Origin of the sequence: Acinetobacter sp. YH12069, assembly GCF_013419675.1 — a bacterium.
In the GTDB taxonomy this organism is placed as follows: domain Bacteria; phylum Pseudomonadota; class Gammaproteobacteria; order Pseudomonadales; family Moraxellaceae; genus Acinetobacter; species Acinetobacter amyesii.
Genome location: NZ_VOZS01000017.1, coordinates 1 through 57671, shown reverse-complemented (window position 1 = coordinate 57671; position 57671 = coordinate 1). Strand labels below are relative to the sequence as shown.

General features: G+C 42.3%; 51 protein-coding genes, 1 rRNA gene and 2 pseudogenes (1 of these 54 running past the window's edge). 22 read left to right on the top strand and 32 right to left on the bottom strand.

Annotation, left to right across the window (positions count from 1 at the left end):
- Both feoB and FTU16_RS12720 read right to left on the bottom strand, forming a co-directional pair.
- Positions 1 to 1602, bottom strand: the 5' portion of a protein-coding gene (gene feoB / locus FTU16_RS12725; protein WP_180163402.1) for a ferrous iron transport protein B. 261 nt of this gene lie to the left of the window's left edge; only the first 1602 of its 1863 coding nucleotides appear in the window; its start codon is at positions 1600 to 1602; its stop codon lies off the left edge, out of view.
- Positions 1599 to 1862, bottom strand: a complete 264-nt coding sequence (locus FTU16_RS12720) for a FeoA family protein (RefSeq protein WP_111884859.1) — start codon at positions 1860 to 1862, stop codon at positions 1599 to 1601. Before FTU16_RS12720 ends, feoB begins: the two co-directional genes overlap by 4 nt.
- Positions 1863 to 2034: 172 nt before the next feature.
- Between FTU16_RS12720 and xerD the strand changes: the two genes are divergently transcribed.
- From xerD to thrC, 4 genes are all read left to right on the top strand, one after another.
- The gene (gene xerD / locus FTU16_RS12715) at positions 2035 to 2952 is read left to right on the top strand and encodes a site-specific tyrosine recombinase XerD (RefSeq protein ID WP_180163401.1); all 918 of its coding nucleotides are present in this window, start codon (positions 2035 to 2037) and stop codon (positions 2950 to 2952) included.
- A gap of 96 nt (positions 2953 to 3048) precedes the next feature.
- Positions 3049 to 3861 carry a DsbC family protein gene (locus tag FTU16_RS12710; protein WP_180010679.1) on the top strand — a complete coding sequence of 271 codons (813 nt, stop codon included), beginning with the start codon at positions 3049 to 3051 and terminating at the stop codon, positions 3859 to 3861.
- Positions 3862 to 3991: 130 nt separating this feature from the next.
- Entirely contained in the window at positions 3992 to 5296 is a 1305-nt protein-coding gene (locus FTU16_RS12705) for a homoserine dehydrogenase (RefSeq protein ID WP_078192857.1), read from the top strand.
- A 62-nt stretch (positions 5297 to 5358) separates the two neighbouring features.
- Positions 5359 to 6498 carry a threonine synthase gene (thrC, locus tag FTU16_RS12700; RefSeq protein WP_078189447.1) on the top strand — a complete coding sequence of 380 codons (1140 nt, stop codon included), beginning with the start codon at positions 5359 to 5361 and terminating at the stop codon, positions 6496 to 6498.
- 126 nt (positions 6499 to 6624) lie between these two features.
- On the opposite strand, the gene FTU16_RS12695 is transcribed toward thrC, so the two are convergent.
- On the bottom strand, positions 6625 to 7674 hold the full coding sequence (locus tag FTU16_RS12695; RefSeq protein ID WP_180004717.1) for a serine hydrolase: 1050 nt from the start codon (positions 7672 to 7674) through the stop codon (positions 6625 to 6627).
- 212 nt (positions 7675 to 7886) lie between these two features.
- On the opposite strand from FTU16_RS12695, the gene FTU16_RS12690 reads away from it, so the two are divergent.
- The 3 genes from FTU16_RS12690 to FTU16_RS12680 are packed head-to-tail and all read left to right on the top strand — an operon-like array spanning position 7887 to position 11557.
- Positions 7887 to 8522: a response regulator gene (locus FTU16_RS12690; RefSeq protein ID WP_078189449.1), complete on the top strand. Its 636-nt coding sequence runs from the start codon at positions 7887 to 7889 to the stop codon at positions 8520 to 8522.
- A 22-nt stretch (positions 8523 to 8544) separates the two neighbouring features.
- Complete coding sequence (locus FTU16_RS12685; RefSeq protein WP_180163400.1) at positions 8545 to 10110, top strand: PAS domain-containing sensor histidine kinase; 1566 nt, start codon at positions 8545 to 8547, stop codon at positions 10108 to 10110.
- 19 nt (positions 10111 to 10129) lie between these two features.
- Positions 10130 to 11557, top strand: coding sequence for a sigma-54 dependent transcriptional regulator (locus FTU16_RS12680; protein WP_180163399.1), 1428 nt, complete (start codon positions 10130 to 10132; stop codon positions 11555 to 11557).
- Positions 11558 to 11579: 22 nt separating this feature from the next.
- On the opposite strand, the gene FTU16_RS12675 is transcribed toward FTU16_RS12680, so the two are convergent.
- From FTU16_RS12675 to lptF, 4 genes are all read right to left on the bottom strand, one after another.
- The gene (locus FTU16_RS12675; RefSeq protein WP_180145531.1) at positions 11580 to 12755 is read right to left on the bottom strand and encodes a S41 family peptidase; all 1176 of its coding nucleotides are present in this window, start codon (positions 12753 to 12755) and stop codon (positions 11580 to 11582) included.
- A 17-nt stretch (positions 12756 to 12772) separates the two neighbouring features.
- The gene (gene gpmI / locus FTU16_RS12670; protein WP_180084517.1) at positions 12773 to 14320 is read right to left on the bottom strand and encodes a 2,3-bisphosphoglycerate-independent phosphoglycerate mutase; all 1548 of its coding nucleotides are present in this window, start codon (positions 14318 to 14320) and stop codon (positions 12773 to 12775) included.
- A 122-nt stretch (positions 14321 to 14442) separates the two neighbouring features.
- Positions 14443 to 15513 carry an LPS export ABC transporter permease LptG gene (gene lptG, locus FTU16_RS12665; RefSeq protein WP_180163398.1) on the bottom strand — a complete coding sequence of 357 codons (1071 nt, stop codon included), beginning with the start codon at positions 15511 to 15513 and terminating at the stop codon, positions 14443 to 14445.
- A 1-nt stretch (position 15514) separates the two neighbouring features.
- The gene (lptF, locus tag FTU16_RS12660; protein WP_180049869.1) at positions 15515 to 16615 is read right to left on the bottom strand and encodes an LPS export ABC transporter permease LptF; all 1101 of its coding nucleotides are present in this window, start codon (positions 16613 to 16615) and stop codon (positions 15515 to 15517) included.
- A gap of 167 nt (positions 16616 to 16782) precedes the next feature.
- Here lptF and FTU16_RS12655 point away from each other — a divergent pair, with 167 nt between their 5' ends.
- From FTU16_RS12655 to FTU16_RS12640, 4 genes are all read left to right on the top strand, one after another.
- Positions 16783 to 18231 carry a leucyl aminopeptidase gene (locus FTU16_RS12655; RefSeq protein WP_111884849.1) on the top strand — a complete coding sequence of 483 codons (1449 nt, stop codon included), beginning with the start codon at positions 16783 to 16785 and terminating at the stop codon, positions 18229 to 18231.
- Complete coding sequence (locus tag FTU16_RS12650) at positions 18224 to 18631, top strand: DNA polymerase III subunit chi (protein ID WP_180105633.1); 408 nt, start codon at positions 18224 to 18226, stop codon at positions 18629 to 18631. The genes FTU16_RS12655 and FTU16_RS12650 overlap by 8 nt, the downstream gene beginning before the upstream one ends.
- A gap of 39 nt (positions 18632 to 18670) precedes the next feature.
- Positions 18671 to 19309, top strand: coding sequence for a hypothetical protein (locus FTU16_RS12645; RefSeq protein WP_180109854.1), 639 nt, complete (start codon positions 18671 to 18673; stop codon positions 19307 to 19309).
- 142 nt (positions 19310 to 19451) lie between these two features.
- The gene (locus FTU16_RS12640) at positions 19452 to 19670 is read left to right on the top strand and encodes a hypothetical protein (RefSeq protein ID WP_180035948.1); all 219 of its coding nucleotides are present in this window, start codon (positions 19452 to 19454) and stop codon (positions 19668 to 19670) included.
- A gap of 62 nt (positions 19671 to 19732) precedes the next feature.
- Here FTU16_RS12640 and FTU16_RS12635 read toward each other — a convergent pair whose 3' ends face one another.
- The 7 genes from FTU16_RS12635 to glnK all read right to left on the bottom strand — a co-directional run bounded on the left by FTU16_RS12635 (position 19733) and on the right by glnK (position 25916).
- Complete coding sequence (locus FTU16_RS12635; protein ID WP_078189460.1) at positions 19733 to 20278, bottom strand: VTT domain-containing protein; 546 nt, start codon at positions 20276 to 20278, stop codon at positions 19733 to 19735.
- Between the two features lie 112 nt (positions 20279 to 20390).
- Positions 20391 to 21050: a riboflavin synthase gene (locus tag FTU16_RS12630; protein WP_078192598.1), complete on the bottom strand. Its 660-nt coding sequence runs from the start codon at positions 21048 to 21050 to the stop codon at positions 20391 to 20393.
- Positions 21051 to 21083: 33 nt separating this feature from the next.
- Positions 21084 to 22376 (bottom strand): DNA adenine methylase, encoded by a 1293-nt coding sequence (locus FTU16_RS12625; RefSeq protein ID WP_078189462.1) that lies wholly within the window; start codon positions 22374 to 22376, stop codon positions 21084 to 21086.
- Positions 22373 to 23476, bottom strand: coding sequence for a bifunctional diaminohydroxyphosphoribosylaminopyrimidine deaminase/5-amino-6-(5-phosphoribosylamino)uracil reductase RibD (gene ribD / locus FTU16_RS12620; protein WP_180163397.1), 1104 nt, complete (start codon positions 23474 to 23476; stop codon positions 22373 to 22375). Before ribD ends, FTU16_RS12625 begins: the two co-directional genes overlap by 4 nt.
- A gap of 36 nt (positions 23477 to 23512) precedes the next feature.
- Positions 23513 to 23971 (bottom strand): transcriptional regulator NrdR, encoded by a 459-nt coding sequence (gene nrdR / locus FTU16_RS12615; protein ID WP_067763170.1) that lies wholly within the window; start codon positions 23969 to 23971, stop codon positions 23513 to 23515.
- A 138-nt stretch (positions 23972 to 24109) separates the two neighbouring features.
- On the bottom strand, positions 24110 to 25516 hold the full coding sequence (locus FTU16_RS12610; RefSeq protein WP_180004703.1) for an ammonium transporter: 1407 nt from the start codon (positions 25514 to 25516) through the stop codon (positions 24110 to 24112).
- A 61-nt stretch (positions 25517 to 25577) separates the two neighbouring features.
- Positions 25578 to 25916, bottom strand: coding sequence for a P-II family nitrogen regulator (gene glnK, locus FTU16_RS12605; RefSeq protein ID WP_067763174.1), 339 nt, complete (start codon positions 25914 to 25916; stop codon positions 25578 to 25580).
- Between the two features lie 278 nt (positions 25917 to 26194).
- Here glnK and FTU16_RS12600 point away from each other — a divergent pair, with 278 nt between their 5' ends.
- Both FTU16_RS12600 and FTU16_RS12595 read left to right on the top strand, forming a co-directional pair.
- Positions 26195 to 26422: an accessory factor UbiK family protein gene (locus FTU16_RS12600; protein ID WP_078189551.1), complete on the top strand. Its 228-nt coding sequence runs from the start codon at positions 26195 to 26197 to the stop codon at positions 26420 to 26422.
- 66 nt (positions 26423 to 26488) lie between these two features.
- Positions 26489 to 27979 carry a YifB family Mg chelatase-like AAA ATPase gene (locus FTU16_RS12595; RefSeq protein WP_180163396.1) on the top strand — a complete coding sequence of 497 codons (1491 nt, stop codon included), beginning with the start codon at positions 26489 to 26491 and terminating at the stop codon, positions 27977 to 27979.
- A gap of 43 nt (positions 27980 to 28022) precedes the next feature.
- Here FTU16_RS12595 and FTU16_RS12590 read toward each other — a convergent pair whose 3' ends face one another.
- Together FTU16_RS12590 and FTU16_RS12585 are read right to left on the bottom strand one after the other, a co-directional pair.
- Positions 28023 to 28760, bottom strand: a complete 738-nt coding sequence (locus FTU16_RS12590; protein ID WP_180163395.1) for a TorF family putative porin — start codon at positions 28758 to 28760, stop codon at positions 28023 to 28025.
- Between the two features lie 396 nt (positions 28761 to 29156).
- Complete coding sequence (locus FTU16_RS12585) at positions 29157 to 29933, bottom strand: TorF family putative porin (RefSeq protein ID WP_180163394.1); 777 nt, start codon at positions 29931 to 29933, stop codon at positions 29157 to 29159.
- A gap of 716 nt (positions 29934 to 30649) precedes the next feature.
- Between FTU16_RS12585 and FTU16_RS12580 the strand changes: the two genes are divergently transcribed.
- Positions 30650 to 31984: an OprD family outer membrane porin gene (locus FTU16_RS12580; protein WP_180163393.1), complete on the top strand. Its 1335-nt coding sequence runs from the start codon at positions 30650 to 30652 to the stop codon at positions 31982 to 31984.
- A 103-nt stretch (positions 31985 to 32087) separates the two neighbouring features.
- Here the strand turns inward: FTU16_RS12580 and ppa are convergent, their stop codons facing one another.
- Positions 32088 to 32624: an inorganic diphosphatase gene (gene ppa, locus FTU16_RS12575; RefSeq protein ID WP_168378239.1), complete on the bottom strand. Its 537-nt coding sequence runs from the start codon at positions 32622 to 32624 to the stop codon at positions 32088 to 32090.
- Positions 32625 to 32739: 115 nt separating this feature from the next.
- The gene (locus tag FTU16_RS12570) at positions 32740 to 33138 is read right to left on the bottom strand and encodes an MAPEG family protein (RefSeq protein WP_078189470.1); all 399 of its coding nucleotides are present in this window, start codon (positions 33136 to 33138) and stop codon (positions 32740 to 32742) included.
- A 107-nt stretch (positions 33139 to 33245) separates the two neighbouring features.
- Between FTU16_RS12570 and FTU16_RS12565 the strand changes: the two genes are divergently transcribed.
- Entirely contained in the window at positions 33246 to 33635 is a 390-nt protein-coding gene (locus tag FTU16_RS12565; RefSeq protein WP_168378240.1) for a hypothetical protein, read from the top strand.
- A 60-nt stretch (positions 33636 to 33695) separates the two neighbouring features.
- Here the strand turns inward: FTU16_RS12565 and FTU16_RS12560 are convergent, their stop codons facing one another.
- From FTU16_RS12560 to FTU16_RS12535, 6 genes are all read right to left on the bottom strand, one after another.
- Complete coding sequence (locus FTU16_RS12560; RefSeq protein ID WP_180163392.1) at positions 33696 to 35375, bottom strand: long-chain-fatty-acid--CoA ligase; 1680 nt, start codon at positions 35373 to 35375, stop codon at positions 33696 to 33698.
- Positions 35376 to 35524: 149 nt separating this feature from the next.
- Complete coding sequence (gene parC / locus FTU16_RS12555) at positions 35525 to 37744, bottom strand: DNA topoisomerase IV subunit A (RefSeq protein WP_180163391.1); 2220 nt, start codon at positions 37742 to 37744, stop codon at positions 35525 to 35527.
- A 163-nt stretch (positions 37745 to 37907) separates the two neighbouring features.
- On the bottom strand, positions 37908 to 39227 hold the full coding sequence (locus tag FTU16_RS12550; RefSeq protein WP_180005205.1) for an MFS transporter: 1320 nt from the start codon (positions 39225 to 39227) through the stop codon (positions 37908 to 37910).
- 144 nt (positions 39228 to 39371) lie between these two features.
- On the bottom strand, positions 39372 to 40016 hold the full coding sequence (locus FTU16_RS12545) for a trimeric intracellular cation channel family protein (RefSeq protein WP_078189475.1): 645 nt from the start codon (positions 40014 to 40016) through the stop codon (positions 39372 to 39374).
- Between the two features lie 59 nt (positions 40017 to 40075).
- Entirely contained in the window at positions 40076 to 40543 is a 468-nt protein-coding gene (locus FTU16_RS12540; protein WP_180163390.1) for a YchJ family protein, read from the bottom strand.
- A 388-nt stretch (positions 40544 to 40931) separates the two neighbouring features.
- Entirely contained in the window at positions 40932 to 42503 is a 1572-nt protein-coding gene (locus FTU16_RS12535; RefSeq protein WP_180163389.1) for a TerC family protein, read from the bottom strand.
- Between the two features lie 320 nt (positions 42504 to 42823).
- Between FTU16_RS12535 and FTU16_RS12530 the strand changes: the two genes are divergently transcribed.
- Positions 42824 to 43444, top strand: coding sequence for a TIGR00730 family Rossman fold protein (locus tag FTU16_RS12530; protein ID WP_078189478.1), 621 nt, complete (start codon positions 42824 to 42826; stop codon positions 43442 to 43444).
- 85 nt (positions 43445 to 43529) lie between these two features.
- Here the strand turns inward: FTU16_RS12530 and FTU16_RS12525 are convergent, their stop codons facing one another.
- On the bottom strand, positions 43530 to 44495 hold the full coding sequence (locus FTU16_RS12525; protein WP_078189479.1) for a hypothetical protein: 966 nt from the start codon (positions 44493 to 44495) through the stop codon (positions 43530 to 43532).
- A 156-nt stretch (positions 44496 to 44651) separates the two neighbouring features.
- Entirely contained in the window at positions 44652 to 44789 is a 138-nt protein-coding gene (locus FTU16_RS12520) for a hypothetical protein (protein WP_180163388.1), read from the bottom strand.
- A 200-nt stretch (positions 44790 to 44989) separates the two neighbouring features.
- On the opposite strand from FTU16_RS12520, the gene mdtD reads away from it, so the two are divergent.
- The 6 genes and pseudogenes from mdtD to FTU16_RS12490 all read left to right on the top strand — a co-directional run bounded on the left by mdtD (position 44990) and on the right by FTU16_RS12490 (position 51377).
- Positions 44990 to 46381 carry a multidrug transporter subunit MdtD gene (gene mdtD / locus FTU16_RS12515; RefSeq protein ID WP_180163387.1) on the top strand — a complete coding sequence of 464 codons (1392 nt, stop codon included), beginning with the start codon at positions 44990 to 44992 and terminating at the stop codon, positions 46379 to 46381.
- A gap of 77 nt (positions 46382 to 46458) precedes the next feature.
- A complete protein-coding gene (locus tag FTU16_RS12510; protein ID WP_180163386.1) occupies positions 46459 to 47244 on the top strand; it encodes a GH25 family lysozyme in 786 nt (261 codons plus the stop codon).
- A 59-nt stretch (positions 47245 to 47303) separates the two neighbouring features.
- Complete coding sequence (locus tag FTU16_RS12505) at positions 47304 to 48317, top strand: MBL fold metallo-hydrolase (protein WP_180163385.1); 1014 nt, start codon at positions 47304 to 47306, stop codon at positions 48315 to 48317.
- A gap of 63 nt (positions 48318 to 48380) precedes the next feature.
- The gene (gene dinB, locus FTU16_RS12500; protein WP_180163384.1) at positions 48381 to 49436 is read left to right on the top strand and encodes a DNA polymerase IV; all 1056 of its coding nucleotides are present in this window, start codon (positions 48381 to 48383) and stop codon (positions 49434 to 49436) included.
- Between the two features lie 235 nt (positions 49437 to 49671).
- Positions 49672 to 50991, top strand: a pseudogene (gene shiA, locus FTU16_RS12495) (shikimate transporter).
- 29 nt (positions 50992 to 51020) lie between these two features.
- Positions 51021 to 51377, top strand: coding sequence for a RidA family protein (locus FTU16_RS12490; RefSeq protein ID WP_180026511.1), 357 nt, complete (start codon positions 51021 to 51023; stop codon positions 51375 to 51377).
- A gap of 79 nt (positions 51378 to 51456) precedes the next feature.
- On the opposite strand, the gene FTU16_RS12485 is transcribed toward FTU16_RS12490, so the two are convergent.
- From FTU16_RS12485 to rrf, 6 genes and pseudogenes are all read right to left on the bottom strand, one after another.
- Positions 51457 to 51999 carry a DUF2726 domain-containing protein gene (locus FTU16_RS12485; protein ID WP_180026510.1) on the bottom strand — a complete coding sequence of 181 codons (543 nt, stop codon included), beginning with the start codon at positions 51997 to 51999 and terminating at the stop codon, positions 51457 to 51459.
- A 434-nt stretch (positions 52000 to 52433) separates the two neighbouring features.
- Positions 52434 to 54845: a YgiQ family radical SAM protein gene (locus FTU16_RS12480; protein WP_180163383.1), complete on the bottom strand. Its 2412-nt coding sequence runs from the start codon at positions 54843 to 54845 to the stop codon at positions 52434 to 52436.
- 227 nt (positions 54846 to 55072) lie between these two features.
- Positions 55073 to 55603: pseudogene (locus FTU16_RS16545) on the bottom strand (M48 family metallopeptidase); the annotation flags it as partial.
- A 27-nt stretch (positions 55604 to 55630) separates the two neighbouring features.
- A complete protein-coding gene (locus tag FTU16_RS16540) occupies positions 55631 to 55903 on the bottom strand; it encodes a hypothetical protein (protein WP_257227133.1) in 273 nt (90 codons plus the stop codon).
- Positions 55904 to 56216: 313 nt separating this feature from the next.
- Complete coding sequence (locus tag FTU16_RS12470) at positions 56217 to 57416, bottom strand: MFS transporter (protein ID WP_180163382.1); 1200 nt, start codon at positions 57414 to 57416, stop codon at positions 56217 to 56219.
- A gap of 155 nt (positions 57417 to 57571) precedes the next feature.
- Positions 57572 to 57671, bottom strand: a 5S ribosomal RNA gene (rrf, locus tag FTU16_RS12465); the annotation flags it as partial.

The window sequence follows — 57671 nt, the reverse complement described above, 5'->3', positions numbered from 1 at the left end:
CAAGGCATACACCGTACCCAATGCCGCCACAACGACTTCACGTGCAGCCATCGCTGGAATTAAGGCAATACAGATCTGCCAGTTAAAACCTAATGGTGCAAAAATCGGTTGTAATACATGCCCAAGCATACCTGCCAATGAATAATCAATATCCGGCAAGGTTGCGCCTTCTGGCGGTTGCGGGAAAGTACACAAGAACCATAACAAAATCGATAAAGCGAAAATGATGCCACCGACACGTTTCAAGAAAATCTTGGCACGGTCCAGTAAACCAATCCAAACACTCTTAATATCTGGGAAACGGTAGCTTGGAAGTTCCATCAATAAGGCATGCTGTGATTTATCTTTTTGGAAGAATTTCAGCACTGTTGCCACAATTAAGGCACTCACAATCCCGGCTGCATATAATGCAAATAACACCAAGCCTTGTAAGTTAAAGATGCCCCAGACCATTTGCTGTGGAATAAATGCTGAGATCAGCAAGGCATAAACCGGTAAACGTGCCGAACACGTCATCAACGGCGCAACTAAAATCGTGACCAGACGATCTCGAGGGTCTTGAATACTCCGGGTTGCCATAATGCCCGGTACAGCACAGGCAAAACTAGATAGCAGAGGAATAAAAGCACGACCACTCAGTCCGGCTTTAAACATCAGCTTATCTAGCAAGAATGCTGCACGTGGTAAATAACCTGATTCTTCTAAAACCAAAATAAAGAAGAATAAAATTAAAATCTGCGGCAAGAACACCACCACACCACCTGCACCCGCAATGATCCCATCAACCACCAAGCTGTTCAGGAGTGGATGTGAAATGTGTTCACCAACCAATTCACCGAACCAACCGAAGAAGGTTTCAATACCGTCCATAAACGGCGCAGCCCATGCAAACACCGCTTGGAAGATAATAAACATCATCACCGCTAAGGTAATTAAACCAAAGACTGGATGTAGAAAAATTTTATCGAGGAAGTCTGAGCGTTTATCTTCATGATCAACAAACACCACCACGTCTTTTAAAATTTGTTCAATTTTTTCGTGGTTAGTTCCAGAAAGATTGGTATCACTTAATGACGCATCTGGTTTTCTGAAACCTTCAGCATCCAAAGCACCCATTAAGTTTTCAATACCCGCATTACGTACAGCAACGGTTTCTACAACAGGAACGCCCAAACGCTGAGACAGCTTTTGGGTATTGATTTGCATGCCACGACGGCGTGCTTCATCCATCATATTGAGGACAAGTAAAATTGGACGACCCAAATCGATCATTTCCATGACCAAACCGAGGTGCAATTTTAAGTTTGTCGCATCAACTACACATAAAAAGACATCTTGATGCCCTTCTTCTGCAATTTTACCTTGCACGACATCACGCGTAATGGCTTCATCAGGACTCGTCGCTTCTAAGCTATACGTCCCCGGCAAATCCAAAACTCGAACAGATTTACCCGATGGCAACGTAAATTGACCAACCTTGCGCTCAACCGTTACCCCAGCATAGTTCGCAACTTTCTGACGTGTACCCGTTAAATGATTGAATAATGAAGTTTTACCACAGTTTGGATTACCAACGAGGGCAATACGTAACGCATCACTCATGCTGATGCACCTTCCATTGCTATTTCCACTTTTTCAGCTTCTATTTTTCGCAGTGCGAAACGAGTAAACCCAACTTGAATTAAAATCGGGTCACCACCAAAAATACCTTTGGTAATCACCTGTACTTTTGTTCCGGGAACAAAACCCAAAGTCTCTAAACGGCTAGCGACTAAATCAGCCGGAGCATTGTTGCCATTCTGGTTACGATGTACCTTATGAATGACTGCGCTTTGTTTCACTTTCAAATCAGATAATCGCACGCAACTAACCCTAAAAAATTTTGAATATTATACAAACAAATGAGAATAATTAACAAATCGGATTCGATTTCAATTCTCATTTAACAATCTAGCATCGACACGACTATTTTTTTAAATTACATTGCATTAAACCATTGTGATTTCTTGGTTTAATTTCGAAAATGAGCGGCACATGTTAAATAAAAAACCACGTATTCCAACCCCAGTCCAAATTCCAGAATCACTCAGTTTTTTACACGGATATCGTGATGATTTAATTGCTCAAACCGTCAGTCCACACACTCGAAATGCATATTTATCTGATTTAATTCAATGCAGTGAGTGTCATACGCATATCATGACAGATTGGAGTAGTGACGACATTTCAGATGTCTTGCTCAGCCTGACTAAACAAGGAAAAAGCCCTCGCTCGATCGCCCGCTCACTTTCTGCACTGCGTTCATTTTTCAAGTTCTTGCGTGAACAAAAAATACGCAGTGACAATCCTGTTGCAATCCATAAAACACCCAAATTGGGTCGTGCCCTACCAAAGGATTTATCTGAAGCAGATGTTGAAGCCCTGATTAATGCCCCAGACCTCAACACCGCATTGGGTCTACGTGATCGTGCCATGCTCGAAGTGCTGTATGCCTGTGGTTTACGTGTCTCTGAGTTATTAAATTTAAGATTAGAACTGATCAATCTGAAACAAGGCTATTTACGGATTACCGGTAAAGGCAATAAAGAACGCTTAGTTCCTTTAGGTCAAATGGCGGTGGAATGGATCGAGAAATATTTAGCTGAAGCACGTCCCGTCTTATACAAAAGCGCAACCGATGCTTTATTTCTCACTCAACTCGGTGGAATGATGAGTCGCCAAAACTTTTGGTACGCGATTAAACGCTATGCGCTCATTGCAGGTATTCAAGCCGAATTATCACCACATACCTTGCGTCATGCCTTTGCCACGCATTTGCTCAACCACGGTGCCGACTTACGTGTCGTGCAGATGCTGCTCGGCCACAGTGACTTGTCTACCACGCAAATTTATACCCATGTCGCGCAAGTTCGTATGCAAAAATTACATGCAGACTATCATCCAAGAGCTTAACGGCAGGAAATATCAGACCAAGAAGTTCTATCGTGCCCGATATTTTTTGCTATGCTTACTCACCTGTTTGATAAAGCTAAAAGAAAAGGGTTGTTTATGTTATTTACCCGTTCAAAAATTTTTCTCGCATCGACACTTGTTGCCAGTATGGCGTTAGTGGCTTGTTCTAATTCAAATAATGATGAAAAGAAAGACGCGACATTAACGGCAAGTACACCTGCAACTGGTGAAGCTTCGAATTTATCTGAACGTAATGCTCAGCAGCGTTTAATTGATACTTTGCAATCCAATTTGCAAAAAGCCAATATCAATGCCAAAGTCACTGGGGTGAAAGCGACTGAAGTTCCTAATTTGTTTTGGGTGAGTTTTGAAGGCATGCCTGCAGTCTATGCTACAGCTGATGGTAAATACATTTTCCAAGGCGACGTGGTTCGTTTGGGTGAAAAACAACTCTTTAATGTAGGCGATACGCTACAAGCAGACGCCAACAAAAAACTATTTGATCAATTAAAAACCGAAGACTTACTAATCTATAAAGCCAAAGGTAAAACCAAACACGTGGTTTATGTGTTTACCGATGTCAGCTGTCCTTATTGCCATAAGTTACATGAACAAATGGATGATATTAATGCCCGTGGCATTGAAGTCCGTTACATCGCTTGGCCACGTGGTGAACAACACATGCCAATGATGGAAACTATCTGGTGTAGCAAAGACCGTCGTGCCGCATTTGATAAAGCCATTGCCGGTGAGCAAATCGAGCCAGCATCATGTAAAAACCCAGTGCGCAGCATGTATGAAATGGGTCTAAATATTGGTGTGAATGGTACGCCAGCGATCTATAACGCAGAAGGCAAACACATCGGTGCTTACATGTCGGCTTCCGAACTTGAAAGTGCGCTTAAATAACTAATTTTTATAGGCTAAATGAATGTTTTTTATGGGTGGGAATAAAGTGATTTCTACCCTAGAGTCCGAACGTTTTTTTAGCTATGATCTAAACTCACTTAAAGCAATGATGAAATAAATGGAGTGTGACGTGAAACCAGTTCGTCTGGCAATCCTCGGTCTTGGTACTGTGGGTGGTGGTGCCCTTAAACTACTAAAAGAAAATGCTGCTGAGATTAAACGTCGCACCGGTCGTGAAATTGAAATTACCCATGTGGGTACGCGTCGCCCTCGTCCTGATTTAGAACTGCCTGCTTCAGTAAAGCAAAGTGCTGATTTATTGGATATCGTCCGTCAACCCGATGTAGACGTTGTGGTTGAAGTTATGGGCGGCATTCACCCTGCGTATGAAGTAATTCGTGAAGCAATCGTTCATGGCAAACAAGTGGTTACAGCCAACAAAGCTTTATTAGCTGAACACGGCAATGAATTATTTAAATTGGCCGATGATCATCACGTTCAGATTGCTTATGAAGCAGCTGTCGCAGGCGGTATCCCAATTATTAAAGTCCTCCGTGAAGGTTTGGCAGCCAATAAAATTGACTGGCTTGCAGGTATTATTAACGGTACAGGTAACTTTATCCTGACTGAAATGCGTGAAAAAGGTCGTGCCTTTGCAGACGTTCTCAAAGAAGCGCAAGAACTCGGTTATGCCGAAGCAGATCCAACTTTCGACGTCGAAGGAATCGATGCAGCGCACAAGTTAACATTGCTGGCTTCTATTGCTTTTGGTATCCCACTCCAGTTTGACAAAGTCTTCACTGAAGGCATCAGCAAAGTCACTGCGCAAGATGTCAAATATGCAGAAGACCTTGGTTTCCGTATTAAACATTTAGGTATTGCACGTCGTGCTGCAACGGGTATTGAGCTTCGTGTTCATCCAACGCTGATCCCTGAAGACCAACTGATTGCCAATGTAAATGGCGTTAAAAATGCTGTATTGGTTCAAGCCAATGCTGTTGGTCCAACGCTTTACTATGGCGCAGGCGCAGGTGCAGGCCCGACAGCATCAGCGGTGGTTGCTGACGTTGTCGATATTGTCCGTGACATCTCATATACCGAAGATGGCGCAGGTACAATTCCACAGCTTGCGTTTGAAGCCCTAACTGATTTACCAATTCTTCCACGTGAAGAAATGACCACAGGCTATTACATCCGTATTAATGCCGAAGATCAAACTGGCGTTCTTGCTGATGTCACTACGATTTTAAGCCGTGCAGGAATCAGCATCGATGCGATCATGCAACAGCCGCGCTTAAAAGATCTTATTCCTATCGTGATTCTGACTGATCCAGTCAAAGAATCTAAAATGGATGAAGCCCTTCAACAAATTCAAGCATTGCCTGTCATTCATGGCGAAATTGTACGAATTCGTTTAGAATCGCTTGATAATTAATCGGGTCGAGGGGAATATTTCAGTTCCTCTCGCCAAGCTCTACACACAATTGGAACATCATCATGTCTAATGCCAATCGTTATACTGGTTTAGTTGACCGCTATCGCGACCGTTTACCCGTATCTGCAACTACTCGCGCAATTTCTTTGGGCGAAGGTAATACGCCACTGATTAAGCTTGAGAACATTCCACGCATTATTGGCAAAAATGTTGAAATTTATGTGAAGTACGAGGGCTTAAACCCGACTGGTTCATTTAAAGACCGTGGTATGACCATGGCCGTAACAAAAGCAGTGGAAGCAGGCTCAAAAGCGATTATTTGTGCCTCTACAGGTAATACATCTGCTGCCGCAGCGGCGTATGCTGCACGTGCGGGTATTAAAGCATTCGTGTTAATCCCAGAAGGCAAAATTGCCATGGGTAAAATGGCACAAGCGATGATGTATGGCGCGGTAACGATGCAAATCCACGGTAACTTCGATGACGGTATGCGTCTTGTAAAAGAAGTTGCGGATCAAGCACCAGTTACGATTGTAAACTCAATCAACCCATACCGTCTGCAAGGTCAAAAAACCATTGCTTACGAAATCGTTGACGAATTAGGTCGTGCACCAGACTACCACTGCCTACCTGTAGGTAATGCGGGTAACATCACAGCACATTGGATGGGTTATACCGAAGCTGTGGCGAATCAGCCTAAAGAAGAATTTGTACAAGTAGTTTATGATCCTGAAACTGATCAATTCACAGGTCCAAAACCTGCGGGTCTACCAACAATGGTGGGTTACCAAGCTGCTGGCGCGGCACCATTCCTACGCGGCGCACCTGTAGAAAACCCTGAAACTGTAGCAACTGCGATCCGTATTGGTAATCCACAAAGCTGGAACCATGCTAAAGCCGTAGTCCGCGACTCAGAAGGTTGGTTTGACGAACTGCAAGATGCTGAAATCTTAGAAGCACAGCGTCTACTATCTATGTACGAAGGTGTATTCGTAGAACCTGCTTCTGCAGCGTCTATCGGTGGCGCGATTCGTGACATCAAAGCAGGTAAAATTGCTGAAGGTTCTGTGATCGTATGTACTGTAACAGGTAACGGTTTAAAAGATCCTGACACTGCCATCAAGCAATGCCAAGATGCCGTAATGTTGTCGATTGATGCAACTATGGATCAAGTTCGTGATTCAATTCTGTCAAATATGTAATTTATATGCTGACTGAATAAAAAAAAGCCCTGCTCTTGCAGGGCTTTTTTTATATCTTGCATTCACTTCAGCATTTAAACGTTGAGTAAATCTAAATACTGAAAGAATGAAAAATCTGAAATCTTGTTAAATACGTTTTGGTAACTGGCTCGCCCAGTTCATTAAACGAGTCGCATCATTGGTTCGTGCCACTGAAGAATCCGCACCCAATAACACCACCACCGCTGGACGGTTATTCAGTGTGGTATGCATCACAACACAGCGCCCTGCTTCATTAATAAATCCTGTTTTTGAAATATTAATATTCCAACCACCATTACGCACTAAAGCATTAGTATTGTTTGATTTCAACACGCGGTAGCCCAAATTAAAGTCATAACTTGGTGTGGTTGAAAATTGACGAATCAAACCATACTGCGAAGCGGTATTCACCAAAATCCCCAAGTCACGTGCCGAAGCGACATTGCCTGGGTGCAAGCCAGTCGATTCCATATAATGAGTCGAGTTCATCCCTAATGAGCGTGCTTTCGCATTCATCGCTGAAATAAATGCAGAACGACCACCTGGATAAGTACGTGCTAATGCCGAAGCCGCTGGGTTTTCAGATTTCATCAAAGCAAATAGCAAAGCTTCTGCGCGGTTCATACTGTCGCCAGCACGCAGCGTTGAACTTGAGCTTTTACAGCCTGAACATGAGAAATCAGACTGTTGTAAGGTAATCTTTTCAGACATGTTTAATCGGGCATCTGAAATCACTACTGCTGTCATGAGTTTGGTAATTGATGCAATCGGTAAAGCGGTATTGCTATTTTTGCTATATAGCACTTCACCAGTTTGACCATCCATAACCAGTGCTGCACGCGCATTTACAGAGGGCTGTCCTGCGTATTGATTGGTATCAATAATACGGACCGTTTTCGATGGTGCTGTCTGTACCACACCGCCTGTACTACGTACAGAAGTAGTCACTTTCGTTGACCCTTGAGGAGATGGCTCTTCAGCGCTATAAGACACGTCACCGTTGAGTAACTGGTTTGCATCTTCAGATGACCAGCTAATATTTGACTGCTGATTTGCAGCACTATTCATCACAATTTCAGCAGAACTGAAACTGCTCATACTGAATAAAATTGACATGCCCAAAACGTGCATGAAGGATTTATTTAATTTTTTCACCATTGCTCACTCAACTCAGGATACTAAACATTTGCGCAAGACCAGCAATATGCCGTACATTGGTCACAACTACGAACATTTTTTGCTCACACATTGTGTATGAAGTTTTTCATTTCATATAAGAATAGGATTGCTAATTTTGTCGTTTCATTGCAAGCTTATTTTGCTTTATGTAACAAAAAAAACAGATTTTGATTTGAGGGAGAGTGTAGGTGATCACAGTTTTGGTGGTAGATGACCATGAATTAGTCCGTACTGGTATTTGCCGTATGCTCGAAGACCATGCAGATGTCCAAGTCATTGGACAAGCCGAATCGGGTGAAGATGCGATTACACTTGTTCGCCAACACCATCCAAATGTCGTTCTATTAGATGTCAATATGCCGGGGATCGGAGGTGTAGAAACCACACGTCGCCTACTTCAAACAGCGCCAGATACAAAAGTCCTCGCAGTCAGTGGACTTGCTGAAGAACCCTACCCGTCTTTATTGTTAAAAGCAGGTGCCAAAGGCTATATCACCAAAGGTGCACCAGTTACTGAAATGGTCCGTGCGATTAATAAAGTGATGCAAGGTGGCAAATATTTCAGTGCAGACATTGCGGAACAACTGGCTAGCTCATATTTGTCTGATACACAACAATCACCTTTTGACGCCCTGTCTGAGCGTGAAATGCAAGTTGCCATGATGGTGGTCAATTGTATTAGCGCACAAGAAATTTCCGATAAATTATTCGTTAGCGTTAAAACAGTGAACACCTACCGTTACCGCATTTTTGAAAAACTGAATATTGATAGTGATGTCAAACTAACTCACTTGGCGATTCGCTACGGGTTAATCAAACCTTAACACAACGTACATCCTGTTACTTATGACACAGCGTTCAATCCATAGTGAATTGAACCAGTATCATTTGGGCCTTTGGTACAGTGCTTATCGCTTTATCATCAGTGCCTGTCTGTTACTGGTCTTTTTACTGACCTACACTCAATTCAGTTCAGATTATGAATACCCACGTTTATACCTATATGTATTGACGATTTATTTGCTGTTTACCAGCATTCAATTCATGTCACTTGGACGTTTCAAAGTCCGGATCCCAAACCAGTTACTACTGTTATTCATTGTAGATGTCATTTCGCTGAGCTTACTGACCTTAGCCATCGATGGACCTAATTTACATTTGAGTTTGCTGTTTGTGATTACGATTTTTGCAGCATCCCTGTTATTAGATGCCCAAAAAGCTTTGGTCATCACCCTCATCGCTGTGATTTGCGTGGTGTATCAACTGTTTTTAGGTTCAATTCTTGAATTTACCTCACTCAAAAATTTAACCAACAGTGCGATTTTGGCTTTTTTATTTTGTGTGGTGTATGGCAGTGCGCAAATTGCCGTGAAACGTTTCCAGTTACTAGAAAATCTGAATTTTTCGCAATCCTTAGAGCTACATCGACTACAAAACATTAACCGCTATATCTTGGAGCAGATTGATACGGGCTATTTGGTGTTGGATGAAAACTGTCATGTGGTGCTGAGTAATCCTGCTGCTTGCCATTTACTCGGCATGCCAAATTTTTATCATCATGATCAATATCCACTGTATACCACGCAGCCCGATTTATTTGAATTACTCAAATTTGAAGATTTAAAAAGCGGTGAAAAATTCCAATTTGAATCCCAACAAAGCCAATACCACATTCAGGTACTCGTACAAAAACTCGTTGTGCCGCATCAAATGCTGACCTTGCTGATTTTACAAGATGCACAAAAACTCAATCAGCAAGTGCAACAACTAAAATTAGCCGCTTTAGGGCAACTCTCCGCCAGTATTGCACATGAAATTCGTAATCCTTTAGCGGCGATTGTGCATGCCAATGATTTATATCCGCAAAGTGATACCGAACAACAGCACATGTTGAATCATATGATTTCACGTCAAGCGGTGCGGATTGACCGAATTATTCAAGACACCCTAAATATGGTGCGCAATAAGGAAACCCATCCGACTCGTCTGAATCTAGAGCAATTTTTACCGTTGTTCCTGCAAGAAGATCTGGCAGACATTCAACAGAACATTCGGCTCAATGTACAAGCCAAGACTTTAATCGATTTTGATGAGGCACAGTTCAGACAAATTTTAATCAACCTAATTCGTAATGCGATTCGCCATAACAATCCGGACATGTCGTATATCGAAGTGGTGGCGCGTACGGATCAGAAAAAAGTCCAGATCGATGTCCGAGATTTCGGTCATGGGATTGCTTTACAAAACCGCGCACAGTTATTTCAACCATTTTTTAGTACCGAAATTACTGGAACTGGTTTAGGATTATATCTTGCTCATAGCTTCTGTGAAGCGAATCAAGCACAGCTTTCCTATGTAGAAAAAAAACAGGGAGCTTGCTTTAGGATTGAGTGCTTACAAGCTGTTATTTAATTGTTTTTAGGGGAAAACTGTGGATTCACAACCACTGGTATTGTTAGTTGATGACGAAGAAGACTTATGTATGCTGATGCAGATGTCTTTATCAAGGATGGGGGTTAAAACGCATGTTGCACATCGCCTCGACGAAGCTAAAAAAGCCTTGTCTACCTATAGCTACGATGCCTGCCTAACCGATCTCAACTTACCCGATGGTAATGGTCTACAGCTCTTAGATTGGATGAATGAACACTGTCCTGCCCTGCCCGTTGCTGTGCTTACAGCCTATGGCAACATGGACATTGCCATTGCCGCATTAAAGGCGGGAGCATTCGATTTTGTCAGCAAACCGATCAATCCCAAACATCTTGAACAACTGCTACAAAAAGCCCTGAATAAGCCATTGGCCGAAGACATTACTTCGCAAGATGCTTTAGAACATAAAATGTTGATTGGTGAATCGCTTCCAATCCAGCAATTGCGTCGAACTCTAAAGAAAATTGCACGTTCACAAGCACCTGTTTTTATTACGGGTGAATCTGGTACGGGTAAAGAGGTCGTGGCCAATTTGGTTCACCGTTTAAGCAACCGTAATGAAGGACCCTTTATTGCCATTAACTGCGGGGCAATTCCCACAGAGTTAATGGAAAGTGAACTTTTTGGCCATAAAAAAGGCAGCTTTAGTGGTGCCACCCAAGACAAACAAGGTCTGATTCAATCTGCACATGGCGGTAGCTTATTTTTGGACGAAATTGCCGAACTACCTTTAGCCATGCAAGTTAAATTGCTACGCGCAGTACAGGAAAAACGTATTCGTCCTGTAGGTTCAGACTGTGAAATTGACGTTGATTTCCGTGTGATCAGCGCCAGCCATCAGGACTTAGAAGCACTCGTCCAACAAGGTCGCTTCCGCCAAGATTTATTCTTCCGCATCCATGTGATGGATTTAGTGTTGCCTGCTTTACGTGAACGTGGCGACGATATCCTCTTATTGGCTCAACATTTTATTCAAAAAATTAGCCATGAATGGGAAATTGCCACTAGGCCTCTAACTGAACGTGCGAAGAGTTTCCTGCTCAGCCAATATTATCCAGGTAATGTGCGTGAACTCCGCAATATTATCGAACGCGCTATGACCCTCTGCGATGATGATCAGATTGATCTTCAACATCTGCAAAGTGCGCCATTAAGACAACCAAGTGCTCAGTTCAATTCCGCTCCAACAACGAATGAATCCGCTCAGCTTGCTGCAAACAGCAACGAACAGAGTGTGGTCCCTCGCAAACTACCTGAAGAAGGCTTAGAGCTCTTTTTAGAAAATATCGAAAAAGAAGTGCTCATGAATGCGTTGAACATCACCCACTGGAACCGAACCCTTGCCGCAAAAAAATTAGGCATGTCATTCCGTTCATTGCGCTATCGTTTGAAAAAATTCGGCTTAGATACCGAAGATGAAGAGTAAAAGCTTTCCAGCGTATTGCTGTTTATTTTTGATTCAGCAATAACTCTGCAACATGATCGACATAGTGGTCTTCACGTGCATCATGTTGCAGCGGATAGTTATAGTCGGGCTGTACCCCAATTCCTTCAATCATTTTGCCATTCGGCGTCAGATATTGTGATACGGTCATCTGTAAGGCTGCACCATTACTCAATGGAAATAGCTTTTGAACCACACCTTTACCATAACTTTTCTCACCCGCCACCCATGCACGTTTATGCTCTTTTAATGCTGCGGTAAAGACTTCTGCGGCAGAAGCAGAACGATTGTTGATTAAGATGCCGACTTTCATATTTTGAAATTCAAAACTCGGTAAAGCCTGAAACTGTTGGTCACCCTCAGATCGACTTCGAGTCGACACAATAATGCCCTGATTCAAAAATAAATCGGCGGACTCCACTGCTGCGGACAATAACCCCCCAGGATTATTTCTTAAATCAAACAATACGGCTTTGACACGCGAACCATGACTTTCAATTAAACGCTTAATTTCATTGGCAGTATCTTGTTGAAAAACTTTAACGTGTAAAACTAAAACCTGATTATTTAATAATTTAGATTCTATATCTGTTTCAACTTTAGTGTTTCTGACCAAATTGATCGGTTGACTTGCAGTTATCAATTGTAGATTCAGCGTTGAGCCTATACTGCCGGTGAGTAGGTGTCGCACTTGATCTTGATTGAGTTTTTTGAGTTCTTGATCATCAATTTTAAACACCGCCGCGCCATTTTTCAGACCTAGCTTTGCTGAATCGGCATCAGGCTTTAAATTGGTGATGACCCATTGCTGTAGACCTGCATCAAAGCGCAAATTGAAATCCACACTCGCAATATCCCCTTCGGTGTATTGCAAAAGCTGCTTATAGTCTTCAGGTGAAAGATATCGTGAATAACGGTCTAAACCACTGACCATGCCTTTGATGGCTTGTTGGAATAATGCATCGTCATTTTTTTCAACGACATAATTTTCTTTGACAATGCCATAGATTTGAACAAATTGTTGGATTGATTCGACAGGTACTTCGGCATAACTTTGTTCATAGCTGCCATCAAATTCATCGAAAGCCGACTTTGCTTTATCGGCTCCCCATGTCGAATGACTAGAACACAGCAGCAAGGCTGTAAGGCTTACAACTGACGTCCAGTGTGCTTTAGTCATTCATGCTTCCTTACATTTTAAGCTTCAAGAGTAATCAAGTTACGACCTTGCATTTCTGTTGGTACAGGAATGTGCATAAGCGTTAAAAGTGTCGGTGCTACGTCAGCCAAAACACCACCTTCTGCAATTGTTGCATTGGTCGGGCCAACATAGATAAACGGCACAAGTTCAGTGGTATGTTGAGTATGCACCTGACCACTTTGGTAATCTTGCATTTGCTCTACGTTACCATGATCGGCGGTCACTAACATGTGACCTTTATTTGCCATCACAGCTTCATATACACGACCTAAGCACGTGTCTACAGCCTCAACTGCTTTGACTGCTGCATCAAACACACCAGTATGACCAACCATATCACCATTGGCATAGTTCACCACGAGTAAGTCGTACTCACCTGAGTTAATTGCGGCAACCAACTCATCAGTGACTTCATAAGCACTCATTTCTGGTTTTAAGTCATAAGTCGCAACGTTTGGTGATGGAATTAAAATACGTTTTTCACCCGGATATTCATCTTCACGACCACCACTGAAGAAGAAAGTAACGTGTGCATATTTTTCAGTTTCAGCAATACGCAGTTGTGTTTTACCCAAATTAGACAGGTATTCACCAATCGAGTTATGCAACGCTTCTGGCATATAAGCCACAGGTGCATCAATTGTTGCTTGGTAACGTGTCAACATGACAAATTTTGATAAAGCGGGAACCACTTTACGTTCAAAACCTGCAAAATCTTTTTCCACAAAAGCTTTGGTAATTTCACGCGCACGGTCAGCACGGAAGTTCATGAAGACAACGCTATCACCATCTTGGATCGGTGCTAAATCACCAATACGCGTCGCTTTCACAAATTCATCTGATTCTTCAGCAGCATAAGCCTGCTCTAGACCTTCAACAGCAGTCGCTGCTGTACGCACTGCTTCACCTTCAGTTAAAAGACGATAGGCTTGCTCAACACGATCCCAACGGTTGTCACGATCCATTGCAAAGTAGCGACCAATCATGGTGGCAATACGACCTTGACCCGGATACTGAGCAAACAGCGCATCTAATTTTTCAAGCGAAGGTTGTGCGCTTTTTGGTGGCGTATCACGACCATCAAGGAATGCATGAAGATACACTTTTGCACCGCGTTTTAATGCCAATTCAGCCATCGCCACAATGTGATCTTCATGTGAATGCACACCACCTTCAGACAACAAGCCCATGATATGTACAGCACGATTTGCAGCTTTGGCTTTTTCAACCGCATCGACTAAAACGTCATGTTCAAAGAACGCACCGGTACGAATATCTTTGGTAATACGAGTAAAGTCTTGATACAGCACACGTCCTGCACCAAGGTTCATGTGGCCCACTTCAGAGTTACCCATTTGACCATCAGGTAAACCAACGTCTTCGCCAGAGCCTGAAATCAATCCATGCGGATGCTTTTCCTGCATTGCAGTCAAGTTAGGTCGTTTTGCTGCTAAAAAGGCATTGTCCTCGACCGCTTCGCGATGACCCACACCATCCATAATTACTAATACGTGTGGGATTTTGCCAGCAGTTGCATCCGTCATAATGAACACTCTTTCGTTTATAAATTAATCATACTATCTTACCGAATTTTCGGTGAAGACTCTATGTGACAACCATGGTTTATCTAGGTCATCAACATTGTTTTACTCAATCTTGCATGCACTTAACGTGCGCGGTGCAGCAAGTAGCCACCCGCTACAAACATCAAAATAATCGGTATAAAGACGAACCATGCAGGCGATGGTGCGTACACCAAACTTGCATAACCCAAGAAATCTTGTAAGTAGTAAAAGCCCAGTCCAGCAAATAAGGCAATCACCAAGCGGAAACCCATCGACTGTTGACGTAAAGGTCCAAAAATAAATGAACACGCAATCACCACCAAGGCAATTAAAGCAAAGGGCGAACCAAACTTTTGCCAAAATGCCAATTGGTAGGTCTTCGGGACTTGGCTATATTCATGCATATAGCTCATAAAGCTCACCAATTGACTTGGTGATAAATCTTCAGGGTCAATGGTAACCATATGCACATATTTAGGTTGCAATGCCAATGAAAGCAGCTGTTCAGCATTTTGCTTAGCTACAGCATCACCCGTCGCTAATAGGTCGACTTGGGTTGAATTTTGCAGTGTCCAAGAGCCATTTTTGACAAAATTCCCTTGCTCCGCATCCAAAGTGCCTCGCAAACGATATTTTTCATCAAAATCAACAACCTGAACATCTTTAATTTGACCTTGTGAATTGGCATAGTCAATATAAATAAAGCGTTGGCCTTCACGTGACCAATAGCCTTTGACTTCGCCCAGTTCAGCCGCAGTGCGGTGACTTTTGACGCTTTTGGCTTGTTCATTGGTATAGGGAATGACCCATTCGCTTAATGCAAAGGATAAAACCACCAAAATGAGTGCCGAACGAATCACCCAGCCCACAATCCGCCAAAGGCTGATGCCGACCGAACGCATGACAATCAATTCACTGTTTGAAGCTAGAGTCCCTAAACCCAATACCGCGCCAATCAAGGCTGAAATCGGTAAAATTTCATATAAATAATTCGGTGAACTCCATAACACATACTGCAAAGCATTCCATGCGTTATAACCTTCTTTCAGCGAGCCCAATTCACCTAAATAAGTAAAAAGCACTTGTAAGCCAGCCAATACCGCGGTCGCACCAAGCATGGCTAAAGCAGTAGTTTTGGTCACATGTTTTGCAACTATACGACGTGCCAACATTTTAAGACCTCACTCGCTGAATTTGTTTCTTAATTTTGGGCGCTAATTTTTGTTTACGCGAGAACAATGCTGCTGCAATGCCGTAAATCACTAAGACCAGTGGATAAGCCCAGATGCCCATTTCATCTTTACTGATCCGCGTTTTGATCGCCATTAAAGCCACGATTAAACTGGCAAAAATAAGTAAGGCGGGGAACAGTTTTAGGTAACGCCCTTGACGAGGACTTACCTCAGACAAAGCGGTGGCAAGCAATAACGCCACCAAAATAGCGAACGGCACAAAAATTCGCCAACCAAGTTCACTGACAACCACGGGATCATGACGGTTATCCCATAACTTCGAGGTTGGCAAAGCTTCTACTTCGGTACTTTCAAATTTTGCTTCTTTATCATTTTCTAAACGTAAACGATAACTTTGGAATTCAGCTTGAGAATAGCGCGGTTGTCCTGGATAGATTTCGTAACGGCGACCTTCAACTAAATCAACGACATTGGCATTGTCATCGGGCACTTCAACACGCGTGGCTTCTTTCGCCAAAATAATGACATCGGGTTTACCCTCTTTTTCTGCACGTTGATAGAAGAAAATATCTTTTAAGTTTTTACGGTCTTCTGACAAGTCGCCTGCATAAATAGTATAGGGCCCAGAGGAAATAAACTCTTTCGGTCGAACCAAGTCAAAGCCTGTTCGTACAGCTTGTGAAGTCGTTAATGCTTCAAACTGACGGATGCCCCAAGGCGACGCCCACAGCATCAAAAATGCTTGAACAGCCATAAAGACCACGGTCATCGGCACCAATAAACGTGACAATTGATTACGACTGACACCGCTACCATTGAGCACAGCCATTTCATGATCGACATACAGACGACCAAAGACCAACATCAGACCAATAAAGAAACCGAGCGGAAGAATTAAGGTTAAAAATTCAGGCAAACGGTAGCCAATGATGCTAAATAAAATACTTGCATCTAAACGGCCCTGAGCCGCCACACCAAAGTACTTGATCAAACGACCACCCATCATGATCAAGGTCAATAAGGCAATCACAACCAGTGATGTCGACACCACTTGCTTGACCAGATAACGCCGAATAATCAAATTAATTCTTCCAAAAATAGGGCCAATAAAAACTAGCGTTAGTTTACCCGAATGTAGAAAATATAAAACCTATACCCTTGTTGCTCATTGAAACTCTATTCATATAAATGTTTCAATGGTTTAATGGTTTAATGGTTTATAAATTTAAAAAGGCATAAATACCGCACATGAAACTTTCTATTAATACGTCATTCCAAGCGAATGCGTCCAGCCAATATTTGTTGATATTAGTAGATTCTGAGCACGTTACAAATGCAGCTACTTCATATCAAATCAATGATTTAGATAATTTAATTGAAGCAACTCAATTTAAAGCGGCACTCAATGAAAGCCTGCCTTTGGTGGCGAACATTGCCGCTTGTCGCAATAGCGCTCTTTTAGGCCTCGGCAAAGTTGCTGAATTACAGGTCAATAAATTTGCAAAAATTGCACAAACCATTATTAAAGCGTCACAAAAAAAATTCAAACAGATCAGTGTCGATATCTCTGCCCTACCACAAGAACAACATTATTTATTTGCACTTAGCCTGACGCAAGCGGCTTATGCATTTGATGAATACAAGTCTAAGAAAAATGAATTTGTTTTGGAGCAGATCCATTTAATCGCTACTGAAAGTCCATTAACCACTGCACAGCTTGAATTAATTTCTGCAGTGCAATCAGGTCAAAGTTTTACTCGTGACTTAGGTAACCGTCCGGGCAATATCTGTTTTCCTGAATATTTAGCCGAACAAGCTCAAGCACTTGCAGCTGAATTCCCAGATCAACTCAAAGTGACTGTACTCGATGAACAGCAAATGGCTGATCTCGGTATGGGTGCTTTCCTTGCTGTGAGTAAAGGTTCTGACCGTCCAGGCCGTATTATTACCATCGAATACCTTTCAAACCGTGAAGAAGCCCCTGTGGTGCTTGTTGGTAAAGGCGTGACTTTTGATACTGGCGGTATTTCACTTAAACCAGGTGCAGGCATGGACGAAATGAAATTCGACATGTGCGGTTCTGCTTCGGTATTGGGTACCATCCGTGCGCTGTGTGAAGCAAAACTACCGATTCATGTTGTTGGCGCAATTGCTGCTGCAGAAAACATGCCGTCTGGTCATGCCACTCGCCCGGGTGACATCGTGACAACCATGAGCGGTCAAACCGTTGAAATTTTAAATACCGATGCCGAAGGTCGTTTGGTTCTGTGCGATACCTTGACCTATGTAAAACGCTTTAACCCTGCACTGGTGATTGATATTGCAACCCTCACTGGTGCATGTGTTGTGGCATTGGGTTCAGTCCTTACCGGTATGTTCACTCCGGATGATGAACTTGCGGCTGAATTGACTGCTGCAGGTCAACATAGCTTTGACCGCGTATGGCGCATGCCCGTAATTGAAGATTATCAAGAACAACTTGATTCTCCATTTGCAGATATTGCCAACATTGGTGGTCCAAAAGCAGGTTCTGTAACAGCTGCATGTTTCCTTCAACGCTTTACGCGTGAATATCGTTGGGCGCATTTAGACATTGCTGGTACTGCATGGAACTCAGGTGCAAATAAAGGCGCAACAGGTCGTCCTGTGCCATTATTAATGCAATTCTTAGCGAATCGTGCTCAAGCGAATGGCTAAAGTTAGCTTTTATTTATTTGAAAAAAGTCCTGAACGACAAGTCGAAAGCACTTGTCGTTTATGCCGTAAGATCCTGCGTCAGCCTGTACGTATTTGGCTACATTGTGCTGACCCAGACTTACAGCAACAACTTGATGAACGCCTGTGGAGTTTCGATCACACAGGTTTCATTCCCCATGGTATCGATCAAGCCGAGGCAACGGTCTGTATTTCTGCCCAATTGCCTGAGCAAGCCGACTGGATTGTGTTTAATTTTAACGATCAAGCACTTGAACAGTTCGTGAGTTTTAGTCACATTATCGAAATTATTGAAAATAACGAACCCGCTAAAATTATCGGGCGTGAAAAATATAAACAATATCGACGTTTGGGCGTTCAACCACAGACCCATAAACTTTAACGTGATATTGGTTTTACCCTATTTGCAAGGAGATGCACCATGGCATTGAATGTCGGTCCAGACTTTAAACAGCGCTGGTTAAAAGTACCTGAAGCTATTCGTCAGACCTTTATTGATGACCTTGGTCGCGTTTGCGATGTACTCAATCCCAGTACAGACATTCAACAATGGCTGGTCAATGACCAACAGCAACAGCAAGTGTCTTTTGACAAAATTGAGTCTGCTTATGAAGATTTGAAAGCACAGCTGATTGAAGATGCTCGTATTCGCAAACAATTGGCTTTAGAAAAAGCCTTAGAAGAAAAACGTGAAGCTGAACAAGCCTATGCAGAACAACTGAGACGCGACGAAGAGTTACGCTTTGCTGCACAAACGCAAGCGCTCACCATGATGCAGCATAATCTTGATCGTGAAGTACAACACTATGCCGCTCGCTATCATAAAAACCCTGAAACGAGTTTAGCGGGATTAAGTCAAAGCTTATCGGTCAGCGAAGGACAAATGTTGTCAGAACTTGAAAGTGTACGCGTGCGTTTGGAACTTGAAGCAGAAACGCAAATCGAGATGGCCGTCAGTGATTTCCGTGCAAAATTGAAAGCAGCCGCACAAGAAGAAATTGACTATATCTTAGAAAACTCTAATTTTTCGACAGAATCTACATCGTCCCAAGCATCTTAAGCTGTCGATCGAAATCTGGTCACTGTCATTAAACTGACATGTATTTGCAACATGATGTTCATATGGCTGAAGCATTGTCCCTCAAAATACAATGCTTCAGGCATCCTAAAAATATAATCATGCATCCAGATGGGAATTCAATATGGACATCATTCACCAGATTACCCAGAAAATATCCTCTCTATCTGCTGGAGAACAATGGGACATTCGTGCCAAAGATCTTTGGCTGAGTCATTCAGACTTTCATAGTATTTCGGTGTATCTCAGCCGTGAATCAGAAAAAGGTGGTTTTAGCATTCAGCAACTGCCCCGCAGCTCGATTTTTCAAACCCTTGATGTGGTGACCGTTACAAAACACTAAGTTGTCATCGACTCCATAAAAAAAGCCCACAACAGTGGGCTTTTTTTATGTCTAAGTTTGGCTTAGACCAAATCTGCAACTGCAGAAACGGTATGTCCTAGGAAATAACCAATACCAAGTAATAATCCAATCCAGATGAAACCACCCAGCACGTTATAGAACATAAATGTACCGAGGCTCATGCGCGCAGACCCAGCGGCAAAAGGCGCAAAAGAACGTACAAAAGGTACAAAGCGTGCGACTAAAATCGTTTTACCGCCATGCTTCATAAAATATTTATTGGTTTTGACCATATATTCGGGCTTAAAGTAACGTGTGTGCTTATTAAAGTACTTAATGCCTAACACGCTGCCCGTATAGTAATTGACGCAGTAGCCCAAGACCGATGCGACAAATAACATCAGCCCCATGGTGTGTAAATGCACCACTTCCGTCGTAGAGCATAATGCGCCAATGGCAAGCAACAGGCTGTCTCCCGGCAGGAAGAACATAAATACTGAACCCGTTTCTGAAAATATCACCAGAAATAAAATGGCATAAATCCACACACCATAATTTTCCAATAACATGGGTAACCACTGTTCCAGATTCAGTAAGAAATCAATCATTATCACCTGTCTGATTATTCATCATATATGTCATTCCGCGACGCATTATCACCAAAAATAAAAAAACAGTCTAATTTTTCAATCAGACTGTTTGGTTTTCTTCGGTATCAACTTATTTCAAGAAGCCATTTTCAGCGAGAAAATCTAAGCTAATTTTCGATTGCGCTGTGGTCTCAGCGGCTTTATCACCGAGCAATAAACGCTCAATATAACGTGCTAAAACATCCACTTCCAAGTTCACTTTAGCCCCAGCTTTCCACGTACCGATATTGGTTCGTTCCGCCGTATGCGGAATTAAATTTAAGCTCAGCACATTGCCACGTAAATGGTTAATCGTCAGGCTAATACCGTCTACGGTCACAGAGCCTTTTTCCGCTAAATAGCGTGCAATTTCTTTCGGTGCGGTCACTTCAAAATAAATTGAACGTGCATCTGAACGAACTTGAGTGATTTCACCCACTGCATCGACATGACCACTGACAATATGTCCACCAAAACGCGTAGTCGGCAACATGGCTTTTTCCACATTCACCGCCTGCCCTGCTTTCCAGTGTTCCAAGGTGGTACGATTTAAACTTTCACGTGATACATCGGCTGCATACCAATTACTGCCAAAGTCGATCACGGTTAAGCAAATGCCATTGGTGGCAATAGAATCCCCCAAATGCACATCCGACATGTCTAAATCTGTCTGGATACGCAAGCGGACATCGCCACCCACGTTTTGAATGCTTTCAACTTTACCTAGACTTTCAATAATGCCTGTAAACATGTTCAATCCCTGAAAAATATGGGGCGATGATTTTTACCACAAATCAAGTTGCGTACTCACACCAGAGGTATCGACACCACCCAATTCTGCAAAATGGTGCAATTGACTCAACAACTGACGGATCGGTGGACCTGATTTGGCATGCGTATCCGTGATGACAATAAACTCTAGTACGCGTGCACGTTCAGACTGACGCTGCTTACTCACGCGGTAACGTGGTACATCTTGCGTCAATAAGCTTACTCGGCCACGTTTTAAATTGGCTTGTAACAAATCTGTGGCGCTGATATTACCATCGGTTGAATAGCTCGTCAGGATGTAACGTGCATTGATGGTTTCTAATAATTTTTCATAAGCTTCTTTCGCATGCTTCGAAGAATTATATGGACTTGGACGTTCCTTACGCCATGCACGGTCGATTCCACTCTTAAAGCCTTTGGTATCTGGCGTTGGTAAATCCACCTGATCCCATAACGTTAAGGCATTCAACACATGGTAGTTACTGCTGTAAGCGTGCTGGTTATACGGTGGATCGAGATAAGCCACATCCACTTCAAAGCCACTCATTTGATTGGCCAAATGCTGTGCGTCGACACACCACATTTCAGCGGCGGGTTTTTTCGGATCACCAATTTCACAAAAACGACTTGGAGTCAGCCATAACAATGAGCCGATACGATCCAAGGCCGCTTGGGTTTTACCGCCCCAACCATGATGGAAGCTTTTAAATACACCGCTGGTATTACTGACAAAACTTGCTGAGTACAATAACGGCGCTAACAAAGCACTCATTTCCACATCATCAATCGCGCCTTGAGCCTGCCAAGTTGCAATTTGCTGACGAATCGCATCGATACGCATACCGTTACGGCGTTTAAAGAATAAGCGGTCACGTGCAGGATCGTAGATTTCATCATTACGTGGACACAAGTTATGGGTCACCCAACCTTTAACTTCTGGCAAACGGTTCAGATAATCAATGGCTTTCTGATAGCCACCCAACTCTTTAAACGCTGGTGCTTCAACACAAGAGAGAATCGCGCTGTTCAAGGCATGGCTGTAGGGTTCCCAATCATTGGCAATAACACGATAGCCGTTTTGACGTGCCAACCGTGACACTACACCCGAACCTGCAAAAAAGTCAGCAAATATCGGCGCACGACCATCTTCGCGTTTTAAGGTTCCCGTTTGCTCAAGTGCTTCTAAAATCAGATGTAATAGACGGCGTTTGTTTCCCAAATAAGGAACCAACTGATGGAAAAGATATTCGTCTGTGGTACGAGCCGCATGACGACGTTTGTGATAAACCGTAGACTCTGAATTCATAGCGTCTCTTGAGAAGGGATTAACCTTAAGCGGATGTCATCACCCAATTGAGTGACATCTTTCAGCTTAAATCGAAGCTGCTCTGCCATGCGGTCAAATTCCGCATTAAACATCGCACGTGCTGACTGACCCAACAAGGTCGGTGCAACATAACTGATCATTTCATCGATCAAATGTTCTTGTAAGAAAGCGGTCGAAAGTGTCGCACCGGCTTCCACAAGGACATCATAAATTTGGAACTGTTGAACGCATGCTGCTAACAGATCGGCCAAAGGCTGAATTTCAAATTGTACCACGCCCAAGTCAGCAAGTTCCTGACGATATGGCCCCATGACCATCACGGTTTCAGGTTGCTGCAATATTTTTGCGCTTAATGGCAAGCGGCCTTGACGATCTAGCACGATACGTTTCGGCTGAACCACGTTACGCATGTCAACAGCGTCATCGAGCTGACGTACGTTGAGTAAGCAATCGTCGGCTAATGCCGTTTCAATCCCAGTGATTACGGCACCAGAGATCGCACGCCAATGCTGTACATCTTGTCGCGCCATCGCACCCGTAATCCACTTAGACTCACCCGAGGCCATGGCAGTACGCCCATCCAGGCTCGATGCGACTTTGAGACGGACATAAGGCATGCCCGTCGCCATGGCTTTTAAAAAGCCCAAGTTCAATTGATGCGCTTCTACTTCACAAATACCTGTAATGACTTCAATGCCAGCATCACGTAGGATTTGTACACCTTTACCCGCAACCAATGGATTCGGATCGGGACATGCTACAACGACTTGAGCAACACCTGCTTCTACCAAACCTTTGGCACAAGGTGGCGTACGTCCATAGTGTGCGCAAGGCTCTAAAGTCACATAAGCGGTTGCGCCAAGTGCGGCCTCACCTGCATCACGCATTGCAAAGACTTCGGCATGCGGCTGACCCGCTTTGGGATGAAAGCCTTCACCAACCAATTGACCGTCCTTGACAATTACACAGCCCACATTGGGATTGGGACGAGTGCTGTATTGCCCCTGCTGTGCCAATGCAATTGCACGCCGCATCCACTGTTGATGCTGCTGCAAAGGCACTTGATCTAACTCAGACATGTAATCACTCATGATAAAAATGGAAGCAGATGTGCATTAGTGCTCACGCTGCTGCATTTGTTCAATTTGACGACGAAAAGCTTCTACATCTTGGAAGTCTTGATACACAGAAGCAAAACGTACATAAGCCACATGATCTAAAGCAAACAAAGACTGCATGACAATTTCACCAATGGTGCGTGATTTCACGTCACGTTCACCCAAACGGCGAATTTGCAATTGAATATCACTGAGTACCGTTTCAATTTGCTCTTGCGTTACTGGACGCTTTTGCAAGGCATGCATGAGCGAGCGGCGGAGCTTGGCTTCATCAAAAGGTTCACTCTTTGAATCAGACTTGATGACACGCGGCATCACCACTTCATAGCTTTCAAAAGTTGTAAAACGTTCACCGCAACTAATACATTCACGGCGGCGGCGTATCTGACAGCCTTCAGCAGCAAGACGTGAGTCAATCACTTTACTGTCTTCAGCGTTGCAAAATGGACAATGCATAGCGGTTAAATTGAACAAATCCGAATGGATTTAGAGTGTAGCAAAAAATTTGAAATTTGTAGAGCTTTACGCTAGATATGGAAAAAAAACAGCCCTTTCGGGCTGTTTTACACAATATATTGATTTACTGTGATCTTATTATTCTACACGTTCACCATGTTGACTTAAGTCTAGACCCATACGTTCGTCATCAGCTTCAACACGGATGCCAATCACTAGATCAATCACTTTCAAGATAATGAATGTCATCACTGCTGAGTAAGCAATAGTCGCTAGTACGCCTTCGACTTGAACCCATAATTGATGCATTAAGTCGCTCGGTGCTTTATCACCCATGATGAATTCGCTGGCAAAGAATGCTGTAAGGATCGCACCCACGATACCACCGACACCATGTAGACCAAACGCATCCAAAGAGTCATCCGCTTTCAACGCACGTTTCAGCGCAGTAATCCCCCAGAAGCAAACCACACCACCGATCAGACCCATCGCTAAAGCACCACCAACTGTTACGAAACCTGCCGCAGGTGTAATCACCACAAGACCTGCTACTGCACCAGAAGCACCACCCAAAACAGACGCTTTACCACGAACCACTTTTTCAGTAATTAACCATGCCACTGCTGCTGCCGCTGCTGCAACTTGTGTTACCACCAATGCATAACCAGCCGAACCATTTGCACCCAGTGCAGAACCACCGTTGAAACCAAACCAACCTACCCATACAAGGCTTGCACCGATGACGGTTAAAGTTAGGTTATGTGGCGCCATAGATTCACGGCCAAGCCCCATACGTTTACCAAGCATGTACGCTGCAACGAGACCCGCAACACCCGAGTTGATGTGAACTACTGTACCACCCGCAAAATCAAGCGCACCGTCGTTACCTAACCAACCACCGCCCCATACCCAGTGAGTAATTGGTGCATAAACCACGACACTCCAAATTGCGATGAACGCAACAAAAGCACCGAATTTCATACGTTCTGCAATCGAACCACTAATAATGGCAACGGTAATAATGGCAAATGTCATTTGGAAAATAACAAAAAGAATCTCTGGAATCGTACCCGTCAACGCTTCTGTAGTGATACCCGACAACATAAATTTGTCTAAGCTACCGATAAAGGCATTGCCTTCACCAAATGCTAAGGTATAACCCACAATCACCCACGTTAAACTCACGACACCCGCAGCAACAAAACTGTGTGCCATGGTGCTGAGTACATTTTTCTTACGGACCATACCGCCGTAAAACAATGCTAAACCGGGAATTGTCATAAGTAGAACAAGTGCAGTGGATACTAAAATCCATGCTGTATCACCTGTATCGAGCTTAGGTTCTTCTTCTGTAGGTGCTGGTTCTGCAGGTGCTGGCGCTGCTTCAACTGGAACTGCAGCTTCTGTTGTATTTAGCGTTGTTGTATTTGCAGTATCAACTACTGTGACTTCTTCTGTAGGTGCTGTTGCGCTTTCTTCAGCCCACGCAACAGAACCACCTAAAAGTGCACTGGACAAGCCGAGTGCAATTAGCATTTTTTTCATTCGTATCCCCCGACCTGATTTTCTGAGTTATTAGCTACTCAGCAAACTTCATGCCAATTTTTTAAACGGCATCTGCACCTGTTTCACCAGTACGGATACGGATGACTTGTTCCAGATTGCTTACAAAAATTTTACCGTCGCCAATTTTTCCTGTGCTTGCAACACGAGTAATTGATTCAATTACGGTATCGACCATTTCATCACTGATTGCGATTTCGATTTTTACTTTTGGTAAGAAATCAACCACGTATTCAGCACCACGATAAAGTTCAGTGTGACCTTTCTGGCGACCGAAGCCTTTAACTTCAGTGACAGTGATCCCTTGAACACCATTTTCAGAGAGTGCTTCACGCACGTCATCTAATTTAAAAGGTTTTACAATTGCAGTTACGAGCTTCATGTTTTGTTTTCCTTCGGCTTATTTCACCTGTAAGGTTTTATGTTCAATTTTCATGCCAATATGACTACAGTCGGGGGAAAATAGTCAGCCCAGCATGAGATTTCTTTATAACCTATTTTATACGGATAATCTTGCGTATGCTTATAAAAATAGACGTTTTTACTAGAAGAATTACGATTTTACTGATCGATTAAACGCATATTTAAATAAAAGCACTATGGTCATGAATGTGGCGATGTTAAACTGCTGCCACCAATTCACTGAGGATGGTCAAAACAATGATTGAAACCTTATTACAAGCGATATTAGAACAAATCGATCAGCCGAAAAAAGACGTCGAACATAATCTTCGCAGCTTACTCAATGAAGCTGTGAGCAAAATGGATCTCGTATCTAAAGAAGAAATCGAACGCCAACGTACTGCACTGAATAATGCCAATTTACGTTTAAATGAATTGTTGAAACACGTCGAAGAACTCGAACAAAAAATTCAGAACAAAAAATAAGCACCTTTTTAGTGCAACAAAAGACGCATAACGATTAAAAATAATGCACCATAACGGAACAATAATATGTCTTTTGCCAAAATCTATACTCGGGGTTTGCTCGGCTTAAATGCACCCCAAATTGAAGTTGAAGTTCATGTCAGCCAAGGCCTACCGTCATTGACCATTGTGGGCCTACCTGAGGCCGCCGTCCGTGAAAGTAAAGACCGTGTCCGCTCTGCGATTATTAATAGCGGCTTTCAGTTTCCGACCAAACGTCTGACCATTAATCTAGCACCCGCAGATTTACCCAAAGATGGTTCACGTTTAGATCTCGCCATTGCTTTAGGGATTCTGATCGCGTCGGGACAACTTCCTGAAAATGCAGCAGATGGTTTTGAATTTATTGGAGAATTGGCACTTGATGGTTATTTACGACCTGTCAGTGGCATCTTAAGTATAGCCATTGCCTGTCAGCATATCGGGCATCATCTGATTCTACCGGCACTCAATGCCGATGAAGCGGCGCAACTGCCGGAGTTCCAAGTCTTTCCTGCTCAGCATCTTAAGGATGTATGTGAACATTTGAGTCGTTCAGCCTTAATCAGCAGCCACCCCTCGACATCGTCAGCCAATCAACACAGTTACCCTTTTGATTTATCTGATGTGAAAGGTCAACTGAGACCACGTCGTGCTTTAGAAATTGCGGCGGCTGGCGGTCATTCCCTGCTATTTCGTGGCCCTCCAGGCACAGGTAAAACTCTACTCGCCTCGCGTTTAGCCAGCATTCTTCCGCCCTTAGATATGCAAGAAAATTTGCAAGTCGCGAGTATTTATTCCATTGCAGGTGCAAATCATCATTTTGGGCAGCGTCCATTTCGTGCGCCGCACCATACTGCGTCTGCGATCGCCCTCGTCGGAGGCGGATCAAATCCTAAACCGGGTGAAATCACCTTGGCACATTTAGGAGTTTTATTTTTAGATGAGCTGCCTGAATTTGATCGAAAGGTGTTGGAGGTATTACGGCAACCACTCGAATCCAAAGAAATTGTGATTTCACGGGCTTCTCGTCAAATCACCTTCCCTGCAAATTTTCAATTGATCGCAGCAATGAATCCTTGCCCATGTGGCTATGCCTTCAACCAAGACAGCCGCTGTCAATGTAGTGCTGAAAGTATTAAACGCTATCAAAACCGTATTTCAGGTCCATTATTAGATCGTATTGATTTACATATAGATGTCCCGCCACTAGCAGCACATGAATTACAAAGTTCGCAAGAGGTTGAAAGCTCAAGTACAGTTAGGCATCGTGTCATTCAAGCTTATGAGTTACAAATAGATCGCCAGCAAAAATCCAATATGGCACTGACGCCGACGCAATTGGAGCAACAAGCAGTTTTGGATGCTACTGCACAGAATATTTTACAGTTAGCCCAGCAGAGAATGAATTTATCTGCGCGTGCCTATCATCGGGTGTTACGTGTTGCCAGAACCATTGCCGACTTGGCTCAAAGTGAACACATTAAAGCTCAACACGTTTCTGAAGCGCTGTCCTATCGAAGCCAACTCAATGCTTAAAAAAATGGCGACCTAAGGTCGCCATTTTTAATGCTCTTTAAAATTAGAATTCGTATTTCAAACCAAATACGACTTTATTCTTTTGTTTTTCATCCGCACGGTCATAACCACCAACTGTGTAATTCATGCTTGCGGTAACACCTGTATCTGCTAAAGGCTTGCTTAGACCAATATCAAAGTGACGGAAACCAAAGCTTTCTGTTGTTCCTAAATTATCTTCAAAATCACCTGAATCTTGATATGCATATAAACCAAGCGCGGTATCTAGACTGAAGTCTTTAGGAAGTGCATAGCTATATGATGCTTTGATATAAGTATCACCTGCATTACCCCATGAAACATCTTCAAGCAAAGTTTGCGCTGTTAAGCCAAAATCTTTATAGCTTAGCCCAAGCATTGTTTCTAAACCGTTTGCATCACTTGTATCAATATCATAGTAATAGTAGTAAGTTAGACCTGCTGTGTAACCAAGATCATCATTAATTGAACCGTTATAGCCCGCATAAAAATCATTTTCAAAACCATTCGGTAGGTCATCACCATAGTTTAATGTTGAACCCCACCAACCTGCATAGAAGCCTGATGCATGGCTATAATCCAAACCACCTTGGATTGTCGCATCTTTATTTTCAGGCACATTGGTAATACCACGTAAATTATAGCTAGACAGTACGCCGATATTTCCAGATACAGAATGCTCAGAAGCAGGTGCTTCAGCAAAAGTAAACGTCGATGCTGCTCCTAGTACAGCGATTGATAAAGCTTTAAGTACAAATTTCATGGTTTGTTCCCCCACATCGTGCGACGACGTATTTTTTGGTTATTTCGTTGAACTCAATGAGGTATTAGCAAGCGCTGTGCCATGTTTAAAAATAAGCGCATATTTTTTTTATAAATGTCTCGATTTTGGCTTAATAAAAATTAATATAATATTGTTTTTATTTACTATTTTTTAATATTTATATTTAACGATTTTTCTCTACGATTTTTTTTAGAATGCCGATTGTTAACTATTCAGATTATTTAAATCTTCGGGTTGATAGTTGTAACAGGATTTTAAAAATGCGCTTTTTTGAGTATATTTTTTCTACACCGATCTCAAAAATGCATAAAAAAAGTGCACAATCACCATTATGCACTTTCAAGAATATGACCGAATACGGTCAACTCGTTAATGTTAGAAAGAATAGGTCAATCCAACCACAACGTTATCGTCTAATTGCTCGCCTTCACGATCTTTACCGCCCCATACATAGTCAGCAGCAATTTCAAATCCAGTATCCGCAATCGGTTTACTCAAGCCTAAACGTGCTTCAGTGAACACCACATCTTCTGTGGTTGTTAATAGGCTATCATCACGACTGTCATTAAAAACAGAAACACCAAGCGATGAATTTAATGAAACATCATAAGGTAATGCATAGCTATAAGCAGCATTCAGATATACATCTCCTGCGTTGCCATAATTAACATCAGACAACAATACAGCCATGCTTGCAATTAAATCTTTATAACTTATGTCCTGAATAAATTCGACGCCCGTTGTGCGACGCTTTTCAGAGCGGTCATCGTTATACACTGAACCGCCACCTTGATAGACATAAGCCATCACTTGTGACTTATAGCTCCAATCTTCATTCAGTTCACGTCCATATCCAACATAGAAATCATGTTCAAAACCATGTGACTGACTGTCGTCCGTAGGGTCATAGTTGAGTGTAGACCCCCAATAGCCCGCGAACAGCCCACTGTTGTGTGCATATTCAAGTCCGGCTTGTAATGCAGCTTGATCATTTTCTTCACTCGCACGGTACACATATTTGTTTACCACGCCCAAACTTCCAGACCAATTCCCTTGTGCAGTTGTGGCTTGTTCAGTTTGTTCTGCAAATGCAGGGACTGTACCTAGGGTCACTAAAATACTTAAAATTGCTTTTTTATAAAATTGAATCATGTTTAGTCCCCACATCGGATCGATCGTGGATTGGGTTGAGTAAAATTTAGCGCCGATTTTAATCGATTTTACCGCACTGTATAGCCCCTTTTTTCTTATTTTGATCAATTAAATCATTTAAAAACAAAGGTAAGATTATATAAAATAGTAAAAAATAAGCTTTTGATTCATAAAATATCTTTTATCGTGTTCCAGTCTTTAACAATGATTTAATGTTTTAATTTATATGTATTTATCACGATTATTATCATCTTTTATTGAGCTAGATTTTTAAGGAAAACATTTCTGACGACTTCGCTAAAAGTCATTCTCTATTTACTAAAAATACGCCAACAGTGCTTACTTAGCCTGAACATTGATGCCATGCACCTCAGCAGTTTTTATACTTTTTGATCAAAATACCAATTTAGATTCAGCACAAATTGTCGCGAAGAGTAATGATAAATCAGCAAGTTAAATGAAAGTTTTTACCGTTTTTTATATTTTTTTATGATAAGCAATGAAGAAACTTCTCTTTAGCTTAATATATATTCAATTTAAATAAACTATTTGTTAAACAACAATAACATACGAAACATTTGCTTATTACAGATTGACCGATGATCTGAATGTTTTCTAACTTTAGTGTAATAAGCGCATTAAAAATAGTGATTTTTTTAAGAAAAAATATACAATCGCACTACATATTAACCAAATTTGCATGAGGCTCTCTCCCAATGCTTAAAGCTCAACAACTAACACTTGCAGTATTAGTAAACGCTGCTCTTATTTCTACTGCTTTTGCTAGCGAACAAAGCGAATCTAAAGGCTTTGTGGAAGATGCCGAAGGCTCTGTATTATTCCGTACAGGTTACATCAACCGTGACAAAACCAATTACATTGACAATGATACTGGTGCAGTAAAACGAGTAACAGATACCAGCTCAGCTGCTCAGTCTGCGATTGTAAAACTTGAATCTGGTTTTACAAAAGGTATTATCGGTTTTGGTGCCAATGTTACTGGCGATGCTTCATTCAAATTAGGCAGCAATGATAATGCTGGCAATGGCATGATTCCGCTTCATAACGGCGGAGCTAAAGATGCAAATGGTGATGTAGACGCCTATAACCATTGGGCGCGTGGCGGAGCTAGCGTTAAAGCACGAGTATCAAATACAACTGTTGAATACGGTACCCAAGTTCTAGATCTTCCTGTACTTGCGTCTAATACAGCACGTATGGTTCCAGAATATTTCACTGGTGTTCTTGCGAAAAGCCGTGAAATTGAAAATCTAGAATTGGTTGCTGGTAAATTCACAGAGAATCAATATTCAGATCAAATCAATACTGATGGCCGTCATCTAGATAATGCAATCGTTTGGGGTGCAAAGTACAAATTTAACGATCAGCTTAATGCATCTTACTATGGCTTAGACAGTGAAGATGCGCTTGAACGTCACTACATCAATGCAAACTACACATTGCCTTTAGCTGAAAAACGCTCTTTAAATGTAGACTTCAATGGCTACCATACTGAATGGGACGAGCAAGCTGGAACTTATTCTTCAACAATTGGTAATAAAAATGTTGACGGCCGCAGCAATAGCATCTGGTCTCTTGCAGGTACATTAAACCAAGGCGCTCACTCAGTCATGCTGGCTTACCAACAAAATACAGGCAACACTGGTTATGACTATGGCGAAAATGCTGATGGCGCACAGTCAATCTATGTAGCTAACTCATACTTATCTGACTTTGTGGGGAACCATGAAAAATCGGCACAAGTTCAATATAACTTAAACTTTACTGATTATGGTGTGCCAGGCTTGAACTGGACTTCTGCATTCGTTTATGGCTGGGATATTAAAGTCAACAATTCAGCAAAAGAAGGTCAAGAGCGCGAATTCTTTAACCAAGTGAAATATACTGTTCAATCTGGTTTTGCTAAGGAAGCAAGCTTACGTGTACGTCATTCTTACTACCGCGCAAGTGATAACTACCAAGCTGGTAACTATATCGGTGATACAAACGAATGGCGTTTATTCTTAGACATCCCTGTGAAATTATTTTAATTTCGCAGCTACTCTAAGATAGCGAAAAAAAACCTGCACACTGTGCAGGTTTTTTTTATGAGCATCGTTTTCATATAAAAGCGATGCTCAGCTTAAAACAATATTATTTGTTCGCAGCTTGGTAAGCTTCAATTGAGCTCAGTACTTCTTGTTTCGCAACATCAGCACCTTCCCAACCACTTAACTTAACCCATTTACCAGGCTCTAAGTCTTTGTAGTGTTGGAAGAAATGCTCAATTTGATTGATCAACAATGCAGGAAGATCGGTATATTCTTGAACATCTTTATAAAGCGGAGTCAATTTGTCGTGTGGAACAGCAACAAGTTTTGCGTCAACACCACCGTCATCTTCCATGTTCAATTTACCAACAGGACGGCAACGAATTACAGAACCTGGCTCTACTGGATGTGGAGTTACCACAAGTACGTCTAATGGGTCACCATCCAAAGATAATGTATTTGGAACATAACCATAGTTCGCTGGGTAGAACATTGCAGTACCCATGAAACGGTCTACAAATAACGCATCAGAATCTTTATCGATTTCGTATTTGATTGGTGCTGCATTTGCAGGAATTTCAATAATGACATAGATGTCGTTTGGTGCATCTTTACCCGCTGGGATATTGCTGTAGCTCATAGCATCACTCTTTAAACAAAGTTAAATCTTTTAATCCGGCACAATTATAACGGTTTTATCGCTTTTTTTGTGATTTTAGCGATCATGCTGATAATTTAATCATCAAGCAGAACATTTAGCTTAATTTAATGACCAATAACATCAGGCAAATCGGGCATAACATCGACAAGGTCCAAATGATTGAACGTAAAGTTGCCCAATTGGCTAAATAACATAGCCCATAAATAACGCGTAAAACGAGATAGGCTATCCCAAAGGTCATGATGTATTGTTGATGAATCACCATGTATTCGGCCATTAGAATAGCCGCAATAAATAAAGGTAAACTTTCAAAACTATTTTGCTGCACTGCATGTGCGCGGCTCGCCAACCCTGTAGAGCGCGCTAAAACTTCACGTGGATTTTGATTATCACTCGACTTAAAACCTGCAGCTCGCTTCGCAATAAATGTAAATACATATGGCAGTAAACAAGCGGCCAAAATGAGATAGATGATCCCACTGATGCTGTGCATGTGTTTTTTCTCAGGAAGATTTTATGGCTGCTATAATACCATGGCATTTCGTGAATAATTTTTGTTAAATATAGTGTTTTTATAATCGGCAGATGAAAGGATCCTCTATGAGCACTTCTGATCAAGATCAATTATTTGAAGTTCTTGAAGAGCAAAAACGCCATCAGCTTCGCGTCGATCGTGCCTTAAAAATCGTCATCCCTGTGACTGCATTTTTACTTGCTGTGATCTGCGCCAACTTAAATGTCTGGTCGACTGTTTTCAGCTTTGTCATCATGTGGGTTGCATTCTATGCAGTTTCCATCAAGCAACTTCCCCTTTGGCATTGGGTCATTGTCATTGCACTGTATTGTTTAGTCGACAATATTTTAACCTATGGCAGCTATAACCAATCCGGCTTTAGTCGTCAGTTCGGTGCGATGTTTATTTTCTTAGGTGTTTTTGGTGTAGGACGTCGCTACTTTGATCGCTGGTCGATGAATAAAGGCAAGCTTTAATGATCTAAATTTAAAGCGATAAAAAAAGCGCCCGAAGGCGCTTTTTTTTTATGCATTGTCTTATGCTGTTTTACGCAAATCTTTACGTAGAATTTTACCAACGTTCGATTTTGGTAATTCATCCATAAATTCAACATAACGTGGGCGTTTATAGCCAGTTAAGTTTTCTTTTGCGAATGCCAAAATTTCTTCAGTTGTTAAAGATGGATCTTTTTTCACAACGAATAATTTAGGTACTTCACCTGATTTTTCATCAGGAACACCAATCGCAGCAACTTCTAGTACTTTTGGATGTTTTGCAACAACTTCTTCAATTTCAGAAGGATAAACGTTGAAGCCAGACACCAAAATCATGTCTTTTTTACGGTCTACAATCTTCACATAACCGCGTGGATCCATGACACCAATGTCACCTGTACGGAAGAAACCGTCCGCCGTCATTACTTTGGCAGTTTCATCTGGACGGTTCCAATAGCCTTTCATGACTTGAGGACCACGAATCGAAATTTCACCTTGCTCACCTTGAGCAACTTCATTGCCATCATCATCTAAAATAGCAACTTCAGTCAGTGGCAATGGAATACCAATCGTACCGCTAAATTCCATTGATGCTGGAGGGTTTGCGGTTGCAACAGGTGAAGTTTCTGATAAACCATAACCTTCGATAATATTGGTACCTGTAACTTTCTTCCACGCTTCTGCAGTCGAAGGAAGCACTGCCATACCACCACCCATCGCCATTTTTAGCTTGCTGTGGTCAAGTTGCTTGAACTCTTCATTGTTCACCAAAGCATTGAACAATGTGTTCACTGCTGGGAAGAATGAAGGTTGGTATTTACGTAATTCTTTCATTACCGCAGGTAGGTCACGCGGGTTAGGAATCAATACGTTCGCCTGACCTTTGTACATACCGTAAAGTGCACACACCATAAATGCAAAGATGTGATACAGCGGTAATGCACAGAAGATACGATCATCTGGCTGACCATCTTGCTGACCAAATTTACTTTGGAAAATACCATCACACTGCAACATGTTTGACACAAGGTTACGATGGGTCAATTCTGCGCCTTTAGATACACCAGTTGTACCACCAGTATACTGAAGTACTGCAGTATCACTTAAAGTTAAGTTTGGACGTTTGTAATTGTTTGCACTCACTTTAGACATTGCTGCATTAAAGCGAATATGACCAGGAATGTTCCAAGCTGGAATTTGTTTACGTACTGAACGTAATACAAAGTTAACCAATGTACCTTTCAGCGTACCAAGCATGTCACCCACAGATGCCACGATTACGTGTTTTACTGGGGTTTTACCAATAATCGCTTGGTAAACAGATGCAAAGTTTTCAATAATAACAAGAGCTTCTGTACCAGAGTCATTTAATTGATGCTCAAGTTCACGAGAGGTATACAGTGGATTCACGTTGACCAATACCAGGCCAGCACGGAATACACCCAATGCGACAACAGGATATTGAAGAACGTTCGGCATCATGACTGCAACGCGTGAACCTTTAGCCAAACCTAAGCTTTGCAAATAAGTTGCAAATTTACGGCTAGCTTCATCAAGTTCTTTAAAAGTTAAGACTTTATCCATAAAGATAAAGGCATCTCTTGAGCCAAACTTCTGGAAATTACGCTCAAAAATATCGACCAATGAGGTATTTTCTGCGGGTAATTCTACAGTTTCTGGAATCCCTGTCTTTTGGTATTCAGCGAACCAAATCTTTTCCATAACGCCCAATTCTCCTGTCGTAATCCTTAATAATCCAACTGTTTTTTTTCAATATTAAGCGGTCATTATTTAACTTGTTTGTGCTTAATATTGCATCCATTTCACGAATAACAGCATATATAACGTATTTCGTTCCATGGATGCTAGTATTATCTTTGAATGAACAGTTTATTTGCTTTTTGATATCCACGTGGTAACAACACGCCTTTCGATGCACGTTTGCCCACATATTTTTGCAGATCGTCGCCTTTAAGCTTTAATTGTTGATTACCTGCAAGCACTTGAATTATTTCATCTAAATTCAAAGTTGTCATGGATACAATTTGATCTTTTGCCTCAAGTTGTATCAATTTATTACCTTTACCCTTATTCAGCACTGGTAATTCATCAAGTTCAACCAACAGCAAACGCCCCGCAGAACTGAGGAGTGCAAGATGTGTTGCATTCTCAATCGCCGTTAAATTCATAACCGCCGCCCCTTCGGACAAGCTAAGGAAGGCTTTACCCGCTTTGGCATTGGTATCGAGATTTTTCGCTTGGGTTTTAAAGCCATAGCCTTTACTGCTCATTGCCAAGACTTCTGTTTCATCTTCAGCAATAAACACTTGTTTAAAGCCGACACCACTCGCAGGTGCAAGTTTAGAACTCAGAGGCTCACCTAAACCACGCGCAGATGGCAAGGTATTGATGCCCAAAGCATAGCTACGACCAGCATCATCTAATACATAAACACGTTGATTCGATTTACCTTGCGCATGGCTGAGATATTGGTCACCTGCACGGAAATTTAAGTTCTCAGCATCGACTTCATGACCTTTCGCCGAGCGAATCCAACCCGCTTCAGACAACACCACAGTCACAGGATCTGCAGGAAGCATATCTTGTTCATTAATCGCATGGGCTTCTGCACGTTTCACAATTGGAGAACGGCGGTCATCACCAAATTTCTTCGCATCTTCTTTAAGTTCATTAATGATCAAGGCTTTTAATGATTCAGGATTCGCCAATTGTTCACGAATAATGGCAGCTTTGGCTTCCAATTCTTCTTGTTCACGGCGCATTTCCATTTCTTCAAGTTTTGCCAAATGACGTAACTTGAGTTCTAAAATCGCTTCGGCTTGAATTTCATCGATATTAAAATGCGTCATCAACACCGGTTTAGGCTGATCTTCTTCGCGAATAATACGAATCACTTCATCAATATTCAGATAAGCAATGATTAAGCCTGCAAGTATATGTAACCGTTTTTCAATTTTATTCAGATGATAAGTCAAACGACGTGTCACGGTATTTTTACGGATTTCAATCCATTCCAACAAAATACGGCGGATCGATTTCACTTGCGGACGACCGTCAGCGCCAATCATGTTCATATTGACACGATAGCTCGACTCTAAGTCGGTGGTTGCAAATAGATGACTCATCACCGATTCAGCATCAATACGATTCGAGCGCAGGACAATCACTAAACGTGTTGGGTTTTTATGATCTGACTCATCACGTAAGTCCGTGACCAATGGCAACTTCTTCGCCTGCATTTGATCTGCAATCTGCGTGATCACTTTTGAACCTGAAACCTGATACGGCAGCTCCGTAATCACGATTTCATTTTTCTCAATGTTGTACACCGCACGAGTTCGATAACTACCGCGACCCGTGGTTTGAATTTTAAGTAATTCTTCTGGAGAAGTAATAATTTCCGCACGTGTCGGCAAATCAGGCGCAGGAATATATTCTGCGACTTTCTCATCGGTTAAATTAGGATTGCGAATTAAGGCGATGGTACCCTTCACCACTTCACGTAAGTTATGCGGTGGGATATCGGTTGCCATACCCACAGCAATGCCCGTTGTGCCGTTGAGTAAAATATTCGGTACACGTGCAGGTAAATTCACGGGCTCTTTCATCGAACCATCAAAGTTATCCTGCCAATCACAAGTCCCTTGCCCTAACTCAGACAATAATAAATCACTATAAGCAGACAGTTTTGCTTCGGTATAACGCATCGCTGCGAAGGATTTCGGATCATCTGGTGAACCCCAGTTTCCCTGACCTTCAATAAATGGATAGCGATAACTAAACGGCTGCGCCATGAGCACCATGGCTTCATAACAAGCAGAGTCACCGTGAGGATGGTATTTACCCAGTACATCACCAACCGTACGTGCAGATTTTTTTGGCTTACCCGTTGGCTTTAGCCCGAGCTCGCTCATCGCATAAACGATACGACGCTGAACGGGTTTTAAACCATCACTGATATGTGGCAATGCACGATCCATAATCACGTACATGGCGTAGTTGAGATATGCTTGTTCGGTAAATTCTGCTACGGAACGGTTTTCTGTCGCATGATGCGCAAGGCTTGTCATAACAACCTGTAATCCTAAATTGTTCGTTCTTTATTGGGTTCTTATGCTATGTCGCAGGTGTCCCCTATACAAGGGGATGATCTAACACTCTGCGACAAATTGTGTCTTATGGCGTAAAAATATCCATTTTATTCACCATGATCAACTAAAAATTCAACAGTCTTTATAGACCGATGGATTCTAAAGTTTTACCCTTGGTTTCTTCACCTAAAACCAAAATCACCACGGCAACTGCAATTAAGACTGCAGTAAACATCATAAATACATAGCTAAAACCATGATCCATATCCATCATATGTGTCACGGCAAAAGGTGCTGCAATGCCCCCGATCCGACCAATGGCACCGGCCCAGCCCGAACCAAAGGCACGAATATTGGCCGGATATTGTTCTGGTGTATAGGTATAAAGTACGCCCCAAGCACCGAGATTAAAGAAGGACATTAAACAGCCCCAAATCACAATCTCGGTCACACTGCCAGACTGACCGAAGAAATATGCTGAAATGGCACACATCCCAATGAAGCCCGCCAAAGTGGCTTTACGACCCAATTTTTCGACCAACCATGCAGCTGCAATATAACCTGGCAATTGTGCCAAAATCATAACCAAGACATATTCAAAGGATTGAACAATGGTGTAGCCTTCTTTGACCAATAAACTTGGTAACCACGTAAAAATACCGTAGTAAGAAAAAACGATACCGAACCAAATGAGCCAAAGCATTAAAGTACGACGTGCAAAAATGCCTGACCAAAGCTGTGAAAAACTGATGTTGTGCTTTTCTGCAACCGGTTTGACCTCAAAAATTTCAACAACTTGCACACCACATTTGGCTTCAATCTTTTTCACCAATGCGTGTGCTTCATCAAAACGTCCACGGTTGATTAAATAAGGCACCGATTCGGGCACCATTTTCCAAATCACGATTGCATATAATGCAGGAATACCGCCAATTAGAAACGCTGCATGCCAACCAAAATCAGGAATAATAAAGCGTGAGACCAATGCAGCAACCAACCAGCCTAGTCCCCAAAAACTTTCTAGTAAGACAATAAAACGGCCACGCACTTGCGCCGGAATATATTCACTGACCAAAGTCACCGCGACAGGGAGTTGCCCCCCTAAACCTAAGCCGACAATAAAACGAAATACCAACAACCAAGTTAGATTAGGTGCAAACGCACATGCAGCGGTGGCTAAGCTATAAATCACCAATGTCCATGCAAAGACTGTTTTTCGGCCGAAGCGATCTGCCAGTCCTCCAGAAAACACCGCGCCGATCGCCATCCCAACAAAACCAATCGAAACCACCCAACTTTTATCATTTGGCGTCATGGCCCAATCTTCAGCCATTTTCGCTAAGATAAAGGAAATGAGCCCCGTATCCATGGCGTCAAACATCCAGCCAAGGCCAATAACCCAAAGTAAAGTGTAGTGAAACTTACCGATGGGTAAGCGTTGTATACGTGAGACTAAGTCCATAACAAGATCTCTGAACTGGTGGAAGGATGAACACTGCTTTCCCAACAGGATGTATGATTTTGCGTTTTTTAGTATAGATCCATGCAAAAGACCGACCATTGATCCGTCTTTTTAGCATTTTAATGTGATGTTATAGCAACGCGGCTACGACAAATCTTTTGAAGATACTGACTGATCATCATCATCTTTATAAATAAATTTAGGCATTTCTAAGCCAAAGTAAATGGCGATCAGACGTAAGGTGAAACCGAAAATGAGCGTCGCAATGACGGTCAATTCTAGCGATAAGCCAATCTCAATGCAGAGCCAATAACAAATCACGGACACAAAAGAAATACTGGCATAAAGTTCACGACGGAACACTAGAGGAACATCGTTACATAGAATGTCTCGTAAAATACCGCCAGAGACACCCGTTAGTACCCCTGCTACCGCAGAAACCACAAAACCATGTCCCATTTCTAAAGCGATTTGACAGCCAATAATGGTAAAACCAATGAGACCCAAGGCATCGAGAACCAAGAAGATATTACGAAGATGACGCATCCACTTTGCAATCAGGATGGTGACAAATGCAGCAAAGCAGGTCAGCATGAGATATTCGGGATGCTTAACCCACGTCAGTGGATAGTGCCCAAGTAGCACATCACGAACCGAACCGCCCCCCAGTGCCGTGACACAGGCAATCAATGTTACCCCAAACCAGTCCATACTCCGCCGACCCGCAGACAATGCACCTGTCATTGCTTCTGCCGTGATTGCGATAATATAAATAACGGTAAGTAACATCGCCCTTCTTCCACTGAGGGTTGAGATGCGCGCTATTCTAAGCTAAATCTGCTCAAATGTTATAAAAATTGCGCACAACATTGTTTAAATTTTCGTCCAGAGCCACAAATACATGGTTGCTTCATGGTGATTTGCATCTCTGTGGTCGGATCAAGGAAATACCAGCGCTGCTCGAACTTCACAAAGTGTGAAATTTCATGATGTACCTGCGCTTGCTGCCCATCGTGATAATGGGCTTTAAATTCAACTTGAGCATGGTTTTTATCGAGCCTTTCTTGAGCCTGTACCACCTCAAGCTTTAACCACTGATTGGCCTGACTCCAGGCTGCAATGGCACTCACATCCAAGGCTTGCTGCTGTCCAAGCGCAGTTGTTTGTACAATATAATCAATCTCATGCTGTGCGAAAGCACTATAACGTGAACGCATCAACTGCTCTGCAGTCTGTGCATTTTCACGGCCCGCATGTAAGGGCTGACAACAGTTGGCATACTCACCTTTGCCACACGGACACTGGACTTGTGACATATTTGTTTCCATAAAAAATAGCCTGACAATGCAGGCTATTTTAACGGATCTTTCCACACAATTTTCATCAGTAGATCCGTATCGATTCAAATAAAAGAATGATACACGGTAAGGTCATCCGCAAGTGTTTGAGACAGGACTACTTCTAATCAAAAATGTTTTTGCAATGCTTTGAATAATTTGACGGTAGTGAACGAGTTTTGCGGATGACAATGGTTTTGGGTACTTTTGCCGAAACAAAAGTACCTCCAACCGAAGGCTAATCCCTTTATTTAAACCCTAGATGTAAGACTCCGTCGAATAGACTTAAAAATCATTTTAAAAATGCGTAATTACTTTTACGTGCGTAACATCAGTGATCTATATAGATTACCCCCCGATACGCAACTTAATCTTCAGTTGGCATGGGAATGACATGCACTTTTTCGATCTTATGACCATCCATTGTGACCACTTCAAAGATGTGTTCATCCGCTTTGAATTTTTCACCATTGGCTGGTAAACGGCCCAAATGAAATAAGATATATCCGGACAATGTCGAATACTGTTCAGCATCATCCACCAAGTCACGACCCAACAATAAAGACACATGACGAATGTCAGTTGAGCCATCGAGTAACAATGATCCATCATCGAGACTTTCTGCTGCTGTCTCCGGTTCATCTTCATCGGGAAACTCACCAGCAATCGCTTCTAAGATATCAATTGGTGTTGCAATCCCTTCAATTGAACCGTATTCGTTCAACACCAAGGCCATTTGCAACGGCGCTTGACGCAGTTGTTCCATCACCATCAAGACTTGTGCATTTTCATGCACCACTACAGGCTCACGGAGATGCTTTTCAAAATCAAGTACGCCTGTTTCAATATAGTCATTCATGACTTTATGAGTCAGTACCGCACCCGCGATATTGTCTAACTCGCCGTGTGCCACAATCAAACGTGAATGCGTGGTACTGAGTAATTGAGCACGAATCGCCTCAGGCGCTTCATCCAAGTCAATCCATTCTAGTTCAGGACGAGGTGTCATCACTGACTTCACTGGACGTTCAGATAAACCCAGTACCCCTTGTACCATGACACTGTGGTAAACCCCGTTGTCTTCATCAAAGACTTCATCGGCAAAGGCACGTGTTGCAAGCACATCTTCATTTTCATTTTGATTGTCTGCAACATTTCTCCCACCAAGCATACGCATCACCGCTGAGGCTGTGCGATAACGTAAGTCTGTGGTTGTCACCATTTTTTCCTGATTATGACGCATGGTTTGGTTCAAAAACTCAATCAGTACGGAGAAACCAATGGCTGCATATAAGTAGCCTTTTGGAATATGGAAACCAAAGCCTTCGACTAAGAGCGAGAAACCGATCATCATCAAGAAACACAGGCACAGAATCACTACCGTTGGATGACGGTTCACGAAGTTCATCAGAGGCTTAGATGCCCACAGCATGATGCCGACAGCAATAATGACCGCAATCATCATGACTGACAGGTGTTTCACCATCCCGACAGCGGTAATCACGCTGTCGAGCGAGAACACAGCATCGAGCACCACAATCTGCACAATCACCATCCAAAACGTCGCATGCACAGGATTTTCTTCCTTGAGCATCGGCTTGTTTTCAAGACGTTCACGCAGTTCCATGGTGCCTTTAAATAGCAAGAACACCCCACCAAACAGTAAGATTAGGTCTCGACCGGAGAATGGATGGTCGAAAATATGGAACAGTGGATTGGTTAGAGTCACCACCCATGCAATTGAGGCCAGTAAGACCAATCGCATACACAGTGCAAGCAATAAGCCGACAATCCGTGCGGTATTACGCTGTTCTGGCGGTAATTTTTCCGCAAGAATCGCAATAAAAACCAGGTTATCGATACCTAAAACAATCTCAAGCACCACCAGTGTTAATAAACCCACCCATGCAGAAGGATCGGACATCCATTCAAAGATCATGGTTGTATCTCCTGAATGTTATTCACACGTAGATCATGCTGATTTGAAGATGAAATGCATTGGACATGCGCAAACGCTTTTAATGGCGTTCTTTCTAATATTTTGATGTGTGCTGAGTGACAACAACCACTACCCATGACGGTTCTTTAGCTTGAAATGAAGTTTTAAGTATAGCAAGTTAAGGTAAAAATTCACCCTTTTTTACCAAAGTACAATCTCAGTATGGAAGAATTTAAACCCAGTGATGACATTAAATTGTCATATTTAGCTGCCAATGTAGTGTCATAAAAAATAACATGCTAAGGTAAAATTAAAACGTAATGAATAGCGGATTAAAAATGACAGAAAAACGTGGTAATCCTTCTCCTGCTACAACACAACCTTTAATCGCACTGTATTGCGGCTCCCGCTCTGGGAACAATCCAATTTATCAAGAAAAAGCCATCGCATTGGCGCAAGGCTTGGCTGAACATGGTTTTGGTCTGGTCTATGGTGGCGCCAGTATTGGCCTGATGGGTCAAGTCGCTGACGCTGTGGTCGAACATGGCGGCGAAGCCGTTGGTGTGATTCCTGAGTTTATGTTGGATTATGAAATTGCACATAATCATTTGACTGAATTACACGTCGTGCGCAGTATGCATGAGCGTAAAGCCATGATGGCAGAACGTGCCAGTGCCTTTGTTGCCCTGCCCGGTGGTCTCGGCACATTCGAAGAAATTTTAGAAATCGCCACTTGGGGACAGTTGAATCAACACCAAAAGCCGATGATGCTTTATAACGTCAATGGCTTCTATGATGCACTGATTGCACAATTAGACCATGCGGTCGCTGAAGGTTTCTTGCCGCCGCAGCATCGTGCCAAACTGATCGTATGTAATTCTTCTAAGCAGATCTTTAGTGCACTGAAAAATTTAGATTGCCCGAAAAATTTCGTGGTCTAACTGTATTTTAGATGTCAAAAAGGGGAATAAATCATTCCCCTTTTTTATTGCTCGATGTCCTAATTCAAATCGAGATCGTGTCGACTTAACCGGACACCACACGATAGAACCATGGCAAGGTTGTCGCTAAGAAAATACTCATCAATAAACCAAGCATCAATTTCATCGCATCTTTGCTGACATTTCGTGAAGTTCTATATTTATTCACTTCATGTAAATGCATGGACATGGCAAATTCACGTCCTGCCAGTAAACCCAAGAACACCCAAGTGGTACTCATTGGAATATTACTCCACTCTTTGAACACCAATAAAATCAAGGCATACATAAAGTCAATAATGGTTGCCGAGCGGATATCAGCCACACCCGTTTTGGTGTCGATAATGCCCTGAATCGCCCCACCACGTTGGTACAAAATGATCCCAAGCAGTACGATAAACACCACAATTGCAAAAATCAGGAACTCCAGCGGCACCTGACGAGGGACGTAGACAAAAATATTGGCCAAATCCTGAATCAGCCACTGACTCCATAAAAATGCCGTCGAAACCCACTGTAGTCCCACCCAAATATTCGAGGGTGTTTCATCACGTGTTTTACTGAAATAAACCGAGATGCCTTTAATCACAAAACGATAAACAATAATCGCGACAACAAAAGCTACCGCATAACCCATCATGGACTTGGTTAACATCGAGCCAAGACTACTCGGAGAGAAAATCGTTAACACTAAGAATGTGGTGCTGACCGGGATTCCGTAGCGAGTCAAAATGATCAGTAAGATCGGTGGCACAATATAGAGCCACGTGACCCCTTCTGCGGGAAATGGAATCGTTTCTAAACGACCATAAGATGCATCCCCCACGCCAGAACTGTACCAACCATAAACCAATACAATGGCTAGAATACTGCTGACATAGATCCACAACAGCCACCAAGGGCGATGCGCATTGGATGAAATAAAGGTTCCCAATGTCTGTGGCACATCATTACCGACAATAGAATAGGCCGCGAGACAGAAGCCTATGACCATCAGAATTTCGATTGTCATGAAAACAAAACACCTTTGCCATAAAGAAAAAGCCCTCCAATAAATGAAGGACTTGAGCGCATTATGACAGTTTATCTGGCGTTCATACAATTTTGTGCCGTGCTTTTCTCGACATTAAAATAAAAATTTTAGATAAAACAACAATTTAAAATTTAATTATTTCAATTTAATCTGATAAACCGCAGTGCTACCGTTCACTTCATTTCCAACCACCAACAAAGGTTGGGAATTGGGCGAATCTTTGGCCGCAATAAAAATCAGACCTTCAGGTCCCACATCGCCTTGTTTAACCACATCAGTGCCGAAACTTGTAGTTTCATGTTTTCATTCGTCTTTTATTAAAATATGACCAAGTTATAAACATTAGGTTGCATAGAGATGAAACTTTCATTGCATTTTTCTTGCAATTTTTTGGCTCAATTATGCAAAGCTTTTACTACATCTGAATGGCAATATTCATTTAAACTGTTTAAAAATCTCAGCTTTATTGACTTATGAATAGCACGCCAACGCATCAGGCTTTACAACCCGAATTTAGACTTCTAGTGCTATTGGTCTCTATTGGCTTTTTTATGCAAGGCCTGGATACGACCATCGTCAATACCGCAATCCCTGCTATGGCGAGAAGTCTAGGTGAAGACCCACTTCAAATGCATAGTGTGGTCGTGGCATATGTCTTGTCTGTCGCAGCGTGTATTCCCTTAAGTGGTTGGTTGGCCGATCGTTTTGGTGTACGAAATACGTATTTCACAGCCATTATTATTTTTACGTTAGCATCGCTAGGCTGCGGCATGGCCAATAGCCTGAATGAGCTGCTGGTTTATCGGGTAATTCAAGGTATAGGTGGCGCATTACTGCTGCCTGTTGGGCGTTTGGCGATGCTCAAAGTGATTCCTCGGACACAGTTTTTATCGGCTATGAGTCTGATGAGCCTTGCTGGTTTAATGGGGCCCTTAATTGGTCCTACCCTTGGCGGTTGGATGGTGGAAGTCGCAACATGGCATTGGATCTTTTTAATTAACATTCCAATGGGAATGTTAGGGGTACTCATTACCTTTAAAGCCATGCCCAATGTGACCGAACCGAGCGTACAACGCTTCGACTTTATGGGTTTTTTCTTATTGGTCGTCGCCATGGTGGGGTTATCGTTAGGCATTGAAAACTTTGCCAGCCCGCATCTGCCGCTATGGTGGAGCCTGCTTTTGGTCGCTGCGGGGATCATCGCCAGTTTGATCTATGCCTTTCATGCACATACCCATGCCAATGCGCTGTTTCGCAGTAAATTATTTCAAAATCGGATCTATGCCATCGGTATTATCGGCAACTTCTTTGCCCGCCTTGGCGGCAATGCCATGCCATTTTTGATTCCCTTAATGCTACAAGTGGCTTTTGGCTTTGAGCCTTTTATCACAGGTTTATTGATGATACCGACGGTACTCGGTTCATTGGCATCCAAACCGATTATTCGTCAAATTATTCAACGCTTTGGCTATCGTAAAGTGTTATTGGTAAATACCTGCTTGGTCGGCGCTTGTATTTGCAGTTTTGCGCTCTCTACGGCTGAGACCCCCACGTGGTTACGTGCCTTACACTTTTTTATTTTTGGTATTTTAAATTCGCTGCAATTCGTTTCGATGAATACCTTAACCCTCAAAGATTTACCCCAACAAGATGCCAGCAGTGGCAACAGTTTCTTGTCGATGATTATGATGGTGTCGATGAGTATCGGTGTGGCTTTGGCTGGGACTTTAGTCAACGTGTTTACGGCCTATTATGGTGCTGCACAAATCGAAACGGCATTCCATAGCACCTTGATTTTACTCGGCTGCATTAACCTGATTACCGCAGCGATTTTTTGGCAAATTCCTAAACATGTGGATGTCTAAACCTGTGTCATCGGGCAAATCTATGACAGTTCAGCCCTTAAAGGGTTATGATAAAAAGGACACTTGGATACATTTTCATGCCTAAAAAAGCCAAATCACGTACCTCTAAAAGTTCATTCAAAAAATACACCCCAATTATTGCACTCAGCGCTATCAGCGGCGTCATGGTGGTGGCTGGATTGGGTTATTTAGCTGTGATGCCACATCGCCCTGCATCTGCAGAAGAATATCCCGTCAAAGGCTTTGATGTTTCTCATCATCAAAAAGATATTCAATGGTCAAAAATTTCACCTAAAAAATACCAATTCGTTTATCTCAAAGCTACGGAAGGTGGTGATTTTAAAGATCGAAAATTTCAAGATAACTGGTTACAAGCGCGGGAAAACGGCTTTTTAGTTGGGGCCTATCATTTTTATCGTCTGTGCCGTGATGGCAAGATTCAGGCAGAAAATTTTATTGCTTCCGTGCCAAAAAAAGCCGACGCCCTTCCTCCCGTGATTGATTTGGAATATGACACCAACTGCATTAACACCTACAGCAAAGAGCAGTTACTCAAAGAAATCACTTATATGCATGATCGCTTGCACCGCCATTATGGCAAACAACCGATTTTTTATACCTCGAAGTCTTTTTATAATATTGTTTTAGCTGGCGAGTTTAAACAGACGCCGCTGTGGGTCCGTGAATATAAAGGCCCGCCCGATCTAAAAAACAATCCGAAATGGCTGATTTGGCAACATACCAATCAAGGACAAATTCAAGGCATCTCGACCAGCGTCGATTTAAATGTATTTTCAGGTGATGATAAGGCTTGGACTGATTTTTTAGACAAAAATGGCGTTTCCCCGATCAAACCCCGTTGATTTATTCACCGACTCAGGACAACATCGAACAAAATAATCCATGAAAACTGAGTCGCAGGATGCGTATTTTAAAAATTTTTCTTATTATATTTTCAGTCTTTATGATCCTCGCCATCGGGATATTGGCATATTTGATCCAACCTTCAGGGACCTTGGCAGCGTTTAAAACGTGGCATTATCAACTTCCCACACAAAGCACTACAGATACTCGCTCAGCGGCGCCCTATCACGTCAAATTCTTTGGCGTTTCCACCTTACTTTTTGACGATGGCCAAGAGCAAATTCTCATAGACGGCTTCTTTAGTCGACCTTCACTCAGTCGGACCATATTCACTCAAATCCAAAGTGATCAGCCTTTATTACACAGCTATATCGACCAATACGACTTAAAACGCACTCGTGCTATTTTCGTGACTCATTCACATTATGATCATGCGCTCGATATTCCAATGTTGGCCCACCAGCTCCCCAAGGCCATGATTGTCGGCTCTAAAAGCACCTTAAATATCGCACGGGCAATGCCAATCGCTGAATCACAATTGCACGAAGTTCAAGCTTGGCAGCCGATGCAAATCGGTAAATTCACCATTACTGCGATCCCCTCGCAACATACTCCGCCAACGGCCGTTAATGATGATTTGGGGGAACAAATTTCGCAGCCACTACAACTCCCTGCACATTTTAGTCAGTTTAAAGAAGGTGGATCATATGATTATCTCATCCAACATGGGCCGCATTACAGTTTAGTCAAAGCCAGTACGGGTGCTGTGCCCAAACAGTTGCAAGAACTAAAAGTCGATACCTTCTTTTTAGGCATCGCTCAGCTTTCCAAGCAAACGACAGCGTTTCAACAGCAATATTTCAAAGAAACCTTAGCGACTCTTCAACCCAGCACCGTGATTCCAATTCATTGGGATAATTTTTTCAAACCACTGAATCCAGAGCTCGAATTTTTACCCCGCTTTGCCGATGACACCCCTCAAAGTCTAAATCTATTGATACAGTCGGCAGCAGCTCAAAACACCAAGGTGGTTTTACTCAGTCAACCTGTGTCGTTCGAGTTAAAAAATTGAGGAAAGCGTTGGATTGACTGTGCGATACTGACATTCAATTTTTAGGCACTGATCTAACTAGGCATGAGGAAAATCATACATATCGACATGGATGCATTCTTTGCATCAGTAGAGCTGCGGGAACGTCCAGAACTCAAGCAGCTTCCTGTTGTTGTGTCTTCACATCACCCTCGTGCGGTCATCTGTGCCGCGTCCTATCCTGCACGTGAATTTGGTTTACGTTCTGCGATGTCGATGGCACAGGCCCGTAAACTCTGCCCACAGGTCGTGGTGATCGAACCTAATTTTGAAAAATATCGTGCTGTTTCGGCGCAAATTCATTCCATTTTTCAACGCTATACGTCGCTGATTGAGCCGCTATCTTTAGACGAAGCTTATTTGGACGTCACAGAAAATTTACAACACATTCCGAGCGCCACCGAAGTCGCTATGCGAATTCAGGCAGAGATTTTACAAAGCACTGGTTTAACTGCCTCTGCAGGTGTCGCGCCCAATAAATTTTTGGCTAAAGTCGCTTCTGATTGGAACAAACCCAATGGCATTTGTATTATCAAACCATCACAAGTTCTGCATTTCATCCATGACTTGGCACTGAAAAAAATTCCTGGTGTGGGAAAAGTGACTCAAGAAAAATTAAAAGCCATGCAACTCAATACATTAGGTGATTTACAACAAATTGAAGAAGCCGTTCTGATTCATCATTTCGGTAAATATGGACGACAACTCTATCTGTATGCACAAGGCATTGATGAACGACCGGTCCAATCTAGCCGTGAACGTCAGCAAATTTCCAAAGAAACCACTTTTGATGATGATCTCACCCTGAGCCAATGTCAGCCCTATTGGCCCAAACTGATTGACCAAGTTTGGTCTAGTTTAGAAAAAAAGCAGTTAAGCGCGCGCGGTGTATCGGCTAAATTAAAACTGAAGAATTTCCAAGTGCTACAGCACAGTAAAAGTTTTAAAACGTCACTGAATCATCGTGAAGACCTTGCGCAGGTATTGCAGCAATTACTGCATGAAATGCATATTCCTGAGGACGATCAATTTCGTCTGATTGGCGTAGGGGTCTATCAATTAAGTGCGCAAAACCAAGAAGCACAACTTTCGCTGCTCTAAAAACATCAAGAAGATCGTATTTGCTTAAGATTTAGGCAGAAGAACAAAATTAAAGCAATTTGCTATTCACAAAGCCTAAAATTAGAGTACTCTATCAGCGCACTACATTATCCGTGTATGCGCTGAGATGCTGAAAATCACCTTTACTTTCAGCATGCTGTCCTGTGATTGGCGTGACGATCAAATCCGAATATTACAGGGCAACTCTGTTGTCAATCATGGAATACCCCGCTGTATGCCTTCTGCAAAAACTGCTCCAAATCTTCAAAATATTTCACAAAATCAAGAACAACGTGCTCGTAAAGCCGCATTAAGTAGCTTCATTGGTGCCGTAGTCGATTGGTACGATTTTTTACTTTATGGCATTGTGGCCGCACTCATTTTCAAAGATCAGTTTTTCCCCAGTATTGACAACAATATGGGCACGCTTGCTGCTTTAGCCACATTTGGCGTCGGCTTCCTGTTCCGCCCCTTAGGCGGCATTGTATTTGGACACTTTGGTGACAAACTGGGTCGGAAAAAAATGTTGGTGCTCACCGTCATCCTGATGGGCATTTCGACTGTCGGTATCGGTTTATTACCCAATTTTGCGGCCATCGGTTGGTGGGCCCCGATCCTACTCGTAACACTTCGGGCAATACAGGGTTTTGCTGTCGGTGGTGAATGGGGCGGCGCTGCCCTGATGGCTGTAGAAAATGCCCCGAAAGGCAAAAAAGCCTTTTACAGTAGTGGTGTACAAATTGGCTATGGCGTCGGACTCGTTCTGGCAACAGGCCTGTGTCTTTGATTATTGCCACTTTGGGTGAAGATGCTTTTGCTGATTGGGCATGGCGAATTCCCTTTATTGCCAGTATTATCTTGCTGGCTATCGCGATGTGGATTCGACGTGATCAAGACGAATCTCAAGAATTTGTCGACCATGTGGTCAAAGCTCAACAAACGCCACAAAAATTACCGATTCTGCAAGCGATTAGCCAACACCCAAAAGCCTTTTTCTACATTATTGCGCTGCGCCTGACCGAGTTACTCACCATGTATTTGGTGACGAACTTTGCACTGAATTATCTCACCGCTCAATTGGGCATGGACAAACAGTTCTTCCTCAATATCACCTTAATGGTTGGTGCAATTAGCTGCTTCAGCATTCCCCTCTTTGCTTGCGTGGCTAGCAGATCGATTTGATCATCGTAAAATGTGCGTGCTGGGTGGATTGATTGGTGCGCTTTCAGCTTTTCCCTTCTTCATGGCCCTTGATGCACAAAATACTTGGCTAATTATTGTCGGTGCAATTTTCCTTGCCAATATTGCCCATGATATGGTGGTGAGTGTACACCAGCCGATTTTTACCTCCTTGTTTGGTACCGCCTATCGCTACAGTGGCGCAGGTGTCGGCTATCAAGTGGCTAGTATTATCGGTGGTGGCTTTACTCCAATGATTGCAGCAGCTTTGGTGATTTGGGGTGATGGTTCATGGCATTATGTGGCAATCTACCTTGCTGTTGGCTGTTTATTGACGGCCTTGGTTGCAGCTACAATGCCTAAAACTCAAGATTAAGTGACCTTTTTGCTTTCAGGATATTCCGCATGACCATCCAACGCCTGCATGTTTCAAAACGCTTCTCCGAAATCGCTATTTCAGGTCAATTGATCCATTTGGCAGGTCAATTGGCAACAGACCTTGATTTAGACATCAAAGGACAAACACAGCAAACATTTGAGCTTATTGATCAGTTCCTTGCAGATGCCGGTACAGATAAAAGCCAGATTATGTCAGTGACCATTTATCTTAAAGATATTGAACAGGATTATGCCGCATTCAATGAGGTATGGGATGCGTGGGTGTCAGATATTGAAGCATTACCCAGAACTTGTGTTGAAGCCAAATTATACGACCCGCGTGTGCGGGTAGAATTAACTGTCGTAGCCGTTAAGCCTGAATAATCATTAAGCCTGAATAACAATAAAAAAAGCATGTCTAAAGCCATGCTTTTTTTTGCAAAAAATTTTGCTCTTTGAATCCCTAAGATCCAATAATTTTGATCTTTTTACGTTCCAAATCTGAATATAAATGATATTTTTTCAGATCATTAATCGGCACAAATGGCGCTTGTACACGCTGCTCATTTAAGAAATCTTCGCGTAATTGAACGTACTCAGGCACATCATCATAACGAATGACACGATAGCCTGCCAAAGCGAGCAAAGCATCTTGATATTGCGACTGCTGCATCCGTTTTAGCACCATTGGATCATCTAAAGCGACGATCGCCAAGATCTGATGCTGTTCATCTAGGACGACAAAGTCCGCCACCATATTACGGTACTTATTACGTGTACGATAATATTTCGTGGTCAACAGTGCATCAAAAGACACATGCGCAAGGATCGTATGCTTAGGCAAAATTTCTTTTAAACGCGTGTAGGTTAATTGCTCATTAATGTTGAAAATAGCACGTTGTTTCAATGCGCTATCTTGTTGCTTAGAATCACCTTCTAAACTTTTCCAAGCCATTATGAGCACACAGAAGAGTAAAATACTCCCTATTACTATGTATATAGTCATCTCATAATCCTTTATATTTCTTATATTTTTGGTTTTTCACATACTTCTTATACTGATGAAGTATACAACCAGTATTATTTTTTTAATTTCCTATTAAAAAAAATAACTCTAACTTTCACACAATACGTATTTAAACTGACAAAAAGTTGCAAACTTAAAGCGTCAAACATCACATGCCACTTCATTCAGAGTAATAGCATCCATTGCTATATACAGATACTTTAGATCATTCGCTAAAACGACAGCAAGTGCATTTCCTCTCACTGTCTGACAATTCCGATAAGCTGTCAAATTTTGCTCGTATTTCATTGAGATAACCGACGCACATATGGCATTGAGCTTGTAACAACATATAAAAATGCAAACTGTCTGATGCTGCCGAGCATATCAGCCATAAAAAAAGACACCGAAGTGTCTTTTTTTATTTCATCATTTTAAGCGCGTGATTTAGGCTTCGATTTTCCTTTGGGTTTCGAACCGCCAAAAGGTTTTTTCGCTTCACCCGTTTCACGCGGCGGCAGACCAGTATGCTGCGTCAAAATTTGACCACGCTCAGGACGCTTCTTGGTATTTGAAGGACGCGATTGAGCAGCCTTCGTCCGATTACCTTGTTCGCCTGTACGTTTTTGTGAATCACCCGCAATGCTTGAGTTCTTTTTACGTGCAGATTGGTATTGACCCTCAGCACTGCCAGCCGGTTGATACGTCGGAATCAAATGCTGTTTTGAGTTACCAATCAGATCCTGACGGCCCATTTCTTTGAGCGCTTCACGCAGCAATGGCCAGTTGTTTGGATCATGATAACGCAAGAAGGCTTTATGCAAACGACGGCGTTTTTCACCTTTTACGATATCGACATTTTCGGTATAACGCGCCACTTTAGCCAGCGGGTTTTTACCGGTGTAATACATGGTCGTTGCAGTCGCCATTGGTGATGGATAGAAGGTTTGCACCTGATCGGCACGGAACCCATTCCTCTTCAGCCAAATCGCCAAGTTCATCATGTCATAGTCAGTCGTACCCGGATGCGCTGCGATAAAGTAAGGAATGAGATACTGCTCTTTCCCTGCTTCCTTACTGAAACGATCAAACATTTGTTTGAAACGGTCATAGGTCCCGATCCCCGGCTTCATCATCTTCGATAACGGGCCTTTTTCGGTATGTTCTGGCGCAATCTTCAGGTAACCGCCAACGTGATGTGTCACCAATTCTTTGACATATTCAGGGTTTAACACCGCAAGGTCATAGCGTAAACCAGAACCGATCAGAATCTTTTTAATCCCCGGCAATGAACGCGCTTTACGGTATAACTGGGTTAAAGGTGCATGATCTGTGTGCAAGTTTTGACACACACCAGGGAATACACACGACGGCTTACGGCAGTTCTTTTCAATCTCAGGATCTTTACATGCCAAACGGTACATATTGGCCGTTGGGCCGCCTAAGTCAGAAATGATCCCAGTAAATCCCGGTGCGGTATCACGAATTTTTTCAACTTCACGCAAAATCGATTCTTCAGAACGGTTTTGGATGATACGCCCTTCATGCTCTGTAATTGAGCAGAAGGTACAGCCGCCAAAACAGCCGCGCATAATGTTCACAGAGAACTTAATCATGTCAAAGGCAGGAAAACGCGCTTCACCATAAGCTGGATGCGGCAGACGCGCATACGGCAAGTCAAACACATAATCCATTTCTTCTGTTGTCAATGGAATCGGCGGCGCATTCAGCCAAACATCACGCTCACCATGCTTTTGCACCATCGCGCGCGCATTGCCCGGATTGGTTTCCAAATGCAAAATACGGTTGGCATGTGCATACAGTACAGGATCATTCGCCACATCTTCATAGGCAGGTAAACGAATCACCGCCAATTCACGCGGCGGCAATTTATGCTTAATGGCTTTTGATGCAGGCTGCAGCTGCACGATTTGTGTGTCGGCGTCTAAGTTATCACCTTCACGAACAATCGGATTTGCTACCGCTTCTTTTTGGAAGCCTTGATATTGCGTAACGCTGTCTTTGCCTTTTTCGATTTCACAGCCTTCAAGGTCTTCGGTCATCACATAAGGGTTAATGATCGGATCGACACGGCCAATTGCATCAACATCATTCGATGCAATTTCAACAAACTTCGCTTTTGAAGCCCGGTTATTTTTATTCACAATAAATGCTGTACCACGAACATCGGTAATTTCGTGAATTTTTTCGCCACGCGCCAAACGATGCATAATTTCAGTGATCGAACGCTCACCGTTACCATACATTAATAAATCAGCTTTTGAGTCCATCAATACTGAACGACGAACTTTGTCTGACCAATAATCATAATGTGCAATACGGCGCAGCGAGGCTTCAATACCGCCCAATAATACAGGCACATCTGGATAAGCTTCACGCACACGTTGGCAGTACACGGTTGCTGCACGGTCTGGGCGTTTATTCGGTTGATTATCAGGAGAATAGGCATCATCTGAACGGATTTTACGGTCAGCCGTATAACGGTTGATCATCGAATCCATGTTGCCGGCAGTCACGCCCCAAGCGATATTCGGCTTACCTAACACACGGAAAGCTTCAACATCTGTCCAATCCGGCTGTGCAATAATACCGACACGGAAGCCTTGCGCTTCTAAAGTACGACCAATAATGCCTGAGCAGAATGATGGATGGTCAATATAGGCATCACCACAGACCAAAATAAAGTCACAACTGTCCCAACCGAGTTGATCCATTTCTTCGCGTGACATCGGCAAAAATGGCGCAGGGTCAAAACATGACGCCCAATATTTGTCGTAATCAAACAACGCTTTTGGCGCAGTCTGCATAGTATAAGCAGTAGACATGGCTAGCAATTCTCGGCTGGCAGATGGAATGATCTGAAAAAAGATCAAAGAAGATGAAAGCCGATCATTTTACCATGAATTCCATTCATCATGCTTGATTATAATTTATACAACAGCTACAGAATCATTGAATTGTTTTATATAGACATCAGATGTAATAGTGCTAAAGCATCGACTTTAAAACTAGATTTAAAAATCATTTGGATCTTTGTACAATTTAAATCAATCTAGAATGTGCCATGAGTTATCGCATTTTTATTCAACATTACAGCCTGCGCCTGTTGAAATTGAATGTGCATTTCAGGTAAATATTTTTCAATATAAACCTTACGCTTATCTATACTATCTTGAGTCATCAATGGTTTTACATCAAGCATTTGACGGCGTGTCGTTTCCTGCTGATATTTTTGCCAAAAACTCAATGCTGCATTTGGATAAAAGCCCGCTTTCGACATCAGATCAAGTGCAAGGACATCAGCTTCTAGTTCAAATTTTGAAACTTTAGGCAGAAAAACCGCTTGCTCAGTCACACTACTGGCAGCCGTTGCAAGCGCACCGATACCCGCAGTTGAAGAAATCATCGCCACCTGACTTGCAAACAGCAGGGAAATCTTCTCACGATGATGATCACGCAGAGCATGTGCCATTTCATGCGCCATCACAAATGCCAATTCATCTTCAGTCAGCTTTAAACTCCAATACAAACCCGTGTTAATGACAATTTTCCCACTTGGAAAACCATGTGCATTTAAATCTTTATTGAGATTCCCACTGACTTGCCAATCCTATTGACTCGAACCTTGACGGTAAAACTCCGCATTTTTTTTGAGTTTATTTAAAACCTGATCCAATTTCGGATCTATGATCAAAAGTTGCTTGTCTTTCGCTTGATGAATAAATTGTTGATAGGTTCTATCCGGCTGTTTAGTTAATAACTTTTGAGGAACGATAAAAAACTGTTTACGCTCTGCACCTGCTGTCCCTAAATTCGTGGTATTTGCACAAGCTGAGATTAAGATAAAAACCAAAGCCATCATTAAAATAGTTAAATTTTTCATAATCGCCTTAATTTTAATACCAATATTGATCTATATATAATTCTATCTAAAAACAAGTGCAAAAATATTCAAAAAAAACAAATAAACTATTAATATCAATTATTTAAAAATATATTAAATTTTAAAAATGATAACCAAAAATATTTTATTTATTATATTGTGATGCGTTTCATTATTATGAGGCACCTTTTAAAAAATATTAGACTAAAGTTTTATAATCATAAAAATAGTAAATTCCGCCATTTTTATAGTGTTATTTATATAAAAAAATAGATGTAAAACGAATATTAAATAATAGCTTATTCACATATTTCTATTTTAATTTATTCAATTTTATTGCTAAAAATAAACCGATCATCAAAATAACAGCAATAAAGCTCGTCAACCCCATCCAACCAGACATTTCCCAAACCAAACCACTACTACTACCCAAGATACTAGAACCTAAATAGTAGCAAAATAAATACAGCGATGAACCTACGGCACGGTACTGCAGGGATTGAACCGAAACCCAACTACTCGCAGTGGAATGCGCTGCAAAAAAAGCGAAAGTGAATACAATCAGCCCCAAAATGACTGACCAAAATGCCGGAATGAGTATAATCAACAGCCCCAACAACATCATGATCAGCATTGCAGGTAAAACTTTTTCACGCCCAAAGCGTTTCCCCCAACTTGCAGCCCGAGGTGAACTATATATTCCGGCCAAATAAGCTATGGAAATTAACCCAATCCAAGTTTGAGAAAGTTGATAAGGTTCTTCTAATAGGTGGTAGCTCATATAATTAAATATAGAGACAAAACATCCCATGAGGATAAAACCTTGAAGGAATAAGATTCTAAGCTTAGGATCTACTAAATTTTTAACGAAAGATTCGTAAAATCGGTTGAAACGAATGGGATAAGCTTGAAAATGTTGAGATGCTGGAAGTAATAAGAAGAACGCTGTGGCTATACAGAGGTTAATGATGCCGATAATCATCATGGCATTTTGCCAACTAATATAATCAATCAATACCCCAGCAATGAGACGCCCCCCCATTCCACCAATTGCGGTACCCGAGATATACAGGCCCATTGCAAAGCCTATATCTTTTTGCGCAATTTCCTCTCCAATATAAGTCATTGCAACAGCAGCAACACCGCTAACACTTAATCCGATCAGCACGCGATTCAGTAAAAATATTTCCCAAAGGGGAAATATAGAACTGATAATTGAAAGTGATGCTGCCAAAAATAAAGCGATGACCATCACAGGCTTACGACCGAATCGATCTGAAATCAAACCGGTGAAAAGTAGTCCTATTGCTAAAGCAATAGTAGAAAAAGATAAAGGGAAACTGCTATGTGTCGGACTGACATGAAAGAAATCCGCAAAAATTGGCATCATCGGTTGTACACAATACAACGATGAAAAAATTGCGAAGCCTGCTAAAAATAAAGAAAATAAAATGGCAAGAAATGGTCGTGTGCCGTATTCAATATAATGAGCGTTTGAAGCTAAATCAGACATGAGCTTTCCATCAATGACACGGATAGTATACGCCTTTCAGCCTTTAATTTAAAAATCACATAAAAATGAATGAAGAATTCTTTGTTTTCTTCGCCCCTTTTCTCCCCGCATAAAAAAACACCCCCTGCACTAGTCAGGGGGTGTTTCGAATAATGAGCTGGCGATGACTTACTCTCACATGGGTAACCCCACACTACCATCAGCGCTAAGAGGTTTCACTTCTGAGTTCGGGAAGGGATCAGGTGGTTCACTCTT

Excerpts from the sequence above, each read along its gene's own strand:
- FTU16_RS12565 (WP_168378240.1), top strand. The coding sequence starts at position 33,246 with ATGAGCACTTCTGATCAAGATCAATTATTTGAAGTTCTTGAAGAGCAA.
- FTU16_RS12585 (WP_180163394.1), bottom strand. The coding sequence starts at position 29,933 with ATGATTCAATTTTATAAAAAAGCAATTTTAAGTATTTTAGTGACCCTA.
- dinB (WP_180163384.1), top strand. The coding sequence starts at position 48,381 with ATGAGGAAAATCATACATATCGACATGGATGCATTCTTTGCATCAGTA.
- FTU16_RS12525 (WP_078189479.1), bottom strand. The coding sequence starts at position 44,495 with ATGACAATCGAAATTCTGATGGTCATAGGCTTCTGTCTCGCGGCCTAT.
- FTU16_RS12540 (WP_180163390.1), bottom strand. The coding sequence starts at position 40,543 with ATGTCACAAGTCCAGTGTCCGTGTGGCAAAGGTGAGTATGCCAACTGT.
- thrC (WP_078189447.1), top strand. The coding sequence starts at position 5,359 with ATGTCTAATGCCAATCGTTATACTGGTTTAGTTGACCGCTATCGCGAC.
- mdtD (WP_180163387.1), top strand. The coding sequence starts at position 44,990 with ATGAATAGCACGCCAACGCATCAGGCTTTACAACCCGAATTTAGACTT.
- glnK (WP_067763174.1), bottom strand. The coding sequence starts at position 25,916 with ATGAAGCTCGTAACTGCAATTGTAAAACCTTTTAAATTAGATGACGTG.
- FTU16_RS12570 (WP_078189470.1), bottom strand. The coding sequence starts at position 33,138 with ATGCACAGCATCAGTGGGATCATCTATCTCATTTTGGCCGCTTGTTTA.
- FTU16_RS12470 (WP_180163382.1), bottom strand. The coding sequence starts at position 57,416 with ATGTCTGATTTAGCTTCAAACGCTCATTATATTGAATACGGCACACGA.
- FTU16_RS12650 (WP_180105633.1), top strand. The coding sequence starts at position 18,224 with ATGGCTAAAGTTAGCTTTTATTTATTTGAAAAAAGTCCTGAACGACAA.
- nrdR (WP_067763170.1), bottom strand. The coding sequence starts at position 23,971 with ATGCATTGTCCATTTTGCAACGCTGAAGACAGTAAAGTGATTGACTCA.
- FTU16_RS12655 (WP_111884849.1), top strand. The coding sequence starts at position 16,783 with ATGAAACTTTCTATTAATACGTCATTCCAAGCGAATGCGTCCAGCCAA.
- FTU16_RS12640 (WP_180035948.1), top strand. The coding sequence starts at position 19,452 with ATGGACATCATTCACCAGATTACCCAGAAAATATCCTCTCTATCTGCT.
- FTU16_RS12625 (WP_078189462.1), bottom strand. The coding sequence starts at position 22,376 with ATGAATTCAGAGTCTACGGTTTATCACAAACGTCGTCATGCGGCTCGT.
- parC (WP_180163391.1), bottom strand. The coding sequence starts at position 37,744 with ATGACAAGCCTTGCGCATCATGCGACAGAAAACCGTTCCGTAGCAGAA.
- FTU16_RS12675 (WP_180145531.1), bottom strand. The coding sequence starts at position 12,755 with ATGACTAAAGCACACTGGACGTCAGTTGTAAGCCTTACAGCCTTGCTG.
- FTU16_RS12600 (WP_078189551.1), top strand. The coding sequence starts at position 26,195 with ATGATTGAAACCTTATTACAAGCGATATTAGAACAAATCGATCAGCCG.
- FTU16_RS12560 (WP_180163392.1), bottom strand. The coding sequence starts at position 35,375 with ATGGAAAAGATTTGGTTCGCTGAATACCAAAAGACAGGGATTCCAGAA.
- FTU16_RS12645 (WP_180109854.1), top strand. The coding sequence starts at position 18,671 with ATGGCATTGAATGTCGGTCCAGACTTTAAACAGCGCTGGTTAAAAGTA.
- FTU16_RS16540 (WP_257227133.1), bottom strand. The coding sequence starts at position 55,903 with ATGAAAAATTTAACTATTTTAATGATGGCTTTGGTTTTTATCTTAATC.
- FTU16_RS12545 (WP_078189475.1), bottom strand. The coding sequence starts at position 40,016 with ATGTTACTTACCGTTATTTATATTATCGCAATCACGGCAGAAGCAATG.
- FTU16_RS12595 (WP_180163396.1), top strand. The coding sequence starts at position 26,489 with ATGTCTTTTGCCAAAATCTATACTCGGGGTTTGCTCGGCTTAAATGCA.
- FTU16_RS12685 (WP_180163400.1), top strand. The coding sequence starts at position 8,545 with ATGACACAGCGTTCAATCCATAGTGAATTGAACCAGTATCATTTGGGC.
- FTU16_RS12505 (WP_180163385.1), top strand. The coding sequence starts at position 47,304 with ATGCGTATTTTAAAAATTTTTCTTATTATATTTTCAGTCTTTATGATC.
- FTU16_RS12635 (WP_078189460.1), bottom strand. The coding sequence starts at position 20,278 with ATGATTGATTTCTTACTGAATCTGGAACAGTGGTTACCCATGTTATTG.
- FTU16_RS12530 (WP_078189478.1), top strand. The coding sequence starts at position 42,824 with ATGAATAGCGGATTAAAAATGACAGAAAAACGTGGTAATCCTTCTCCT.
- FTU16_RS12590 (WP_180163395.1), bottom strand. The coding sequence starts at position 28,760 with ATGAAATTTGTACTTAAAGCTTTATCAATCGCTGTACTAGGAGCAGCA.
- FTU16_RS12510 (WP_180163386.1), top strand. The coding sequence starts at position 46,459 with ATGCCTAAAAAAGCCAAATCACGTACCTCTAAAAGTTCATTCAAAAAA.
- lptG (WP_180163398.1), bottom strand. The coding sequence starts at position 15,513 with ATGTTGGCACGTCGTATAGTTGCAAAACATGTGACCAAAACTACTGCT.
- gpmI (WP_180084517.1), bottom strand. The coding sequence starts at position 14,320 with ATGACGGATGCAACTGCTGGCAAAATCCCACACGTATTAGTAATTATG.
- FTU16_RS12580 (WP_180163393.1), top strand. The coding sequence starts at position 30,650 with ATGCTTAAAGCTCAACAACTAACACTTGCAGTATTAGTAAACGCTGCT.
- FTU16_RS12490 (WP_180026511.1), top strand. The coding sequence starts at position 51,021 with ATGACCATCCAACGCCTGCATGTTTCAAAACGCTTCTCCGAAATCGCT.
- FTU16_RS12550 (WP_180005205.1), bottom strand. The coding sequence starts at position 39,227 with ATGGACTTAGTCTCACGTATACAACGCTTACCCATCGGTAAGTTTCAC.
- FTU16_RS12535 (WP_180163389.1), bottom strand. The coding sequence starts at position 42,503 with ATGATCTTTGAATGGATGTCCGATCCTTCTGCATGGGTGGGTTTATTA.
- ppa (WP_168378239.1), bottom strand. The coding sequence starts at position 32,624 with ATGAGCTACAGCAATATCCCAGCGGGTAAAGATGCACCAAACGACATC.
- FTU16_RS12630 (WP_078192598.1), bottom strand. The coding sequence starts at position 21,050 with ATGTTTACAGGCATTATTGAAAGTCTAGGTAAAGTTGAAAGCATTCAA.
- ribD (WP_180163397.1), bottom strand. The coding sequence starts at position 23,476 with ATGTCTGAGTTAGATCAAGTGCCTTTGCAGCAGCATCAACAGTGGATG.
- FTU16_RS12485 (WP_180026510.1), bottom strand. The coding sequence starts at position 51,999 with ATGACTATATACATAGTAATAGGGAGTATTTTACTCTTCTGTGTGCTC.
- FTU16_RS12710 (WP_180010679.1), top strand. The coding sequence starts at position 3,049 with ATGTTATTTACCCGTTCAAAAATTTTTCTCGCATCGACACTTGTTGCC.
- FTU16_RS12610 (WP_180004703.1), bottom strand. The coding sequence starts at position 25,516 with ATGAAAAAAATGCTAATTGCACTCGGCTTGTCCAGTGCACTTTTAGGT.
- FTU16_RS12480 (WP_180163383.1), bottom strand. The coding sequence starts at position 54,845 with ATGTCTACTGCTTATACTATGCAGACTGCGCCAAAAGCGTTGTTTGAT.
- xerD (WP_180163401.1), top strand. The coding sequence starts at position 2,035 with ATGTTAAATAAAAAACCACGTATTCCAACCCCAGTCCAAATTCCAGAA.